The organism is Streptomyces sp. DI166, assembly GCF_900091315.1.
GTDB classification, from domain to species: Bacteria; Actinomycetota; Actinomycetes; order Streptomycetales; family Streptomycetaceae; genus Streptomyces; species Streptomyces fuscus.
The window spans coordinates 1-53,022 of record NZ_FLSP01000061.1 but is presented as its reverse complement, the minus strand read 5'-3'; the positions used below and the strand labels follow the sequence as shown (position 1 = coordinate 53,022).

The 53,022-nt window shown below is 72.0% G+C and carries 50 protein-coding genes; 33 read left to right on the top strand and 17 right to left on the bottom strand.

Annotated features, from left to right (window positions below; all coding sequences use genetic code 11):
• Positions 1–72: 72 nt before the first annotated feature.
• From GA0115233_RS26345 to GA0115233_RS26335, 3 genes are all read right to left on the bottom strand, one after another.
• The gene (locus GA0115233_RS26345) at positions 73–1,020 is read right to left on the bottom strand and encodes an RluA family pseudouridine synthase (protein WP_093722785.1); all 948 of its coding nucleotides are present in this window, start codon (positions 1,018–1,020) and stop codon (positions 73–75) included.
• On the bottom strand, positions 1,017–1,859 hold the full coding sequence (locus tag GA0115233_RS26340) for a siderophore-interacting protein (RefSeq protein ID WP_093722784.1): 843 nt from the start codon (positions 1,857–1,859) through the stop codon (positions 1,017–1,019). The genes GA0115233_RS26345 and GA0115233_RS26340 overlap by 4 nt, the downstream gene beginning before the upstream one ends.
• Positions 1,860–2,044: 185 nt before the next feature.
• Positions 2,045–2,974: a 5'-3' exonuclease gene (locus tag GA0115233_RS26335; protein ID WP_255310357.1), complete on the bottom strand. Its 930-nt coding sequence runs from the start codon at positions 2,972–2,974 to the stop codon at positions 2,045–2,047.
• Positions 2,975–3,190: 216 nt separating this feature from the next.
• Between GA0115233_RS26335 and GA0115233_RS26330 the strand changes: the two genes are divergently transcribed.
• The 4 genes from GA0115233_RS26330 to GA0115233_RS26315 all read left to right on the top strand — a co-directional run bounded on the left by GA0115233_RS26330 (position 3,191) and on the right by GA0115233_RS26315 (position 8,516).
• Positions 3,191–4,246 carry a quaternary amine ABC transporter ATP-binding protein gene (locus GA0115233_RS26330; protein WP_093722783.1) on the top strand — a complete coding sequence of 352 codons (1,056 nt, stop codon included), beginning with the start codon at positions 3,191–3,193 and terminating at the stop codon, positions 4,244–4,246.
• Entirely contained in the window at positions 4,239–6,851 is a 2,613-nt protein-coding gene (locus GA0115233_RS26325) for an ABC transporter permease/substrate binding protein (protein WP_093722782.1), read from the top strand. The genes GA0115233_RS26330 and GA0115233_RS26325 overlap by 8 nt, the downstream gene beginning before the upstream one ends.
• Positions 6,852–7,230: 379 nt before the next feature.
• A complete protein-coding gene (locus GA0115233_RS26320; protein ID WP_093722781.1) occupies positions 7,231–7,797 on the top strand; it encodes a helix-turn-helix domain-containing protein in 567 nt (188 codons plus the stop codon).
• A complete protein-coding gene (locus tag GA0115233_RS26315; RefSeq protein ID WP_093722780.1) occupies positions 7,797–8,516 on the top strand; it encodes a helical backbone metal receptor in 720 nt (239 codons plus the stop codon). The genes GA0115233_RS26320 and GA0115233_RS26315 overlap by 1 nt, the downstream gene beginning before the upstream one ends.
• On the opposite strand, the gene GA0115233_RS26310 is transcribed toward GA0115233_RS26315, so the two are convergent.
• Positions 8,428–9,573 carry a TDT family transporter gene (locus tag GA0115233_RS26310; RefSeq protein WP_093722779.1) on the bottom strand — a complete coding sequence of 382 codons (1,146 nt, stop codon included), beginning with the start codon at positions 9,571–9,573 and terminating at the stop codon, positions 8,428–8,430. The two genes, GA0115233_RS26315 and GA0115233_RS26310, sit on opposite strands and share 89 nt — an antisense overlap.
• Positions 9,574–9,643: 70 nt before the next feature.
• Here GA0115233_RS26310 and GA0115233_RS26305 point away from each other — a divergent pair, with 70 nt between their 5' ends.
• A complete protein-coding gene (locus GA0115233_RS26305) occupies positions 9,644–10,552 on the top strand; it encodes a LysR family transcriptional regulator (RefSeq protein ID WP_093722778.1) in 909 nt (302 codons plus the stop codon).
• Positions 10,553–10,560: 8 nt separating this feature from the next.
• Here GA0115233_RS26305 and GA0115233_RS26300 read toward each other — a convergent pair whose 3' ends face one another.
• The 3 genes from GA0115233_RS26300 to GA0115233_RS26290 all read right to left on the bottom strand — a co-directional run bounded on the left by GA0115233_RS26300 (position 10,561) and on the right by GA0115233_RS26290 (position 13,678).
• A complete protein-coding gene (locus GA0115233_RS26300) occupies positions 10,561–11,256 on the bottom strand; it encodes a gamma-glutamyl-gamma-aminobutyrate hydrolase family protein (RefSeq protein ID WP_093722777.1) in 696 nt (231 codons plus the stop codon).
• 21 nt (positions 11,257–11,277) lie between these two features.
• On the bottom strand, positions 11,278–12,723 hold the full coding sequence (gene eat, locus GA0115233_RS26295; protein WP_093722776.1) for an ethanolamine permease: 1,446 nt from the start codon (positions 12,721–12,723) through the stop codon (positions 11,278–11,280).
• 220 nt (positions 12,724–12,943) lie between these two features.
• Positions 12,944–13,678 (bottom strand): FadR/GntR family transcriptional regulator, encoded by a 735-nt coding sequence (locus tag GA0115233_RS26290; protein WP_093722775.1) that lies wholly within the window; start codon positions 13,676–13,678, stop codon positions 12,944–12,946.
• A 109-nt stretch (positions 13,679–13,787) separates the two neighbouring features.
• On the opposite strand from GA0115233_RS26290, the gene GA0115233_RS26285 reads away from it, so the two are divergent.
• From GA0115233_RS26285 to GA0115233_RS26270, 4 genes are read left to right on the top strand one after another with little or no spacing between them, the layout of a single operon-like run.
• The gene (locus tag GA0115233_RS26285) at positions 13,788–15,146 is read left to right on the top strand and encodes a glutamine synthetase family protein (protein WP_093722774.1); all 1,359 of its coding nucleotides are present in this window, start codon (positions 13,788–13,790) and stop codon (positions 15,144–15,146) included.
• 8 nt (positions 15,147–15,154) lie between these two features.
• Entirely contained in the window at positions 15,155–16,528 is a 1,374-nt protein-coding gene (locus GA0115233_RS26280; protein ID WP_255310356.1) for an aldehyde dehydrogenase family protein, read from the top strand.
• Entirely contained in the window at positions 16,525–17,307 is a 783-nt protein-coding gene (locus GA0115233_RS26275) for a 3-oxoacyl-ACP reductase (RefSeq protein WP_093722773.1), read from the top strand. The genes GA0115233_RS26280 and GA0115233_RS26275 overlap by 4 nt, the downstream gene beginning before the upstream one ends.
• Positions 17,308–17,334: 27 nt before the next feature.
• Positions 17,335–18,246: a DUF2510 domain-containing protein gene (locus GA0115233_RS26270; RefSeq protein ID WP_093722772.1), complete on the top strand. Its 912-nt coding sequence runs from the start codon at positions 17,335–17,337 to the stop codon at positions 18,244–18,246.
• Between the two features lie 16 nt (positions 18,247–18,262).
• Here the strand turns inward: GA0115233_RS26270 and GA0115233_RS26265 are convergent, their stop codons facing one another.
• Positions 18,263–19,465 (bottom strand): amino acid deaminase/aldolase, encoded by a 1,203-nt coding sequence (locus tag GA0115233_RS26265; RefSeq protein WP_093722771.1) that lies wholly within the window; start codon positions 19,463–19,465, stop codon positions 18,263–18,265.
• 226 nt (positions 19,466–19,691) lie between these two features.
• Between GA0115233_RS26265 and GA0115233_RS40695 the strand changes: the two genes are divergently transcribed.
• From GA0115233_RS40695 to mycP, 3 genes are all read left to right on the top strand, one after another.
• Positions 19,692–20,216 (top strand): hypothetical protein, encoded by a 525-nt coding sequence (locus GA0115233_RS40695; RefSeq protein ID WP_141689569.1) that lies wholly within the window; start codon positions 19,692–19,694, stop codon positions 20,214–20,216.
• Between the two features lie 667 nt (positions 20,217–20,883).
• On the top strand, positions 20,884–21,666 hold the full coding sequence (locus GA0115233_RS26260; RefSeq protein WP_093722770.1) for a hypothetical protein: 783 nt from the start codon (positions 20,884–20,886) through the stop codon (positions 21,664–21,666).
• Positions 21,663–22,823, top strand: a complete 1,161-nt coding sequence (mycP, locus tag GA0115233_RS26255; RefSeq protein WP_093722769.1) for a type VII secretion-associated serine protease mycosin — start codon at positions 21,663–21,665, stop codon at positions 22,821–22,823. Before GA0115233_RS26260 ends, mycP begins: the two co-directional genes overlap by 4 nt.
• An 8-nt stretch (positions 22,824–22,831) precedes the next feature.
• On the opposite strand, the gene GA0115233_RS26250 is transcribed toward mycP, so the two are convergent.
• Complete coding sequence (locus tag GA0115233_RS26250; RefSeq protein WP_093722768.1) at positions 22,832–23,767, bottom strand: serine hydrolase; 936 nt, start codon at positions 23,765–23,767, stop codon at positions 22,832–22,834.
• 150 nt (positions 23,768–23,917) lie between these two features.
• On the opposite strand from GA0115233_RS26250, the gene GA0115233_RS26245 reads away from it, so the two are divergent.
• A complete protein-coding gene (locus tag GA0115233_RS26245) occupies positions 23,918–24,649 on the top strand; it encodes an SseB family protein (protein ID WP_093722790.1) in 732 nt (243 codons plus the stop codon).
• Positions 24,650–24,677: 28 nt separating this feature from the next.
• Here GA0115233_RS26245 and GA0115233_RS26240 read toward each other — a convergent pair whose 3' ends face one another.
• Positions 24,678–25,049, bottom strand: a complete 372-nt coding sequence (locus GA0115233_RS26240) for a DUF1844 domain-containing protein (protein WP_093722789.1) — start codon at positions 25,047–25,049, stop codon at positions 24,678–24,680.
• A 350-nt stretch (positions 25,050–25,399) separates the two neighbouring features.
• Here GA0115233_RS26240 and infC point away from each other — a divergent pair, with 350 nt between their 5' ends.
• The 10 genes from infC (at position 25,400) to GA0115233_RS26190 (ending at position 36,134) form a co-directional block, all read left to right on the top strand.
• On the top strand, positions 25,400–26,062 hold the full coding sequence (infC, locus tag GA0115233_RS26235; RefSeq protein WP_176711943.1) for a translation initiation factor IF-3: 663 nt from the start codon (positions 25,400–25,402) through the stop codon (positions 26,060–26,062).
• A 110-nt stretch (positions 26,063–26,172) separates the two neighbouring features.
• Positions 26,173–26,367, top strand: coding sequence for a 50S ribosomal protein L35 (gene rpmI, locus GA0115233_RS26230; RefSeq protein WP_015661694.1), 195 nt, complete (start codon positions 26,173–26,175; stop codon positions 26,365–26,367).
• Positions 26,368–26,462: 95 nt separating this feature from the next.
• Positions 26,463–26,846, top strand: coding sequence for a 50S ribosomal protein L20 (gene rplT / locus GA0115233_RS26225; RefSeq protein ID WP_004933571.1), 384 nt, complete (start codon positions 26,463–26,465; stop codon positions 26,844–26,846).
• A 162-nt stretch (positions 26,847–27,008) separates the two neighbouring features.
• Positions 27,009–27,857 carry a TrmH family RNA methyltransferase gene (locus GA0115233_RS26220; protein WP_093722767.1) on the top strand — a complete coding sequence of 283 codons (849 nt, stop codon included), beginning with the start codon at positions 27,009–27,011 and terminating at the stop codon, positions 27,855–27,857.
• 51 nt (positions 27,858–27,908) lie between these two features.
• Positions 27,909–29,066, top strand: a complete 1,158-nt coding sequence (locus GA0115233_RS26215) for a sensor histidine kinase (protein ID WP_093722766.1) — start codon at positions 27,909–27,911, stop codon at positions 29,064–29,066.
• 182 nt (positions 29,067–29,248) lie between these two features.
• Positions 29,249–30,370, top strand: a complete 1,122-nt coding sequence (pheS, locus tag GA0115233_RS26210; RefSeq protein ID WP_093722765.1) for a phenylalanine--tRNA ligase subunit alpha — start codon at positions 29,249–29,251, stop codon at positions 30,368–30,370.
• On the top strand, positions 30,370–32,913 hold the full coding sequence (pheT, locus tag GA0115233_RS26205) for a phenylalanine--tRNA ligase subunit beta (RefSeq protein ID WP_093722764.1): 2,544 nt from the start codon (positions 30,370–30,372) through the stop codon (positions 32,911–32,913). The genes pheS and pheT overlap by 1 nt, the downstream gene beginning before the upstream one ends.
• 177 nt (positions 32,914–33,090) lie before the next feature.
• On the top strand, positions 33,091–33,897 hold the full coding sequence (locus GA0115233_RS26200) for a PP2C family protein-serine/threonine phosphatase (protein ID WP_255310355.1): 807 nt from the start codon (positions 33,091–33,093) through the stop codon (positions 33,895–33,897).
• Positions 33,898–34,175: 278 nt separating this feature from the next.
• A complete protein-coding gene (locus tag GA0115233_RS26195) occupies positions 34,176–35,516 on the top strand; it encodes a transcriptional regulator (protein ID WP_093722762.1) in 1,341 nt (446 codons plus the stop codon).
• 75 nt (positions 35,517–35,591) lie between these two features.
• Entirely contained in the window at positions 35,592–36,134 is a 543-nt protein-coding gene (locus GA0115233_RS26190) for an NUDIX hydrolase (RefSeq protein WP_093722761.1), read from the top strand.
• An 8-nt stretch (positions 36,135–36,142) separates the two neighbouring features.
• On the opposite strand, the gene GA0115233_RS26185 is transcribed toward GA0115233_RS26190, so the two are convergent.
• Together GA0115233_RS26185 and GA0115233_RS26180 are read right to left on the bottom strand one after the other, a co-directional pair.
• Positions 36,143–36,400, bottom strand: coding sequence for a hypothetical protein (locus tag GA0115233_RS26185; RefSeq protein ID WP_093722760.1), 258 nt, complete (start codon positions 36,398–36,400; stop codon positions 36,143–36,145).
• Positions 36,401–36,582: 182 nt separating this feature from the next.
• Positions 36,583–37,458, bottom strand: a complete 876-nt coding sequence (locus GA0115233_RS26180; RefSeq protein ID WP_093722759.1) for a 3-hydroxybutyryl-CoA dehydrogenase — start codon at positions 37,456–37,458, stop codon at positions 36,583–36,585.
• A gap of 173 nt (positions 37,459–37,631) precedes the next feature.
• Here GA0115233_RS26180 and GA0115233_RS26175 point away from each other — a divergent pair, with 173 nt between their 5' ends.
• Positions 37,632–38,858, top strand: coding sequence for a glycoside hydrolase family 10 protein (locus GA0115233_RS26175; protein WP_093722758.1), 1,227 nt, complete (start codon positions 37,632–37,634; stop codon positions 38,856–38,858).
• Between the two features lies 1 nt (position 38,859).
• On the opposite strand, the gene GA0115233_RS26170 is transcribed toward GA0115233_RS26175, so the two are convergent.
• Both GA0115233_RS26170 and GA0115233_RS26165 read right to left on the bottom strand, forming a co-directional pair.
• On the bottom strand, positions 38,860–39,057 hold the full coding sequence (locus GA0115233_RS26170; RefSeq protein WP_093722757.1) for a DUF1918 domain-containing protein: 198 nt from the start codon (positions 39,055–39,057) through the stop codon (positions 38,860–38,862).
• 98 nt (positions 39,058–39,155) lie between these two features.
• On the bottom strand, positions 39,156–40,094 hold the full coding sequence (locus tag GA0115233_RS26165; RefSeq protein WP_093722756.1) for a DMT family transporter: 939 nt from the start codon (positions 40,092–40,094) through the stop codon (positions 39,156–39,158).
• On the opposite strand from GA0115233_RS26165, the gene GA0115233_RS26160 reads away from it, so the two are divergent.
• Positions 40,093–41,532, top strand: coding sequence for an aminotransferase-like domain-containing protein (locus GA0115233_RS26160; RefSeq protein ID WP_093722755.1), 1,440 nt, complete (start codon positions 40,093–40,095; stop codon positions 41,530–41,532). The genes GA0115233_RS26165 and GA0115233_RS26160 overlap by 2 nt on opposite strands.
• A 146-nt stretch (positions 41,533–41,678) precedes the next feature.
• A complete protein-coding gene (locus tag GA0115233_RS26155) occupies positions 41,679–42,272 on the top strand; it encodes a histidine phosphatase family protein (RefSeq protein ID WP_093722754.1) in 594 nt (197 codons plus the stop codon).
• Here the strand turns inward: GA0115233_RS26155 and GA0115233_RS26150 are convergent.
• The gene (locus GA0115233_RS26150; protein WP_093722753.1) at positions 42,261–42,722 is read right to left on the bottom strand and encodes a DUF6314 family protein; all 462 of its coding nucleotides are present in this window, start codon (positions 42,720–42,722) and stop codon (positions 42,261–42,263) included. The two genes, GA0115233_RS26155 and GA0115233_RS26150, sit on opposite strands and share 12 nt — an antisense overlap.
• Before the next feature lie 137 nt (positions 42,723–42,859).
• On the opposite strand from GA0115233_RS26150, the gene GA0115233_RS26145 reads away from it, so the two are divergent.
• The 7 genes from GA0115233_RS26145 to GA0115233_RS26115 all read left to right on the top strand — a co-directional run bounded on the left by GA0115233_RS26145 (position 42,860) and on the right by GA0115233_RS26115 (position 51,739).
• Positions 42,860–45,334 carry an alpha-L-arabinofuranosidase C-terminal domain-containing protein gene (locus tag GA0115233_RS26145; RefSeq protein WP_093722752.1) on the top strand — a complete coding sequence of 825 codons (2,475 nt, stop codon included), beginning with the start codon at positions 42,860–42,862 and terminating at the stop codon, positions 45,332–45,334.
• Between the two features lie 121 nt (positions 45,335–45,455).
• Positions 45,456–46,850, top strand: coding sequence for an FG-GAP repeat domain-containing protein (locus tag GA0115233_RS26140; protein ID WP_093722751.1), 1,395 nt, complete (start codon positions 45,456–45,458; stop codon positions 46,848–46,850).
• A 55-nt stretch (positions 46,851–46,905) separates the two neighbouring features.
• Positions 46,906–47,934 (top strand): N-acetyl-gamma-glutamyl-phosphate reductase, encoded by a 1,029-nt coding sequence (gene argC / locus GA0115233_RS26135; RefSeq protein WP_093722750.1) that lies wholly within the window; start codon positions 46,906–46,908, stop codon positions 47,932–47,934.
• On the top strand, positions 47,931–49,082 hold the full coding sequence (gene argJ / locus GA0115233_RS26130; protein ID WP_093722749.1) for a bifunctional glutamate N-acetyltransferase/amino-acid acetyltransferase ArgJ: 1,152 nt from the start codon (positions 47,931–47,933) through the stop codon (positions 49,080–49,082). Before argC ends, argJ begins: the two co-directional genes overlap by 4 nt.
• Positions 49,079–49,990, top strand: a complete 912-nt coding sequence (gene argB, locus GA0115233_RS26125; RefSeq protein ID WP_093722748.1) for an acetylglutamate kinase — start codon at positions 49,079–49,081, stop codon at positions 49,988–49,990. The genes argJ and argB overlap by 4 nt, the downstream gene beginning before the upstream one ends.
• Positions 49,987–51,183: an acetylornithine transaminase gene (locus GA0115233_RS26120; protein ID WP_093722747.1), complete on the top strand. Its 1,197-nt coding sequence runs from the start codon at positions 49,987–49,989 to the stop codon at positions 51,181–51,183. Before argB ends, GA0115233_RS26120 begins: the two co-directional genes overlap by 4 nt.
• A gap of 7 nt (positions 51,184–51,190) precedes the next feature.
• Positions 51,191–51,739, top strand: a complete 549-nt coding sequence (locus GA0115233_RS26115; protein WP_093722746.1) for an arginine repressor — start codon at positions 51,191–51,193, stop codon at positions 51,737–51,739.
• A gap of 318 nt (positions 51,740–52,057) precedes the next feature.
• Here the strand turns inward: GA0115233_RS26115 and GA0115233_RS26110 are convergent, their stop codons facing one another.
• Complete coding sequence (locus GA0115233_RS26110; RefSeq protein WP_255310354.1) at positions 52,058–52,858, bottom strand: FAD:protein FMN transferase; 801 nt, start codon at positions 52,856–52,858, stop codon at positions 52,058–52,060.
• A partial coding sequence (locus GA0115233_RS26105) for an FMN-binding protein (RefSeq protein ID WP_107406459.1) occupies positions 52,851–53,022 on the bottom strand: 172 nt, incomplete at its 5' end. The genes GA0115233_RS26110 and GA0115233_RS26105, both read right to left, overlap by 8 nt.

Below are 53,022 nucleotides of genomic sequence, written 5' to 3'. Positions count from 1 at the left end.
GCAGGCCACGCGGCCTTCGCAGCCGGAACGCAGGCCCAGCGCCCTGCGCCGCCTCGTGCGCTGGTGGCGGGGTTACTGACCGGCCCAGTCGGCGTACGAGTCCCAGGCGCCGAGCGTCCGTCCGCTGCGGAAGCGGTGCTCGACCCCCGTGACCGGATCGGTGAACTCCAGTGCCCGCGCCAGCAGTTGCAGCGGGCGCCGGAAGTCACCGGCCGGCACGGGGTCGGCGACCCTCGGGTAGAGCGGGTCGCCGAGGATCGGCACGCCCAAGGCGTTCATGTGGACCCGCAGTTGATGGGTCTGTCCGGTCGACGGCAGCAGCCGGTACCACCCGAGTCCGTTGTTCCGGTGCTCGACGAGCTCGATGCGGCTGACGGCGTTCGGTTCGCCCGGCACCTCGCGGGCGGCCATCTCCCCGCGCTCCTTGACGATCCGGCTGCGTACGGTCGTGGGCAGCGTCAGCGCGGGATCGTACGGCGCGACGGCCTCGTACTCCTTGCGCACGCGCTTGTCGCGGAACAGCGTCTGGTAGGCGCCGCGTTCCTCGGGGCGCACGACGAACAGCACCAGTCCGGCGGTCAGGCGGTCCAGACGGTGCGCGGCGCCGAGCGCGGGCAGGTCCAGTTCGCGGCGCAGCCGGGCCAGCGCGGTCTGGGTGATGTGGCTGCCGCGCGGGGTGGTGGCGAGGAAGTGCGGTTTGTCGGCGACGACGATGTGCTCGTCGCGGTGGACGATCCCCAGCTCGAACGGCACGGGCACCTCGTCGGCCCGTTCGCGGTGGAACCACACGAACATGCCCGGCTCGTACGCCGTGTCGCGGCCGAGGGGCTGCCCGTCGGCCCCGAAGAACAGCCCCTCCTCGAACATCCGCTCAACGAGCCCGTCTCCCGCGGAGAGCCGCTCGACCAGATGCTCCCGTACGGTCGCCCACCGTCCCTCGCCGGGCAGCCGGACCCGTACCGGGTCGACGCCGTCGCGCTGGGGGAGCGGGGAGGGCGGGGGAGGGGTCCTGCGTCTCACGCGGCGGGCGCGCCTTCCTGTTCCGCCTCGATGCGGGCGTTCCACTCCGGCTTGGACGCCTGCCAGCCGTCCTCGTTGTGGCCGAGGCGCCAGTAGCCGGAGACCGACAGGTCCTCGCGCGGGATCTGGCGCTCCACCCGCAGCAGCCGGCGCAGATCCTTCACGAAGGCGGCCTCGCCGTGCACGAAGGCGTGCAGCCGGCCCTCCGGGAAGGCGAAGGAGCGCACCGCTTCGACGACGGCCTCGCCGACCGGGCGGTCGTCGCGGTGCAGCCAGGTCACCTCCACGTCGGAGTCGATCTTCTGCTCCTCCTCCGGGCCCGCGATCTCCACGAAGGCGTGGGCGCGCGCACCGGCGGGCAGTGCCTCCAGGGAGCGGGCGATCGCGGGCAGCGCGCTCTCGTCACCGGCCAGCAGATGCCAGTCGGCGGTGGGGTCGGGTGTGTAGGCGCCGCCGGGGCCCATGAAGCGCACCGTCTCGCCCGGCTGCGCCCGCAGCGCCCAGGGGCCCGCGAGGCCCTCGTCGCCGTGGATGACGAAGTCCAGGGTCAGCTCCCGGTGCCGGGTGTCCCAGGAGCGCACGGTGTAGGTCCGGGTCACCGGCCACTGGTCGCGCGGGAACTCGTCCCTGATCCGGTCCAGGTCGAACGGTTCGGGATAGGTGACGCCCGGGGGGCCGAAGAGGAGCTTCACATAGTGGTCGGTGCAGGTGTCCGCGGCGAAGGCGGCGAGGCCTTCACCGCCGAGCACCACGCGCTGCATGTGCGGGGTCAGCCGTTCGGTGCGGACGACCTGCGCGGAGTGGAGCCTGCGCGGCTTGCGGGCAGGGCGTTCTGCCATGACGGCCTCCCTCGAATTAGCTTAGGGTTACCTAAGTTAGCACCTTCGCGGGGAAATGACCTCTACGACAAGGCTAATGACCCCAGCGGCAAAGGGCGCGAAGGAGAATGTAAGGGACGAATTCCCGGTCCGCCGCACCTCATTCACTCGATGGGGAACGTTCCTGCACGAGCATGCACACCGTTTCACACCGCCAGCGTCGTCAGCAGCCGTTGCAGGGAGCCCCCGAGACCCCAGCGCTCCGCCAGCTCCTTCAGCGCGCCCGGATCGCGCGGGGCGTGCGGCAGCGCGGTGTCCACCTCCGGCAGCGGTACGTCGTCCGCGACCCGCACCACCTTCGGTGCCACCGCGACGTACGGCCGCGACTCCTCAAGTCGCTTGCGCTGCGACGGCGTGAACTTCGCCCGCGGGTCGTCCAGCGCCGCCATGATCCCGGCCAGGTCGCCGAACTCCGCCAGCAGCTTCGCCGCCGTCTTCTCGCCGATGCCCGGCACGCCCGGCAGCCCGTCGCTCGGGTCGCCGCGCAGCAGCGCCAGATCCGCGTACCCCCGGCCGTCCACGCCGTACTTCTCGCGCAGCCACGCCTCGTCGGTCAGCTGGAGGGTGCCCACGCCCTTGAGCGGGTACAGCACCCGCACCCCGCGCGCGTCGTCCACCAGCTGGTACAGGTCCCGGTCGCCGGTGACGATGTCCACCGGGCCCTCGGCCCGCGCGGTGAACGTACCGATCACGTCGTCCGCCTCGTACCCCTCGACGCCCACGCGCGCGAGGCCCAGGGCGTCCAGTACCGCCTCGATGATCGGCACCTGGGGCGAGAGGGTGTCCGGCACCTCCTCCTCGTCCGGCCCGGCCTCGCGCTCCTCGGCGACCCGGTGCGCCTTGTAGGAGGGGATCAGGTCCACCCGCCACTGCGGGCGCCAGTCGGCGTCCATGCACGCGACCAGCGAGTCCGGGTGGTGGTCCTTGACCAGGCGGTCGATGAATTCCAGCAGCCCGCGCACGGCGTTCACCGGGGTGCCGTCCGGGGCCCTCACGGAGTCCGGCACGCCGAAGTAGGCGCGGAAGTACAGCGAGGCGGTGTCGAGGAGCATCAGTCGTCCGGTCACGCCTCGCATCATGCCGTACGTCACTGACAGCGGCCGCCCGGCGCAACGGGCTGTGTCCTGCCCCCGACGCAACGGGTTGTGTCATACGCAAAGTTTTGTGGCCTGGACCACTTGTCCGTTTGCCCTCGGGGATCAAGGGCAGGCGCGCCCTCGGAGCGATGTCGTTTCGGTGTCAACCGTCGCCGGCACGCTCCGCTGTCTTTGTCGTCGAAGCAAGAGGTATCCGTGTCAGCGAGACTAGAGGCCGAACACCTGTACAAGGTGTTCGGCAGGCGGGAACAGCAGGCGGTGGAACGGCTCCGGGCCGGAGCCGACCGGGAGGAACTGCGCGCGGACGGCACCACCGCGGCCGTCATCGACGCCTCCTTCACCGTGGAACCCGGCCAGATCTTCGTCGTCATGGGCCTGTCCGGCTCGGGCAAGTCCACGCTGCTGCGCATGCTCAACGGCCTGCTGGAGCCCACCGCCGGACACGTCCGCTTCGACGGCCAGGACCTCACCGCGCTCGGCGCGCGCGAACTGCGCGAGGTCCGCGCCCGCAAGATCAGCATGGTCTTCCAGCACTTCGCGCTCTTCCCGCACCGCAGTGTCCTGGAGAACGCCGGCTACGGCCTTGAGGTCCAGGGCGTCGCCAAGGCCGAGCGGCTCGCGCGGGCCACCGAGGCGCTGGAACTGTGCGGACTGAAGGGCTGGGAGAAGTCCTGGCCCGACGAGCTGTCCGGCGGTATGCAGCAGCGCGTGGGCCTGGCCCGCGCGCTGGCCACCGACGCCGACCTGCTGCTCATGGACGAGTCCTTCAGCGCGCTGGACCCGCTGATCCGCCGCGACATGCAGGACCAGCTCCTGGAACTGCAGACGAAGCTGAAGAAGACCATCGTCTTCATCACCCACGACCTCAACGAGGCCATGCGCCTCGGCGACCGGGTCGCCGTCATGCGCGACGGCCGGATCGTCCAGATCGGCACCGCCGAGGACATCCTGGTCCGCCCCGCCGACGACTACGTCGCCTCCTTCACCCAGGACGTCGACCGCTCCCGGGTGCTCACCGCCGCCGCCGTCATGGACCGCGACGTGCGCGGCGACGAGGCCGACTGCGGCTGCGAGAGCGGCTGCGAGACCGCGACCCCGGACACGCCGTTCACCGAGCTGTGCGCGATCAGCGCCCGGCTGACGCACCCGGTCGCGGTGCTGGACGAGAGCCGCACGGTCGTCGGAGTCGTCCCGGGCAGCCGTCTGATCGGCTTCCTCGGCGAGAGCACCCCGGAGGTGGCCCGTGCCTAGGATCGAGTTCGGCTCGTGGGTCAACGACTCCGTCGAGTGGCTCACCACCCACATGGGCTGGCTGTTCGACTTCTTCGAGCAGGTCTTCCGCGGCGCCTACGACGGCGTCGACGCCGTCCTCCAGGCCCCCGAGCCCCTGCTGCTCGTGGGCATCTTCGCGGTGATCGCGTGCTGGCTGCGCGGCGCCCTGGCCGGTGTCCTCACCTTCGTCGGCTTCGGCTTCGTCATCTCCCTCGACCTGTGGGAGAACGCGATGATCACCCTGTCGCTGGTGCTCGTCGCCACCGTCATCGCGCTGGTGATCTCGGTGCCCCTCGGCATCTGGGCGGCGCGCTCCAACCGGGTCAGCGCGATCGTGCGGCCCGGCCTGGACCTGATGCAGACGCTGCCCGCGATGGTCTACCTGATCCCGGCGATCCTCTTCTTCGGCAGCGGCGCCGCCGCCGGCATCGTCGCCACCCTGGTCTTCGCGCTCGCCCCCGGCGTCCGCATGACCGAGCTGGGCATCCGCCAGGTCGACAAGGAACTCGTCGAGGCCGCCGAGGCGTTCGGCACCACCCCGCGCAACACCCTGCTGCGCGTCCAGCTGCCGCTCGCCCTGCCCACCGTGATGGCCGGCGTCAACCAGGTCATCATGCTCGGCCTGTCCATGGCGGCCATCGCCGGCATGGTCGGCACCGGCGGCCTCGGCGGCGACGTCAACGAGGCCATCGGCCAGCTCAACATCGGCCTCGGCGCCGAGGCGGGCATCGCCATCGTGATCCTCGCGATCTACCTGGACCGGATGACCAGCGCGCTGGGCACCCAGGTCTCCCCGCTCGGCCGCCGCGCCGCCGCCCGGGCGCGTGCCGCACAGGGCCTGAAGATCTGGTCGTACCGGCCCCGCGCCTCCGTCGCCGTGGTCGGCGTCGTCGTGCTCGCGCTCGTCGCGGGCGGCATGGGCGTCTTCGGCGGCGGCGACAGGGCCGAGCCGGTCGCGGGCGGCAAGGACGTCGGCCAGGGCAAGAAGATCAGCATCGGCTACATCCCGTGGGACGAGGGCGTCGCCTCCACCTTCCTGTGGAAGGAGATCCTGGAGCAGCGCGGATACGACGTCGAGACCAAGCAGTTCGACGCCGGGCCCCTCTACACCTCGCTCGCCCAGGGCGACATCGACTTCCAGACCGACTCCTGGCTGCCCGTCACGCACGAGCAGTACTGGAAGAAGTACGGCGACCGCCTGGACGACCTCGGCTCCTGGTACGGCCCGACCTCCCTGGAACTGAGCGTGCCCGCCTACATGAAGGACGTCGACTCCCTCGACGACCTCAAGGGCAAGGCCGGGCAGTTCGACGGGAGGATCACCGGTATCGAGTCCAGCGCCGGAATGATGAGCCTGCTCAAGAGCAAGGTCCTCAAGGAGTACGGCCTGGACAAGGAGTTCAAGGTCGTCGACAGCTCCACGCCCGCCATGCTCGCCGAGCTCAAGCGCGCGTACGAGAAGAAGGAACCGATCGTCGTCACGCTGTGGTCGCCGCACTGGGCGTACAGCGACTACGACCTGAAGAAGCTCAAGGACCCCAAGAAAGCCTGGGGCGAGGGCGACGAGGTGCACACGCTGGCCCGCAAGGGCTTCGCGAAGGAGAACCCGGCCGTCGGCGAGTGGCTGAAGAACTTCACGCTCACCGAGGAGCAGCTCACCGGCCTTGAGTCCGAGATCAACAAGGCGGGCAAGGGCAGGCAGCAGGACGCCGTGCGCGCCTGGCTGAAGGGCAACCCCGGTCTCGTCGACGAGCTCGCCCCCGTCCAGGACACCGGCACCCCGGCCGAGGCGAAGCGCGCGCTGGACGTGGCCTGGTTCCCCTGGGACGAGGACGTCGCGGTCACCTACCTGTGGAAGAACGTCCTGGAGCGGCGCGGCTACAAGCTGAACCTCAAGCAGATGGACGTCGGCCCGGTCTACACCGGCCTCGCCTCCGGCGACCTGGACCTCAACTTCGACGCCTGGCTGCCGCACGCCCAGAAGAACTACTGGGACCGGCACAAGGACAAGCTGCACGACCTGGGGACCTGGTACGAGCCGACCTCACTGGAGATCGCGGTGCCCTCGTACGTGAAGGGCGTCGACTCCCTGGCCGATCTCAAGGGCAAGTCCGGGCAGTTCGACGGGAAGATCATCGGCATCGAGCCCGGCACCGGCGAGATGGACCTGCTCAAGAACAAGGTGCTGCCCGGCTACGGCCTGGACAAGGAGTACAAGGTCGTCGACGGCTCCACTCCGGCCATGCTCGCCGAGCTGAAGCGGGCCTACGCCAAGAAGGAGCCCGTCGCCGTCACGCTCTGGTCCCCGCACTGGGCGTACAGCGAGTACGAGCTGACCAAGCTCAAGGACCCCGAGAAGCACTTCGGCGAGGGGAACACCATCCGGACGATCTCCAACAAGGAGTTCCCCGAGCGCTACCCGCAGCTCACCGAGTGGATCAAGAACTTCCGGATGAGCGAGGAGGAGCTGGGCACCCTGGAGCGGGAGATCAAGGACCGCGGCCAGGGCCATGAGGAGGAGGCCGTCGCCGCCTGGATCGAGGAGCACCCCGGCATCGTCGAACGGATGACTCCGGCCGCCTAGCGAGCGACCGCAGCCCCGATTCCGGCGGGCGCCCGGCACATCTGACGGTGCCGGGCGCCCGCCCTTTTCCGTGCCGCTTCCGTGCCGCTTTCCTACCGTTTCCATGCCGCCGAAATCCGGCCAACTAGGGCCGATGGGCCTCTCCTGCCGGTCCCACCAGGTACTTCCGCCGTCGCCGCGGCACCTGGTACAGCTTGAATCGCACACAGTCCGCGGGTGTCCGCGCTCCCGCGGTGGCGCGAAGTATGAGGTCGCGGGCACGGGCGTATGACGGCGATGTGACGGCCGCATGAAACGGTTTGCCGAACATGCGTAGGGTGCAAGGAACTCTTCAGAGGACTCGGCGCGGGACACACGGGTGAAGGAGGGAGCCGGAGCCATGGGCGACCACAAGGAACAGCCCCTGCGCGTGGGCGCGGCCGTGCGCCGGCGCCGTCGTGCCCTGGAACTCACCCTCGCCGTCGTGGCCGAGCGCAGCGGACTGTCGGTGCCCTTCCTCAGCCAGGTCGAGAACGACAGGGCCCGCCCCTCCCGCAGCTCCCTGGAGAAGCTCGCCGACGCCCTGCGCACCACCGCCGTCGAACTCCTCGCCGCCGCCGACCCGGCGTGCAGCGTCGACGTCGTACGCGCCGAGGCCACCGAGTCCACGCCCGAGCCCCGCACCCGCTCCCTGGTGCGCGGCCACCACCAGATGCATGCCTCGGAGTTCACCGGCGACCACGAGGCCGGCCGGGAGATCCAGTACCGCAACGACCAGTTGCTCTACGTCGCCGACGGCGCCGTCGAGATCGAGGCCGAGGGGCGTGCCTACCGGCTCGGCCGCGGGGACACCCTGTACCTGACCGGCGGGGTCCGCCACCGCTGGCGGGCCACGGTGCCGGAGACCCGTGTGGTGGTCGTGGCGGTGGCCGAGCACATCGAGGCGGTCCAGGACCGGCCGCGCTGATGCGCGTCGTCTCCCTGGTGCCGTCCCTGACGGAGGCCGTCGCGGTCTCGGCGCCCGGCGTGCTGGTCGGCGCCACCGACTGGTGCACGCACCCGGCCGACCTGGACGTGGCCAGGATCGGCGGCACCAAGAACCCCAAGACCGAGCGGATCCTCGACCTCGCCCCCGACCTGGTGATCGCCAACGAGGAGGAGAACCGCGCCCCCGACCTCGACGCCCTGCGCACGGCGGGCGTGGAGGTGCTGGTGACCGAGGTCCGCGAGGTGCCGCAGGCCTTCGCCGAGCTGGAGCGGGTGCTGACCGCCTGCGGGACCGCGAGCCGCCCGCGCTGGCTGGACGAGGCCGAGCGGGCCTGGACGGAGCTGCCCGTCCCGGAGCGCCGGACGACCGCCGTCGTGCCGATCTGGCGGCGCCCCTGGATGGTCCTGGGCCGCGACACCTTCGCCGGTGACGTGCTCTCCCGCCTCGGCGTGGACCACCTGTACGCGGCCCACGAGGACCGCTACCCGCGCATCCCATGGGAGGAGCTGCGGGACGCGGCGCCGGACGTGGTCGTCCTCCCGGACGAGCCCTACCGCTTCACCGCCGACGACGGCCCGGAGGCCTTCCCGGGGCTGCCCTGCGCGCTGGTCAGCGGACGGCACCTGACCTGGTACGGCCCGTCACTGGCCGAGGCGCCGCGGGTGCTGGGCGCGGCCCTGCGAGCAGCGCACCGCTGACCAGCCCGCGCGCGGTGTGCGCGGCGGCGGTCAGCCAGGCGCCGACGAGCAGGGCGTACAGGGCGACGGCGAGGGCGTCGTAGACGGCGAGCCCCGTGTGCCGGGCCAGGGACTCGGCACCGGTGACACAGGTGCCGACCGGGAAGGTGAACGCCCACCACGTCATCGCGAACCCCATGCCTCTGCGCCGGGCGCGCACCACGTGCGCGGTGGCCAGCACCAGCCACAGCAGCGCGAACCCCATCACCGGGACCCCGTACAGCACGGCCAGGATGTCGAAGCCCTCGGCGTACGGGGCGGGGACGGCGCCCGGCGCGTACTGCGCGAACTGGCCGACCGCGGTGGTCGACTGCCCGAGCGGGCCCAGCACCAGGAACAGGGTCGGGGTGAGCGCGAGCGGCAGCGGCCCCGCGGTGATCAGGCGGGCGAAGACCAGCGGCAGCATCAGCAGGGTCGCCAGCAGGCTCAGCCCGAACATCGCGACGCAGGCGAGCAGCAGCGTCTCCCGCGCCTGTCCGGCGGGCAGATGCGGCACGAGCTGCGGGCCGAGGGCGGCCGAGACCATGGGTGCGACGAGCGGCAGCAGCCACACCGGCGTGGCCTCGCCCGGGTCCACCCGGTGCCGTACGGCCATCAGGTACGGCACGGCGACCGCGGCCGCGAGTCCCACGGCCGTACCGGCGCCGAACAGCACGATGTCGAGGGCGACCGCCGCCCGGGTGCCGATCCAGTCCCGGCCGACGGTCAGGGCGCCGCCGCCGACCGCGAGCAGGGCCATGGACAGACAGCCGTAGAAGGGCGCCGTGGCGGGGTCGAAGAGGTGGGCGCGGGCCTGGTCGCGGTGGTGGGCCCAGTGCAGGGCGCGGGCCGCCAGGAGGGCGAGCAGCAGGGCCAGGGACAGGGCCCACACCGCGGTGAGCGCGGTGCGCGGGAGGGGCAGCGGGAGCGCGGCGCCGGCGGTGGCGACGATCGCGGTTCCCATGACGCAGGCGTACCAGTTCGGTCCGAGGTGACGGACGGCCCGGGCACGAAGGAGGGGCTGGGCGGCGGTGACCATGGGATCACGGTCGCGCCGAACAGGGGCCACCACCAGGGAGTACGTCCCTATGAGGGCATAAGCTGGGCTTATGAGCAGTGCGGTGACTTCCTCCCTGGCCCATCGCGTGCCGGACCTCGGCGCGCTGGAGCTGCTGCTGGCGGTGGCCAGGCTCGGCAGCCTCGGCGGGGCGGCCCGGGAGCTGGGCATCACCCAGCCCGCGGCCAGCAGCCGGATCCGGTCGATGGAACGGCAGCTCGGGGTGGCGCTGGTGGACCGGTCCCCGCGCGGCTCACGGCTCACCGACGCCGGGGCGCTGGTGACCGACTGGGCGCGGCGGATCGTGGAGGCGGCGGAGGCCTTCGACGTGGGCGCGCAGGCGCTGCGGGACCAGCGGGACTCCCGGCTGCGGGTGGCGGCGAGCATGACGATCGCCGAGTACCTGCTGCCCGGCTGGCTGCTGGCGCTGCGCGCGGGCCGCCCGGACACGGCGGTGTCGCTGCTCGCCGGGAACTCCGCCGCGGTCGCCGAACGGCTGCTCGCCGACGAGGCGGACCTGGGGTTCGTGGAGGGCCTGACGGTGCCCACGGGCCTGGACTCGGTGGTCATCGCCCACGACCGGCTCATCGTGGTCACGGCCCCCGGCCACCCCTGGTCCCGCCGCCGTCGCCCGCTGACCTCCGAGGAACTGGCCGCCACCCCGCTCATCCTGCGCGAGAAGGGCTCCGGCACCCGCCAGGTCCTCGACACCGCCCTCGGCGGTCTGGCCCGCCCGCTGATCGAGCTGTCCTCCACCACGGCGGTGAAGGCGGCGGCGGTGGGCGGCGCGGGTCCCGCGGTACTGAGCGAACTCGCCGTCCGCGAGGAGCTGGCCATGCGCCGCCTGGTGAGCATCCCCATGGCCGATGTGTCCCTGGCCCGTGACCTCAGGGCGGTCTGGCCGACCGGACACCGCCCGGTGGGGCCCGCCCGCGACCTGCTGCACCTCACGCGGGCGTAGGAGCGTTCCTACCGGCGTCGGCACTCCTCCACCAGCGCCCGCATCACGCGTACGTCCTCGCCCATCTCCGGGTGCCACTGCACCCCGAGCACCCAGGCGTCGTCGGGCAGCTCGACCGCCTCCACCGTGCCGTCCTCCGCGTGCGCCGAGGGCACCAGACCGGCGCCGAGGCGGTCCACGCACTGGTGGTGGAACGTCGGCACGGAGGCCTCCTCCGGGACGATCGCGGCGTAACGCGTGCCCGGGACCGGTTTGACCGGGTGCCGCCCGAAGACGCCGACCACTTCGGCGTGCCCCTCCAGATGCTGGACCAGCGTGCCGCCGAGCGCGACGTTCAGCAGCTGCATGCCCCGGCAGATCCCGAGCAGGGGTTTGCGTGCCGCCAGCGCGGCCTCGATCAGGGCCAGTTCCCAGGCGTCCCGCTCCCGCGCCGGGGGACCGGTGCGCGGGTCGCGCTCGGCGCCGTAGCGCACCGGCTCCACATCGGGCCCGCCCGCGACGACCAGTGCGTCCAGCCGGGCGACCGTCGCCGCCGCGTGCTCGGGCGCGTCCGGCGGGAGCATCGCGGCCAGGCCGCCCGCGCGCTGGACGAGCCGGGGGTAGCCGGAGGGCAGCAGCGCCGCCTCCAGTTCCCACCCCCTCCAGCGCGTCCCGGCCTCCAGATAGGTGCTGACGCCGATCAGCGGCCTGGCCTTCGTACTCAAGACTCCTCCAGTTCTCTCGGCTCAGTCCCGTGACAACTCTGCCTCGGCCGCGGCCAGCGCCGCGAACTCCTCCTCCGGCGCCTTGGCCACCAGGTGCTTCCTGCTGTACAGGCCGAAGTAGGCGAGGGCCACCAGGTACACCGCCAGCGCGATGAACGCGGCCGTCACGTCCACCAGGAACGTCGCGACCAGTGCCGCGCAGGCCAGCACCAGCGCCACGGCGGAGGTGGCGATGCCGCCCGGCGTCCGGTACGGCCTTGGCAGCTCCGGCTCGCGGCGGCGCAGCACGATGTGGGACAGCGACATCAGGGCGTAGGAGATGGTCGCGCCGAACACCGCGATGTTGAGCATCCGCGCGCCGTTGCCGGTGCCCGCGGCCAGCGCGAAGCCGATCGCGCCCGGCACCAGCAGGCCCAGCCAGGGCGCCTTGCGGCGGCTGGTCAGGGACAGGAACTTCGGCAGGTATCCGGCGCGGGACAGCGCGAACAGCTGCCGCGAACCGGCGTAGATCAGCGAGAAGAAGGACGCGACCAGGCCCGCGAGCCCGGCGTAGTTGACGATGCGGCTGAGCGTGGTCGGCTCGCCGTCCGGCTGGAGCGCCTCCACCAGCGGGTTGCCCGCGTCCATGACCGCCGAGGAGCCGCGCGCCCCGGCCGCCGTGAAGAAGGTGATCAGGGCAAGGGCCACCAGGATGCCCATGGACCAGCGGATCGCGCGGGGCAGCGTGCGGGCCGGCTCCTTGGTCTCCTCGGCGGCCAGCGGCACACCCTCCACGCCCAGGAAGAACCACATGCCGAACGGGAAGGCGGCCCAGATGCCCAGCAGGCCCATCGGCAGCCAGGAGCTCGCGCCGAACGCCTCGGAGTCGACGGGGATGTCGTCCAGGGCGGAGGCGTCGAAGTCGGGCAGCGCGGCCAGCGCGAAGACCAGCAGCGCGGCCACCGCGATGCCGGTGACGACGAAGCTGAAGCGCAGCGCCTCGCCGACACCCCACAGGTGGATGCCGATGAAGACGACGAAGCACGCCAGGTAGACCGGCCAGCCGGACTCCAGGCCGAACAGGCCCAGCGACTCCACGTAGTCGCCGATGAAGATGGCGATCGCGGCGGGCGCGAGCACGTACTCGATGAGGATGGCCGTGCCGGTGAGGAACCCGCCCCAGGGGCCGAGCGCCCGGCGGGCGAAGCCGTAGCCGCCGCCGGCGGTGGGCAGGATCGACGACAGCTCGGCCAGGGCGAGGACCATGCAGGCGTACATGGTGCCCATGAGGACCATGGCGATCGCCAGGCCGCCGAAGCCGCCCTCGGCGAGGCCGAAGTTCCAGCCGGAGTAGTCGCCGGAGACGACGTAGGCGACGCCGAGGCCGGTCAGCAGCAGCCAGCCGGCGCTGCCGCGGCGCAGCTTCCGGCGTTCGAGGTAGTCGTCCGGTTCGGTGGAGGTCCCGGAGGTGGTGGACGGAAGGGTCATGGGGCGTCTCCCCAGGGGGCGGTGGATGGGGACTGCAATGGCATGGATCCAGACCTTTGTGGGGCCATACCTTCGCGGTGCGGGCCGCCCGAGCGCAAGACCCGTGTGTATCGCCTCCGTAAACTCTCACCGTCCGGGACGCGGATTGCGGGAGCGCGATCCCGTCCGGTGCGCCGCCCGTGAGTACGCTCCTCCGCCCAGGCCCGGAGGGGCCGTCGGCTCAGGTCAGGAACCCCCGCAGCAGGGCCGCCGTCCCCGCGCAGTGCTCGCGCATGACCTCGCGGGCGCCGTCGGTGTCGCCCTCCAGGACCGCCTCGACCAGGGCGGTGTGCTGCTGCTGGGAGTGTTCGAGGTTGCGCACCAGCAGCGGGATGCAGTCCAGCAGGTCGTTGACGCCGGCCCGGACCGCCGCGTACTGCGCGGTCAGCGTCGGGGAGCCGGACAGCTCGGCCAGGGTGAGGTGGAACAGGGTGTCCTGCCGCCGGTACTCGGCGAGCGGGGCGTCGCGCGTGCCGGCGAGGGCCTCGCGCAGCCGGTCGGCCTGCTCGTCGGTCAGGCCGTGCGCCGCGCACAGCTCGGCCGCGCCCACCTCCAGCACCTCCCGGAAGCGCAGCACGTCCTCGATGTCCACCTCGGCGATGCGCCGCCGCAGTTCGTCGCCGCCGGTCTCGGTGGGGCGGGGCAGCACGAAGGTGCCGCCGTAGCGGCCGCGCCGGGACTCCACCAGACCCTGGTCCTGGAGCACCTTCAGCACCTCGCGCAGGGTGACGCGGCTGATCCCGAGCCGGTCGGCCAGCTCGCGTTCGGCCGGGAGCCGCTCGCCGGCCGGCACCAGGCCGAGCCGCACCACCTGGAGGATCTGCTCCAGCGCCTCCTCGAACCCGCTGCCCGCCCGCACCGGCCGCAGCACCGGCGCCAGCCGGTCCCCGATTCCCTCGGCGACTTCTCCGGTCATCTGGCCGCGCCCCCTTCCCAAGCAATGGTTCTCAGCAATACCTTATGGCTCGCGACCGGTCCTCGGACGACCGGGACCCCCGCTCACCGCAGCCCGAGGAGGCCCTCCCGTGGCAGACCGCACACCACCGCTAGGCGTCGAGGAACTGCGCGGCCTCGTCGCGAGCGGTGAGATCGACACTGTCGTCCTGGCCTTTCCCGATATGCAAGGGCGGCTCCAGGGCAAGCGCTTCGCCGCCCGCTTCTTCCTCGACGAGGTCCTCGACCACGGCACCGAGGGCTGCAACTACCTGCTCGCCGTCGACGCCGAGATGAACACCGTCGACGGCTATGCGATGTCGTCCTGGGAGAACGGCTACGGCGACTTCGCCATGCACCCCGACCTCGCCACCCTGCGCCGCGTCCCCTGGAACGAGGGCACCGCGCTCGTCATCGCCGACCTCGCCTGGGAGGACGGCACCCCGGTGGTGGCCGCGCCCCGCCAGATCCTGCGCCGCCAGCTGGAGCGGCTCGCCGAGCACGGGCTGACCGCGCAGGTCGGCACCGAGCTGGAGTTCATCGTCTTCAAGGACACCTACGAACAGGCCTGGGACGCGAACTACCGCGGACTGACCCCGGCCAACCAGTACAACATCGACTACTCCGTCCTCGGCACCGGCCGCATCGAGCCCCTGCTGCGCCGCATCCGCAACGAGATGGCGGGCGCCGGGCTCACCGTCGAGTCCGCCAAGGGCGAGTGCAACCCCGGCCAGCACGAGATCGCCTTCCGCTACGACGAGGCCCTGGTCACCTGCGACCAGCACGCCGTGTACAAGACCGGCGCCAAGGAGATCGCCGCCCAGGAGGGCATGTCGCTGACCTTCATGGCCAAGTACAACGAGCGCGAGGGCAACTCCTGCCACATCCACCTCTCGCTCACCGACGCGGACGGCGCCAACGCCATGGCCGGGCCGGGCGGGATGACCGACCTCATGCGGCACTTCCTGGCCGGACAGCTCGCCGCGCTGCGGGACTTCGCCCTGCTGTACGCGCCGCACATCAACTCCTACAAGCGGTTCCAGCCGGGCTCCTTCGCCCCGACCGCGGTCGCCTGGGGCCACGACAACCGCACCTGCGCCCTGCGCGTGGTCGGCCACGGCCGTTCCCTGCGCTTCGAGAACCGCCTCCCCGGCGGCGACGTCAACCCGCACCTCGCGGTCGCCGGCATGGTCGCCGCGGGCCTGTACGGCATCGAGCAGCGCCTGCCGCTGCCCGAGGCGTGCCCCGGCAACGCCTACACCGCCGACTACGAACACGTCCCCACCACCCTGCGCGAGGCCGCCGAGCTGTGGGAGAACAGCCCGCTCGCCAAGGCCGCCTTCGGCGACGAAGTCGTCGCGCACTACCGGAACATGGCGCGCGTCGAGATCGACGCCTACGACGCCGCGGTCACCGACTGGGAGCTGCGCCGCTCCTTCGAACGCATGTGAGGCCCCACGTGTCCGACCAGCTCCACGTACTGAACCCGGCCACCGAGGAGGCCGTCGCCACCGTCCCGGCCACCGGCGCCGCGGAGGTGGACGCGGCGGTCGTACGGGCCGCCCGCGCCCAGACCCGGTGGGCGGCGCTGGCCCCCGGCGACCGGGCCCGGCTGCTGCGCAGGTTCGCCGTCGTCGTCGACGAACACCTCGAAGAACTGGCGAGGTTGGAGGTCCGCGAGGCCGGGCACACGCTCGGCAACGCGCGCTGGGAGGCCGGCAACGTCCGTGACCTCCTGGACTACGCGGCGGGCGGGGTGGAACGGCTCACCGGGCGCCAGATCCCGGTCGCCGGCGGCCTCGACATCACCGTCCTGGAACCCCTCGGCGTGGTCGGCGTGATCGCCCCCTGGAACTTCCCCATGCCCATCGCGGCCTGGGGCACCGCCCCCGCGCTCGCCGCAGGCAACGCCGTCCTGCTCAAGCCCGCCGAGACGACCCCGCTGACGGCCCTGCGGCTGGCCGAACTGGCGCTGGAGGCCGGACTGCCCGAGGGCCTGTTCCAGGTCCTGCCGGGACACGGACCGGTCGCGGGCAACGCCCTCGTCGAGCACCCGGGCGTGGCGAAGATCGTCTTCACCGGGTCAACAACCGTGGGCAAACAGGTGTTGGCGAAGGGCTCGGCGCTGCTGAAGCGGGTCACCCTCGAACTCGGCGGCAAGAGCCCCAACATCGTCTTCGCCGACGCCGACCTCGAAGCCGCCGCGCAGGCCGCCCCCATGTCCTTCCTCGACAACGCCGGACAGGACTGCTGCGCCCGCACCCGCATCCTCGTCCAGCGGTCGGTGTACGACCGGTTCCTGGACCTGCTCGCCCCGGCCGTCGAGGCCGTACGCGTCGGCGACCCCTCCGACGAGAGCACCGACATGGGCCCGCTGATCTCCCGCACCCAGCTCGACCGCGTCCGCTCCTACGTCGACCCCGACGCGCCCGGCATCCGCGGCAAGGCACCCGAGGGCCCCGGCTACTGGTTCCCGCCCACCGTCCTCACCGGCGTCGACCCGCACGCGCGCGTGGCCGTCGAGGAGGTCTTCGGACCCGTCGCCGTCGTCCTGCCCTTCACGGACGAGGAGGAGGCCGTCCGGCTCGCCAACGCCACCGACTACGGCCTGTCCGGCTCCATCTGGACCCGGGACGTCGGCCGCGCCCTGCGCGTCTCGCAGCGCGTCCGCGCGGGCAACCTGTCCGTCAACTCCCACTCCAGCGTCCGCTACTGGACCCCCTTCGGCGGCTTCAAGCAGTCCGGCCTCGGCCGCGAGCTGGGCCCGGACGCGCTGACCGCCTTCACCGAGACCAAGAACGTCTTCATCAGCACGGAGGGCCCCGCACAGTGACCGAAGAGATTGTGTGCCGCCGCCTGGTCGGCCGTACCGCCGTCATCACCGGAGCCGGCAGCGGCATCGGCCTCGCCGCCGCCCGCCGGCTCGCCTCCGAGGGCGCCCACGTGGTCTGCGGCGACGTCGACGAACAGCGCGGCAAGGCCGCCGCCGAGGAGGTGGGCGGCACCTTCGTCAAGGTCGACGTCACCGATGGCGAACAGGTCGAGGCGCTGTTCCGGACCGCGTACGAGACCTACGGCAGCGTCGACATCGCCTTCAACAACGCGGGGATCTCACCGCCCGACGACGACTCCATCCTGGAGACCGGTCTGGAGGCCTGGAAGCGCGTCCAGGAGGTCAACCTCACCTCCGTCTACCTGTGCTGCAAGGCCGCGATCCCCTACATGCGGCGCCAGGGCAAGGGCTCGATCATCAACACCGCGTCCTTCGTGGCCCGGATGGGCGCGGCCACCAGCCAGATCTCCTACACCGCCTCCAAGGGCGGCGTCCTCGCCATGTCCCGTGAGCTGGGCGTGCAGTTCGCACGGGAGGGCATCCGCGTCAACGCCCTCTGCCCCGGCCCCGTCAACACCCCGCTGCTGCAGGAGCTGTTCGCCAAGGACCCCGAGCGGGCCGCGCGGCGCCTGGTGCACATTCCGGTCGGGCGGTTCGCCGAGGCCGAGGAGATCGCCGCCGCGGTGGCCTTCCTGGCCAGCGACGACTCCTCGTTCGTCAACGCCACCGACTTCCTTGTGGACGGCGGGATTTCGGGGGCCTACGTCACCCCGCTGTAACGCTCCGCCTACAGTGCCCGCATGAGCATGTCGCCCCCACCCGGCTGGTATCCCGACCCGCACGCACCGCACTTGGAGCGCTGGTGGGACGGCACGGCCTGGACCGAGCACCGGCGCACGCCGGAGGCGACCGCGCCCGTTCCGACGGCCGCGGGCAACTCGGGGCGGGCCAAGGCCGTCGCCGTCACCACGGCGGCGGCCGTGCTCGTCGCGGCGATCGTCACCGGCGCGGTGGTGCTGGGACAGGACGACGACCCGGAGATCGCGACCGCCACCACCCAGGCCCCCACCACCAGCGAGCCGCCCTCGCCCGCACCCACCCCGACCACTGGCGCGCCCTCCGCCGACGACCCGTCCGTCGTCACCGACGAACTCAACGGCATCACCCTGCCGTTGCTCGACGGCTGGGTCCGGCCCAAGTACGTCGCCGACAGCGACGTCGTCATGACCACGGACGGCACCTACGACTGTCCCGGCGACGACGGCGTCTGCCGCCACGGCCTGGTCATCTCCCGCACGATCACGTCGAACGACGAACGGTCCCCGGAGGTGCTCGCCAAGGAGGACGTCAAGAAGGCCGCCGAGGACGCCTACGACCGCGACACCATCGGCAGGCGGCCCTACGGCGGCATGGAGTCCCACAAGGTCGTCGAGTCCGGCCCCGTCGCGGTGGCCGGGCGGGCCGGGTACTTCGTGCGCTGGAAGGTCACCACGGCCAAGGGCCCCGGCGGCTACGTCCAGTCCACGGTCTTCCCGTCCCGCGTCGGCATCGAGTCCCCGGTGTGCGTCCGCTACGTCTTCGACGCGGGCGAGGACGGCCCGCCCCTGGCCGACATGGACCGGATCACCAAGGGCATCCGGTCCGTCGACGACCCCGAGGGCGGCGGGGGAGTGGGCAGCAGCGTGGGTCCCGGCCCCGGGGAGGGGCTGGGCGGCTAGAGGAAGGTATGGGCGGCTAGAGGAACGTGTGCCCCTCACCGCGGTACGTCGGCACGGTCGCCGTGACGCGGTCGCCCTCGATCAGGTGCACCTGCTCGAAGCGCTCGCACAGCTCACCGGCCTTCGCGTGCCGGAACCACACCTTGTCGCCGAGCAGCAGATCGTCCGCGGGCGAGCCCAGCAGGGGCGTCTGCACCTCGCCGGGGCCCTCCTGGGGGTCGTAGCGCAGCCCCTCCGGGAGGTACGGCACCGGCAGGCGGTCCGGTCCGGCGGCGCCGGAGGCCGGGTAGCCGCCGCCCAGCACCGTCACCACGCCCACACCGGGGCGGCGCACCACGGGCTGGGCGAACAGGGCCGCCGGACGCCCGCTGAAGGACGTGTAGTTGTCGAACAGCCGCGGCACGTACAGGCCCGACCCGGCGCCGATCTCGGTCACACAGTCCTCGGCGGCCGTGAACTGCACACTGCCCGTGCCCCCGCCGTTGACGAACCTGAGCCCCGGCGCGACCGCGCGCAGCGCCGCCACCACCTCGGCCCGCCGCCCGGCCAGTTCCCGGCGCGCGGTGGCCTGCATCAGCCGCACCGCCCGCGAGCGCAGCGGCCGTCCGGCGATCGAGTCACCGACTCCGGCGATGTGTCCCTCGTACGCCATCAGCCCGACGACCTCGAACCCGTCCCGCCGGGCCACGATCCGGGCCAGGTCGGCGACCTGGTCGGGGGAGTGCAGCGGGGAGCGCCGGGCGCCGACCCGGACCCGGCCGCCCAGCAGTCTCAGCGAGGTGTCCAGCTCCAGGCAGACCCGTACGGTCTCCCGGCCGCCCTCGCGGGCCTCGTCGATGAGCCGGAGCTGGGCCGGGTCGTCGACCATCACGGTGATCGCCGAGGCGAGCTTCGGGTCGCCGGTCAGCTCGGCGAAACCGGCGCGGTCGGCGGAGGGGTAGGCGAGCAGGATGTCGTCGAACCCGGAGCGGGCCAGCCAGATCGACTCGGCGAGCGTGAACGACATGATCCCGGCGAAGCCGTCGCGTGCCAGGACGCGTTCCAGCAGCGCACGGCAGCGCACGGACTTGCTGGCGACGCGGATGGGTTTGCCGCCCGCGCGCCGGACGAGATCGTCCGCGTTGGCGTCGAAGGCGTCCAGATCCACGATCGCGAGAGGGGCGTCGAGATGGGCGGTGGCCCGGTCGTAACGGGCCCGGTCGGCGGCGCGCGCAGTCATGAACGCAGCCTGCCAGACCGGATTACCGCAGGGTAGGGGGACGTTCCGGGCTAAAGCCCCGGGCTCGTGGACTGGTTCCCGTCGGGCGGGGGTCAACCCGTAGAGTGACGCGCACGCACGGGAGGGCGCGGATGCGGTCCCCCTCGGGCGGGTAGAAGTCGCCCGGAACACCGGGCGCGGGCGAACGACCGGTGCCCGAGCACCACCAAGAGGAAACGGGGGGCGCATGAACCAAGAAGCGCAGCGCGCCCCCTTCCCCCGCCGTCCGGACGAGGGCTCCGCCCCGGACACGTCCGCCGTCCCGCCCCGCTTTTCCCGCCGTCCGGACGAGGGCTCCGCCCCGGACACGTCCGCCGTCCCGCCCCGCTTTTCCCGCCGTCCGGACGAGGGCTCCGCCCCGGACACGTCCGCCGTCCCGCCCCGCTTTCCCCCGTCTGCGGGGCCCGTCGGACACCCCGCCCCCGCCCAAGGCTTCCTCCCGCTTCCCGGACGCACCCCCACCACCGAAGCAGCCACCGACGACGGACGAAGTCCCCCCGAGGCCTGCCACACCCCCACGCCCGACATCGACGCCGCCCCGCTTCGACGGCCCGCCGGAGACGCCACCACGCCCGCACGGCTCACCGACGGCCCCGCCCCGCCGGGATGGGCCCGCAGGGGCTCCGCCCCGCCCGACCACGGCCGCCTCCGGCCCGGTGTCCTCTGCTTTCACCCCGCCCCGCCCGAAGGCCGCGCCACCGGCACCAGGTGACCCCTCGCCTCGGACCACCGGCCCGTCCGGCACCGCCGTGCCGCCGCGGCCGAGCGGTTCGGCGCCGAAGCCGACCCGTTCAGGCGGGTCGTCGGACGTGCCGCCGCGTCCGCTTGGGGCGCCGTCGGGGGCTGGTCGCCCGGGCGGGGCCGCTGGAACTTCCGAGCGTCCTGCCGGTTCGAGTTCCGTGCCTCCGCGTCCGAACACGTCGCCGTCGGGGCACGGCGGCTCGTCGGGGGCGCCTTCGCGCCCGGCTGCCGCCGGAGTGGTTCCGCCGCGTCCGCACGGCTCGGCGTCGGGGCGGTCGGGCGGTGCCGCCGAGGGGCCGACCCGCCCGTCCGGCAGTCCGACCGGCACCGTCGTACCCCCGCGGCCGGAGGCTCCGGCGTCCGTACCCCCGCGTCCGGCCCCCGCCCCTTCGCGTCCCGTCTCCTCCGTGGATGCCCTCGCTCGCCCCGCGACCCTGCCGCCGCACCCGGAGCGGGAGTCCGGACAGGGGTTCGGGGGGCCGGTCGAGGGGCCGTCGGAGACCACTCGGCGGCTTCGGCCGGTCAGGGAAGAGGCCGCGCCGGACAACAAGGCGCCGCGGGTTCCTGATCCGGCTCTTTCCTGGAGTGCCCCTGTCAGCCCCGTCAGCCCCGTCAGCCCCGTCGTCGAACGGCCCGTCGTGAGCTTCGCGGAGCCCGAGAGGGCCGCCCGGAGGTTCGGAGGGCGCGGCGGGGCCCGGGTCGCCGCCGTGGCCGCCTGTCTCGTGCTCGGGTTCGGGCTCGTCGGGGGCGCCGTGACCGGGAGCTGGCTCGTGGGGGACTCCCAGGCCGCCGGATCCCGGGACAGCTTCGTCGCCGCCCGGAGCATCTGGCACAGCGTGCCCGTCGACCAGCTCTTCCCCACGACCGTGGCGGGGCAGGGCGCCGGACCCGGCGGCGCCGACCGCACCTGGACGCGGATCGCCGTCGCGCCGGACAGCGGCTGCAAGGGCGCCTTCGACCCCCTCCTGCGCAAGGCCCTCGCCCCCGTCGGCTGCCAGCGGCTGCTGCGCGCCACCTACACGGACGCCACCCAGACCTACGTCACCACGGTCGGCCTGCTCTTCACCAAGGCGGACGCCTCCGCCATGGCCTCCCTCGCCAAGAGGTTCACCGAGGAGAAGCTGGACAGCCGTACCGACCTGATGCCCCGCCCGTACGGCCCCGGCTTCGAGAACGACATGCGCGCCTCCTGGACCGTCTCCGTACTCACGGACGCCCCCGTGGTCGTCTACGCCGTCTCCGGCTGGCGGGACGGCCGCGGCGTCGACCAGCCGCAGCCCGCCGAGGAGGCCATGGAGACCGGCGCCACCACGGCCCCCGCCCAGGCCGGCCTCGGCCACGAGGCACAGGGCCTCGCCGACCGCATCGAACGCGCCCTGCGCAAGCAGGTCGGCCCCTACGCCAAGGAGCAGGCGGCATGAGGGCCCGGCGTACGGGCCTGCTCAGCGCCCTGCTGGCCGGTGTCATCGCCCTGGTCCCCACCACCGCGCACGCCGACGGCATCCGCGCCCAGCAATGGGCCCTCGAAGCCCTGCACACCGAGCAGGCCTGGCAGACCGCCAAGGGCAAGGGCATCACCGTCGCCGTCCTCGACACCGGCGTCGACGACCAGCACCCCGACCTCGCCGGGAACGTCCTCGCGGGCAAGGACATGGTCGGCTTCGGCGCCGAACGCGGCGACCGCGCCTGGGCCCGCCACGGCACCGCGATGGCCGGCATCATCGCGGGCCACGGACATGGCTACGGCAACGCCGACGGCGTCATGGGCATCGCGCCCGAGGCGAAGATCCTGCCCGTCCGCGTGATCCTGGAGGACGGCGACACGGCCCGCGCCAAGGCCCGCACCACCCGCGGCAACGCCCTCGCCGACGGCATCCGCTGGGCCGCCGACCAGGGCGCCGACGTCATCAACCTCTCCCTCGGCGACGACTCCAAGTCCGCCCACCCCGAACCGGCCGAGGACGAGGCCGTCCAGTACGCCCTGAAGAAGGGCGCCGTCGTCGTCGCCTCCGCGGGCAACGGCGGCGAGAAGGGCGACCACATCTCCTACCCGGCCGCCTACCCGGGCGTCATCGCCGCGACCGCCGTGGACAAGTTCGGCACCCGCGCCTCCTTCTCCACCCGCCGCTGGTACGCCACCGTCAGCGCGCCGGGCGTGGACGTGGTGATCGCCGACCCGGACCGCAAGTACTACCAGGGCTGGGGCACCAGCGCCGCCGCGGCCTTCGTCTCCGGCTCCGTGGCCCTGGTCAAGTCCGCCCATCCCGGACTGACCCCGGCCCAGATCAAGAAGCTGCTGGAGGACACCGCCCGCAACGCGCCCGACGGGGGCCGCGACGACTCCCGCGGCTACGGCTTCATCGACCCCGCCGCTGCCATCGAGAAGGCGGCCGAACTCGAACCGGCGGGCCTGAAGCCGAAGGCGTACGGCGAGCAGTACTTCGGTTCCGGCCCCGACACCGGCGGGTCGGACGACGGCGCCACCGACTGGGCCGCCCCGCTGGCGGGCGGCGTCGGGGGAGTGCTGCTGGTGACCGCCGTGGTGCTCTGGCGCGGACGCAGGGAGAGCGAGCTGTAGCCCGGCGGCTACTCCCGCGCGAACACCGACACCGCCGCCTTCGCCGCCGCCTCCACCAGCGCGACCCCGTCCTCCTTCGTCGCGTTCCCGTCCGACAGCGCGGCCACCAGGAACTCCCGCCCGTCCACGGTCACCCGCCCGACGCTGTTGATCACCCACAGCCCGGTCGTGCTCCGCGGCAGCCAGCCGTTCTTCAGCGCGCACGCCGAGCCGTCCGCGACCGTGGACACGCCCCACCGCTGATCCTCGACGACCTTCCCCATCAGCCCTTGGAGATAGGCCCGCGAGGCCGCGCTCAGCTCCGACTCCGCCCCGAAGACCTGCCCGAGCAGCCGGAGTTGGTCCGCCGCCGTGGTCCGGGTCAGGCCCCACAGCATCCCGTCACCGCCCTCGGTGTCCGTCAGGCCCAGGCGCTCGTTGGCCGCCGCCAGCCCCTCCGCCCGGCCGACCGTCTCCCACAGGGCCGAGGCGGAGTCGTTGTCGCTCCGCTCGATCATCGCGGTCGCATACGCCTTCTCCGCCGAGGTCAGCGCCCGCCCCTCGTCCTGCGCCCGCAACAGCAGCGCCGCCAGGACGTCGACCTTCACGATGCTCGCCGTGACGAAGGACGCCTCCCCGTACGCGGCGCTCGCACCGGAGCCGACGTCCAGCACCGCCACGGACACCCGCGCCCCCTCCGCGACACGCACCGACTCCATCGCCTCGGCCAGCCGTTCCTCGGGGTCCACCGTCGGCAGGGTCACCGGCTCCACACTCGCCTCCTCGCTCGCCGCCACCACCACGGGCGACGACGATGACGATACGGAGGCGAGCGGGGCGTCCCGCTCCTGCACGTACACCGTCCCCGCGGCCGTACCGCCCACCACCGTCACGGCGGCCAGGGCGAGGTACAGCGAGGGAACACGGCGTCTGCGCGCCCGGGAGGACGCTCGGGAGGGCTCCATGCCCGCGATGCTCGGGCCGGTGACTGTGCCCCCGATGAGCCGGACGTTAGATCTGTGTCAGGGAAGTCTGAGATTCCGGTGAAGCCGGTCACGGCCGTGTTTCCGGCCCCGCACAAACGCTGCAGGATCCCCCCGATAAGGTCGGTGACCGTGGCGAAGAAGAACATTCCCGACCCCCCGTTCTCCGACGACGACGGCTCCCCCGACCCGGCGCTGAGCGCGGCCCTCGCGGCCTGGTCCGAGGACCGCACCGCCGTGGCCCCGGTGCTGAAGGCACTCAAGGACGCCCGGCTGCTCGTCCCGGTCGTGGCCGTCCTCGGTGAGGTCGAGGAGGACGAGAACGGTCTGCGCCGCGAGAAGACCAGCGACATGGCCGTACCGACCCTGCGCGCCGGTGACCGCAAGGCGCTGCCCGCCTTCACCTCCGTCGACTCCCTCGCCCGCTGGGACCCGGCCGCCCGCCCCGTCGCGGTCGCCCTGCACCAGGCCCTGGAGGCCGCGGCGCACGAGAAGGCCGACACCGTGGTGCTGGACATGTCGGGACCGGTGACGTTCGAACTGACCGGCCCGGCGCTGCTCGCCCTCGCCGAGGGCCGTACGACGACCGACCCGCTGGACGATCCGGCGGTCGTGGAGGCGGTGCGCGCGGTGGTCTCCGACGAGCCCGCGGTGCTCAGCGCCCACCTGGGCCCCGGCGCCAACGACGGCACCCTCGCCCTGGTCCTCGATCCCGGTGTCGCCCCCGACCAGGGTGTCCACGCGGTCGCCCGCCGTCTCGCCGCCGACGAGACACTGAGGGCCCGCCTGGTGCGCGGCCTCGACCTGGCAGTACTGCCGGCCGGTGCCACGCCTCCGGGCGAGCCCTTGTTCGTACGGGGATGAGCTCCGTGCGAGGACGAGGCGGCGCTGACTAGCCGTAGACCGGGCCCGTGTACTTCTCGCCCGGACCCTGGCCCGGCTCGTCCGGGACCAGGGACGCCTCGCGGAAGGCGAGCTGGAGCGACTTCAGACCGTCCTTGAGCGGGGCGGCGTGGAAGGAGCTGATCTCGGTGGTGCTCGCGTCGAGCAGTCCGGCGAGCGCGCCGATCAGCTTGCGGGCCTCGTCCAGGTCCTTGTACTTGTCACCCTCCTCGGTCAGACCGAGCTTCACGGCGGCGGCGCTCATCAGGTTCACGGCGACCGTCACGATCACCTCGACGGCCGGGACCTCGGCGATGTCGCGGGTCATCTCGTCGAAGTCGGGCGTCGTCTCGGGGCTGTCCGAGGGGGAGGTGTCACTCATGACGACCACGATAGGCGCAGGGGCGGGCCGGGACCGACCCCGCCTCGGTTAGCCCTGACCCCGGGGAGCTGCTAACCTTGGGTGACGACCGGCCGCACACCTATGTGTACGGCCCACAAGTGGAGGCTCCGAACTCCCACCTGACCGTCCTCCGGGACGGCGGGTCACCGGTCAGGCGGCCACCACCGTTCCGTACGGACGGTGGAGTCGCCCGAAATCGCGCCCCGCGGTTGACGCGGCGGTGTTCCGGCAGTGGAGCCCCGCCTGTGTCCCGTCCGGGGCATTTTTCATGCGCCGCGATGGTTGGTCCCTATGTCAATCAGACATACGCGGCTGTCCGCCAGACCGCCGTGTGGTGCTACCGAGGAGGATCCATCAGCGCCGAGCCCCGCATCAACGACCGGATTCGCGTTCCCGAGGTGCGACTTGTCGGTCCCAGTGGCGAGCAGGTGGGCATTGTCCCGCTGGCCAAGGCACTGGAGCTTGCGCAGGAGTACGACCTGGACCTGGTCGAGGTCGCGGCGAACGCCCGTCCGCCCGTGTGCAAGCTCATGGACTACGGGAAGTTCAAGTACGAGTCGGCCATGAAGGCCCGTGAGGCGCGCAAGAACCAGGCGCACACGGTCATCAAGGAGATGAAGCTCCGGCCGAAGATCGACCCGCACGACTATGACACCAAGAAGGGTCACGTCGTCCGGTTCCTCAAGCAGGGCGACAAGGTCAAGATCACGATCATGTTCCGTGGTCGCGAGCAGTCCCGGCCGGAGCTCGGCTACCGACTGCTGCAGCGTCTCGCGGAGGACGTCCAGGACCTCGGTTTCGTGGAGTCGAACCCGAAGCAGGACGGCCGGAACATGATCATGGTTCTCGGTCCGCACAAGAAGAAGACCGAGGCGATGGCCGAGGCTCGCCAGGCTCAGGAGGCCCGCAAGGCCGAAGCGAAGGCCAACCCCGGCCGCTCGCAGAACGCCGCGGACTCCCAGGCCCCTGCTGAGGCTTCCGCCGAGGCGTGATCCCGGGGGACACCAGTCCCCAGGACACAATCGAAACAAGAGCGACGCTCCCCTGTGCCCGGTTTAGCGACCGGGCACCGGAGCGCCACCGACGAGGAGAGAACGGCGCTATGCCGAAGAACAAGTCGCACAGCGGTGCCAGCAAGCGCTTCAAGGTCACCGGCTCCGGCAAGGTGCTCCGGGAGCGCGCCGGCAAGCGCCACCTGCTTGAGCACAAGTCGTCCCGCGTGACGCGTCGCCTCACCGGCAACGCCGAGATGGCCCCGGGCGACGCCAAGAAGATCAAGAAGCTTCTCGGCAAGTGACGCCTCGGCGCACGAGCGCCGTACGTCAGGACCGGGACCCAATCGAATCCGGGCCGTGTGAGGACAACCACGGCCCCGCTACAAGGAGTTAACAAGTGGCACGCGTCAAGCGGGCAGTCAACGCCCACAAGAAGCGCCGGGCGATCCTGGAGCAGGCCTCCGGCTACCGCGGTCAGCGTTCGCGCCTGTACCGCAAGGCCAAGGAGCAGGTCACCCACTCGCTGGTCTACAACTACAACGACCGCAAGAAGCGCAAGGGTGACTTCCGCCAGCTGTGGATCCAGCGCATCAACGCCGCTGCCCGCGCCAACGGCATCACGTACAACCGCTTCATCCAGGGCCTGAAGGCCGCCAACGTCGAGGTCGACCGCAAGATCCTCGCCGAGCTGGCCGTCAACGACGCCACCGCGTTCGCCGCGCTGGTCGAGGTCGCGCAGAAGGCTCTGCCGGCGGACGTCAACGCGCCGAAGGCTGCGTGACGCTGGCGCTTGGCCTAGGCCGACGTGCTGTGTACGGACCCGTGGGCTTCTGCCTGCGGGTCCGTTGTGTGTCTTGGTGCGGTGGGTTCGGCACCGCCGTCGACCGCCGTCGTGGTTGATCGCCGTTGCGGCGGAAAGTTGGTGTGTACGAAGGTGAGTGGAATGCCTCCTGTTGCCCCCGAGCTGATCTCCCCCCGTTCCCCCCGTGTCAGCGCCGCGCGGCGGCTGGCCAAGCGGAACTTCCGGGGCAAGGAGCGGCTGTTCCTCGCCGAGGGACCGCAGGCCGTGCGGGAGGCGGCCGGGGCCGCGGACACCCTGGTCGAGCTGTTCACCACTGTCGAGGCCGCCGAGCGGTACGCCGACATCATCGGTGAGGCCCGCGCCGCGGGCGCCCGGGTGCACCTGGCCTCCGAGCAGGTCATCGCCGACATCTCCACCACCGTCACCCCGCAGGGCCTGGTCGGGGTCTGCCGGTTCCTGGACACCCCCTTCGAGGAGATCCTCGCCGCCCGGCCCAAGCTCGTCGCCGTACTCGCCCATGTGCGCGACCCCGGCAACGCCGGGACCGTACTGCGCTGCGCCGACGCCGCCGGCGCCGAGGCCGTCGTGCTGACCGACGCCTCCGTGGACATGTACAACCCCAAGGCGGTGCGCGCCTCGGTCGGTTCGCTCTTCCACCTGCCGTTCGCCGTCGGTGTGCCCGTCGAGGAGGCCGTCGCCGGGCTCAAGGCGGCCGGGGTGCGCATCCTCGCCGCCGACGGCGCCGGGGAGGACGACCTCGACGACGAGCTGGACAAGGGCACCATGGGCGGGCCGACCGCCTGGGTGTTCGGCAACGAGGCCTGGGGGCTCCCGGAGGAGACCCGCGCGCTCGCCGACGCCGTCGTGCGGGTGCCGATCCACGGAAAGGCCGAGAGTCTGAACCTCGCCACCGCCGCGGCCGTATGTCTCTACGCATCGGCCCGTGCACAGCGCGCCTCCGGAGGGTGCCGCAGCGTCACCGCGAGCTAGTAGGGTGACCAGTTCGGGGCCCCTCAGCCGTCTGAGAGGTGGGGTACGGGGATGAGTGTCGGCACGAGCAACGCACCGGGAGCACGGGACGTGCGTCGCCCGCCCGCGCCCCGGTCCGGTGACCTCGCCGAACTCGGCATCGACCCCGACGACCTGCCCGACGGACTCGTCGTCGCCGACGAGCACGGCCACGTCATCTGCTTCAACACCGCCGCTGAGCGCATCACCGCCGTGACCGCCGAGGAGGCGCTCGGGCAACGGCTGGAGAAGGCCCTGCCGTTAGAGGATCTGGAGGGCCGCCGCTGGTGGCAGCTGACCGATCCGTACGGCGGGCTCGCCATCCGGGTGCGCCAGCCCGAGCGGAACCTGCTGCTGCCCGGCGGCCGTGAGGTCCTGGTCACCGTGCGGTACGTGCGCGCCGAGCCCACCGGCCCGGTGCGCCGGGTCGTCGTCACGCTCCGGGACACCGAGGCCCGCCGCCGCACCGAGCGCAGCCACGCCGAGCTGATCGCCACCGTCGCCCACGAGCTGCGCTCGCCGCTGACCTCCGTCAAGGGGTTCACCGCGACCCTGCTCGCCAAGTGGGAGAGGTTCACCGACGACCAGAAGCGGCTGATGCTGGAGACCGTCGACGCCGACGCCGACCGGGTCACCCGGCTCATCGCCGAGCTGCTGGACATCTCCCGCATCGACTCCGGGCGGCTGGAGGTCAGGCGGCAGCCGGTCGACATCGGCGCCGCCGTCTCCCGGCACATCCAGGCGTACGTCGCCGCGGGGCAGCCCGCCGACCGGTTCCTGCTGCGCATCCAGCAGCCGCTGCCCGCGCTGTGGGCCGACCCGGACAAGATCGACCAGGTGCTCAGCAATCTGCTGGAAAATGCCGTGCGGCACGGCGAGGGAACCGTCACGATTGACGTCACGCCCACGGCGTCCCCCCGCGAGGGCGAGGACGCCGGTACGTCGGTCACGGTGAGCGACGAGGGGTCCGGCATCCCGGAGGAGTCCATGAACCGCGTCTTCACCCGCTTCTGGCGGGGCAGCAAGCGCGGCGGCACCGGCCTCGGGCTCTACATCGTCAAGGGCATCGTCGAGGCCCACGGGGGCACCATCACGGTTGGCCGCGCCACCGGCGGTGGCGCCGAGTTCCGATTTACGTTGCCCGTGGCCGCTCCGGCGTTTGAATTCGAACTGCCCCGTAGGGTCGTATAGGGCGGTGGTGGGAGACGGGAGGGCCTGACGGCCGCGGGCGCATTCGTCACCGCTCACCCCGTTAGACTCGGCCTTTGGCACCTTTGTGTCCTGCACACGGCCCACCGCGCCGGTCACGGGGACCATCAGCCTGGGGGCACCTCCCAGCGTTAGCTGGGGGACAATCGGAAGCACGGGAAGAGATGTCGGCACCCAATAAGTCGTACGACCCTGTCGAGGTCGAGGCGTTGAAACCGGAAGAGATCGAGCGCATGCGGGACGAGGCGCTCGCCGCCTTCGCCGCCGCGGACTCCCTCGACGCGCTCCAGGAGGCCAAGGTCGCCCACACCGGCGGTACCTCTCCGCTGGCCCTCGCCAACCGCGAGATCGGCGCCCTGCCCCCGCACGCCAAGGCGGACGCGGGCAAACGCGTCGGCCAGGCCCGCGGCGCCGTGAACAAGGCCCTCGCCGCCCGCCAGGCCGAGCTGGAGGCCGAGCGCGACGCCCGCGTGCTGGTCGAGGAGGCCGTGGACGTCACGCTGCCCTTCGACCGGGTCCCGGCCGGCGCCCGCCACCCGCTGACCACGCTCTCGGAGCGCATCGAGGACATCTTCGTGGCCATGGGCTACGAGGTCGCCGAGGGCCCCCAGGTCGAGGCCGAGTGGTTCAACTTCGACGCGCTCAACATCGGCCCGGACCACCCGGCCCGCGGCGAGGCCGACACCTTCTTCGTCGAGGGCCCCAAGGGCGGCACCGAGTCCGGTGTCGTGCTGCGCACCCACACCTCGCCGGTGCAGATCCGCTCGCTGCTCGACCGTGAGCTGCCGGTCTACGTGATCTGCCCGGGGCGGGTCTACCGCACCGACGAGCTGGACGCCACGCACACCCCGGTCTTCCACCAGGTCGAGCTGCTCGCCGTGGACGAGGGCCTGACCATGGCGGACCTCAAGGGCACCCTGGACCACATGGTCCAGTCCCTGTTCGGCGAGGACATGAAGACCCGGCTCAGGCCGAACTTCTTCCCGTTCACCGAGCCGTCCGCCGAGATGGACATGGTGTGCTACGTCTGCCGCGGCGAGTCCGTCGGCAACCCCGACCGTCCCTGCCGCACCTGCTCCAGCGAGGGCTGGATCGAGCTGGGCGGCTGCGGCATGGTCAACCCGCGGGTGCTCACCGCCTGCGGCGTCGACCCGGAGAAGTACAGCGGATTCGCCTTCGGGTTCGGCATCGAGCGGATGCTGATGTTCCGCCACAACGTCGAGGACATGCGAGACATGGTCGAGGGTGACGTCCGGTTCACCCGGCCGTTCGGGATGGAGATCTGATGCGGGTCCCGCTTTCTTGGCTGCGGGAGTACGTCGACCTGCCGGCCACCGAGACCGGCCGCGACGTGCAGGCCAAGCTGATTTCGGCCGGGCTTGAGGTCGAGACCGTCGAGCAGCTCGGCGCCGACCTCAAGGGCCCGCTGGTCGTCGGCCAGGTGCTGACCATCGAGGAGCTGGAGGGCTTCAAGAAGCCGATCCGCTTCTGCACCGTCGACGTCGGCCAGGCTGGGGGCACCTCCCAGGCTTTCGGCTCTGGGGGAGGCACCGGTGAGCCCCAGGAGATCGTCTGCGGCGCCCGGAACTTCGCCGTTGGCGACAAGGTCGTCGTGGTCCTGCCCGGCGCCACCCTGCCCGGCGGCTTCTCCATCAGCGCCCGCAAGACCTACGGCAAGGTCTCGCACGGCATGATCTGCTCCAGCGACGAGCTGGGCATGGGCGACGACGGCTCCAAGGGCATCATCGTGCTGCCCCCGGAGACCGAGGTCGGCAAGGACGCCATCGAACTGCTCGAACTGGTCGACGAGGTCCTGGACATCGCCGTCACCGCCAACCGCGGCGACTGCCTGTCCATCCGCGGCGTCGCCCGCGAGACCGCCATCGCCTACGGCCTGCCGCTGCGCGACCCGGCCCTGCTCGACGTGCCCGCGCCGAACGAGTTCGGCTACCCGGTGAAGGTCTCCGACCCCCTGGGCTGCGACCGCTTCACCGCCCGCACCGTCACCGGCCTGAGCCCCGAGGCCCGCTCCCCGATCTGGCTCCAGCGCCGGCTCCAGAAGGTCGGCATGCGCCCGATCTCGCTCGCCGTCGACGTCACCAACTACGTGATGATGGAGCTCGGCCAGCCGCTGCACGCCTACGACCGCAACCTGGTCCAGGGCACCATCGGCGTGCGCCGCGCCGAGGAGGGCGAGAAGATCGTCACCCTCGACGGTGTCGAGCGGAAGCTGCACGCCGAGGACCTGGTCATCACCGACGACCGCGGCCCCATCGGCCTCGCGGGCGTCATGGGCGGCGCCAACACGGAGATCGCCGATCACGACGACCTTGAGAACGCCACGACCGACGTCGTGATCGAGGCCGCCCACTTCGACCAGGTCGCCATCGCGCGCACCGCCCGCCGCCACAAGCTGTCCTCAGAGGCGTCCCGTCGCTTCGAGCGCGGTGTCGACCCGGCGGCGGCCGCCGCCGCGGCCCAGCGCACCGTCGACCTGCTGGTCCTGCTCGCGGGCGGCACCGCCGAGGCCGGTGTCACCGAGGTCAGCGCCCCGTCCGCGCCGCACACCATCACGGTGCCCGCGGACCACCCGGACAAGGTCGCCGGTGTGGTCTACGGCCGGGAGACCGTCGTACGCCGCCTCCAGGAGGTCGGCTGCGACGTGTACGGGCAGGACGAGCTGATCGTCACCGTCCCGTCCTGGCGGCCCGACCTGCTGGAGCCGAACGACCTCGCCGAGGAGGTCATCCGGCTGGAGGGCTACGAGAACCTGCCCTCCACGCTGCCCAAGCCGCCGTCCGGCCGCGGTCTGACGCACCGCCAGCGGCTGCACCGCCGGGTCGGCCGCGCGCTGGCCGGTGCCGGGTACGTCGAGGCGCCCAACTACCCGTTCATCTCCGAGCAGGTCTTCGACCAGCTCGGCCTGGACGCCGAGGACCCGGCCCGCCGGGTCGTGAAGCTCACCAACCCGCTCAACGACGAGGAGCCCGCGCTCCGCACGTCGCTGCTGCCGGGCCTGCTCGGCGCCCTGCGCCGCAACGACGGACGGGGCTCGCACGACCTGGCCCTGTTCGAGACGGGCCTGGTGTTCCTCCCGCGCGAGGAGCAGGGCAGCGCTGTCCACCTGCCCGTGGACCGGCGTCCCACCGACGAGGAGCTCGCCGCGCTCAACGCGGTGCTGCCCGACCAGCCGCGTCACGTGGCCGTCGTCCTCGCGGGCGCCCGCGAGCAGAGCGGCTGGTGGGGTGGGGGCCGTCCGGCGGGCTGGGCCGACGCGGTGCAGGCCGCGCGGACCGTCGCCGCCGAGGCGGGCGCCGAACTGATCGTGCGCTCCGGGCAGTACGGGCCGTGGCACCCGGGCCGGTGTGCCGAGCTGCTGGTCGTCGTGGACGGCGCCGAGCGGGTCGTCGGCCACGCCGGTGAGCTGCACCCGCGTGTGCTCAAGGCGCTGGGCCTGCCCGCGCGCACCTGCGCGACGGAGCTGGACCTGGACGTGCTGGAGCAGGTCGGCGACGGTGTGCCGCAGGCGCCGAGCATCTCCACGTTCCCGGTCGCCACGCAGGACGTCGCCCTCGTCGTCGACAAGTTCGTGCCGCACGCCGATGTGGAGGCCGCCCTCCGCGAGGGCGCCGGTCCGCTGCTGGAGGCCATCCGCCTGTTCGACGTGTACGAGAACGCCGAGCAGCTCGGGGACGGCAAGAAGTCGCTGGCGTACGCGCTGCGGTTCCGTGCCGGGGACCGCACGCTGACGGTGGACGAGGCCTCGGCGGCCCGGGACGCGGCGGTCGCCCTGGCGGGCGAGCGCACCGGGGCCGTACTGCGCGGCTGACACCCGTGTGGGGGTCCGCCCTCCACACCCGCCCCGGTCACCTCACTCAATCGAGTGAGCTTTCCGGGCGAACTGGTCCTTCCGGGCCATGCGGTCGACAGAATCGGACCGGCCTTTCGGGGTCGGTCCGTTTCTGCGTCACTGGGCCTGCAATTGGGGGGCCACCGGATGATCCGCATGATCCGCACGAAGACGGCGGCCGGAACCGGCCTGATCCTCCACGAGGGACTGAGCGTCGCCGCCACCCAGCTCTCCGCCGACCGAGGCTGCCGTCCGGGCGGCGACCTGTACGAGGTCATCGCCACGGAGCACGGGGTGCGCGTGGTGATGGGCGACGTCAGAGGCCACGGCATCGCCGCTGTGGACACGGCCGCCGCCCTCCTCGACGGCTTCCGCGAGGCGGTCCAGGACGAACCCGACCTGGACCGCGTACTGCGCCGCCTGGAACGCGCCCTCGACCGACACCTGCGCGAACGCCCCTGCGGGGAACACCCCGTGACGGAGGAGTTCGCGACGGTCCTCCTCCTGGAGATCGGCCCGGAGGGGGACGTACGGGCCCTCAACTGCGGTCATCCCTGGCCGTACTTGATCAGCGGGACGAGAGTCGAGCAACTGAACGGGGCTGATCCACTGCCCCCGTTGGGGATCCTTCCGCTGCCACCGAACCTCCCGACCACGTGGCAGGGCCCCCTGCTCCCCGGCGAGACCCTGGCCCTGTACACGGACGGTGTCGAGGACGCCCGCGATGGGCATGGCCGGTTCTTTTCGCTGAAAGCGGCGTTAGCAAGCGCACTTCACGCGCAGGCACCATCCCCACAACTGATCCTTGAGGAAGTTCTTCAGGCCCTCCTGCACCACGCAGGCGGCGCCCCACCCGACGACGTGGCTCTCCTGTTCCTACGGAACGACCGAACCAACCCCTTGGGGGCGCGGGGAACCGCGCGACCAGCCACAACGCACCCCCGGCCGACAACGCACCTTTAGCGCAACGGCGTTTGGCCGATGCCGTCTGCCCGGCGGACGCCGTCCGCCCCGCCACGGAGTGTCGGGCAGGCAGCTGGGCGGACGGCGCGGAAGCGGGCCGCCGCACTGTACGAGGGGGAGCCGACGGCCCGGCCGGCCTCTTTCGAGGCAATTCAGTCAACCGGTTGGAAACTCTCTGCGACAGTGCGCGCACAGCGCGGATTCGAGCACTCCGTTCACACCCCGTGTGAAGACGGACCCACTACTCTGACGGCACCGAGCGACCCGGGGGGCCCACCATGCAGCCCAACACTCTGCTCGACGCGATCCTGGACGAGGCCGGGATCTCGCACGCGGGGCTGGCAGCGCACGTGAACCAGGCGGGCCGGGCACGCGGCCTCGCGCTCAGGTACGAACACACCGCCGTCGCCCGGTGGTTGAAGGGGCAGCGCCCGCGCGGCCAGGTGCCCGACCTGATCTGCGAGGTGCTGGCGGCGCGGCTGCAACGCCCGGTCACCCTCGACGACATCGGACTCGGCGTCCCCGGCGAACCCTCGTCCCCGCACGGCACCTCGCTCTCCGGCTTCGTCGAGCGGGCCACCGCCCTGTGGCGTTCCGACGAGCAGCAGCGCCCGCACATCCTGGGCGCGCCCGCGGTCACCGGCACGCCCGCCGTGATGCCGGTGTGGGAGTGGGAGAACCCGCCCGAGGACGTGGACGTCTCCCGGGGCGGCCGGCACCGGGTCACCCCGGCCGACATCGAGATGCTCCGGGCCGCCCGGACGCACTACGAGCAGATGTACCGCAAGGCCGGGGGCATAGCCACGCGCAGCCGGATCGTCGGTTTCCTCAACGCCGAGGCGGCCCCGCTGCTGCGCGGCAGCTACACCGACGCCACCGGCCGCCAACTGCACCGCGCCACCGGCGGACTGGTCGCCATCGCCGGGATCTGCGCCTACGACTCCGACGCGCACGGCCTGGCCCAGCGCTACTTCCACCAGGCGCTGCGGCTCGCCAAGGCCAGCGGTGACCGGGGGCTCGGCGCCTATGTGATCGCCCTGCTGGTCAACCAGGCGCTGTTCATGCGGGAGTTCAGACAGGCCGTGGCCTTCGCTGAGGCCGCGCTGCGCGCCGCGGGCAAGCACATCACGCCCGCCCTCGCCTCCGATCTGTACGCGATGCAGGCCAAGGCGTACGCCCACCTCGGCGACGGTACGAGCGCGCTGTCCTGCATCCGGCGTGCCGAGCAGGCCGCCGAGCGCATCCGGCGCGGATACGAGCCCGACGAGACGGGCTATGTCCAGCCCGGACTGGTCAATGTGCAGGTGGCGGAGGCGCTGCTGAGTCTCGGCGAGCTGGCGGCGGCGGGGGAGCACGCGGCGGCGGCCGTGGACAACCCGGCGCACGACCGGGGCCGGGTGCACCGGCTGGCCATGCTCAGCACGATCGAACTGCGTCAGGGCAATGCCGATAAAGCCGTGGCCACGGCCGTGCAGATGGCCGAGCAGGCCCGGGGGATGGAGTCGCAGCGGCTGCGCGACAGACTCCGGGCGGTACGCGAACACCTGGTGCGCAGCGGCTGTGCGGGCACCACCGAGGCCGCGGAACTCATCGACGGCGCACTGCGCGTACCGCTGTGAGCCGGTGCTCGCCCACCGACAGCTCCTAGTCCCTGCTGCGATATTGCCACTTACTCGACGGAAGGTGGCAGAACCGTGCAGTGGACGAAACAGAACGAACAAACTGTGTATGAAAACCGCTGGTTCACCGTCAACTTGGCAGACGTGGAGCTGCCCGACGGCCGGCACCTGGACCACTTCCTGATCCGGCTCCGCCCGGTCGCCGTCGCCACAGTGGTCAACGAGGCCAACGAGGTCCTCCTGCTGTGGCGGCACCGCTTCATCACCGACAGCTGGGGGTGGGAACTCGCCGCCGGAGTGGTCGAGGACGGGGAGGAGATCGCCGTGGCCGCCGCCAGGGAACTGGAGGAGGAGACCGGCTGGCGGCCGGGACCCCTGCACCACCTCATGAGCGTGGAGCCGTCCAACGGACTCACCGACGCCCGGCACCACATCTACTGGGCCGACCGCGGTGAGTACGTCGGACACCCCGTGGACGCCTTCGAATCGGACCGCCGGGAATGGGTGCCCCTCAAACTCGTCCCCGACATGGTCGCCCGGGGGGAGGTCCCGGCCGCCAACATGGCGGCCGCGTTACTGCTGCTGCACCATCTCAGGCTCGGCCAGGACGGGCCCTGACCTTCCCCTCAGCGCCCCAGCGCCTGCCAGACCGCAAGCGCGAGGGCACCCAGGGCGCAGAGGGCGGCGACCGCGGGCAGCGGCCACCGCGAGTGCTCCAGTGTGCGGACCCGGGTGATCAGCTCGTCGAGCTCCTTCGCGGTCTCCTCGGTGCGGTGGGTGAGCAGTGCCAGCCCGCCCTCCACGCGGGCGTTGCCCACATCGAGGCGACGCCGTAACTCTGCGAGTTCTCCATGAACGACGGGATGCTCGGGATCGGCGGTCACGTGTCCGCTCCCTTCCGTAGTCGTATTTCATCCCTTGCATGCGCAGAAGAGTGAACTCGCCTGGTGAGCGCGTGGGGAGAGTGTGCGAACGGCATATGCGGGCACGGTGCGCACACGGTGTGCGAATGCCGCGGGCCCGGCACTCGGTGAAGTGCCGGGCCCGCGGTGGTCGCTGAGCGTAATCAGCCGTAGGTGTAGAAGCCCGAGCCGGTCTTGCGGCCCAGGCGGCCCGCGTCGACCATGCGCTGGAGCAGCGGGGGAGCGGCGTACAGCGGCTCCTTGTACTCCTCGTACATCGAGTACGCGACCGAGGCGACGGTGTCCAGGCCGATCAGGTCGGCCAGCTTCAGCGGGCCCATCGGGTGGGCGCAGCCCAGCTCCATGCCGTTGTCGATGTCCTCGCGGCTGGCGATACCCGACTCGAACATCCGGATCGCGGAGAGCAGGTAGGGGATCAGCAGCGCGTTCACCACGAACCCGGAGCGGTCCTGGGCGCGGATGGCGTGCTTGCCCAGCAGCTTCTCGGCGAAGGACTGGGCGCGGGCGATGGTGCCCTCGGAGGTGGTGAGCGCCGGGATCAGCTCGACCAGCTTCTGCACCGGGGCCGGGTTGAAGAAGTGGACGCCGATGACCTGGTCCGGCCGGGAGGTGGCGACCGCCAGCTTCACCAGCGGGATGGAGGAGGTGTTGGAGGCCAGGATGGCGTCGGGCCGGGTCACGACCTGATCGAGCACCTGGAAGATCTCGGTCTTGACCTGCTCGTTCTCCACGACGGCCTCGATCACCAGATCACGGTCGGCGAACTCGCCGAGATCGGTGGTGAAGCTCAAGCGCTCCTGCGTCGCCGCCAGCTCCTCCTCGCTGATCTTGCCGCGTTCGGCAGCCTTGGCCAGGGAGTTGAACAGCCGGGTACGGCCGATCTCCAGGGCCTCGCCGGTGGTCTCGGCGACCTTCACATCCAGACCGGAGCGGGCGCACACCTCGGCGATGCCCGCTCCCATCTGGCCGCAGCCCACCACTCCGACGCGCGCGATGTCTCCCGCAGGGGTGTACGTCACATCGTCCCTTTCGCTGTCTTACGGCTGTGGCAGGTCGTCCGGGTCCCGGTGCCTGCTCCGTTCGTGCACGTTACTCCCAAGTATCGATGATCGATCAGCGGGGTGGGGCATCCTGAGGCGCGAGGACGGTCCGTGACGGTGCGGATCCGCAGTGCAGTTGGGGGTGCTGAGCAATGGGCCGAGTCACACGCCGGGCCTTCGCCCTGGCCGCGTTGGCGACGCTGGCGACAGGGCCGAGAGCGTCCGCGGCGCCGCAGGCGCACCGGCGGATGCACGGCGGCGAGATGCGGGGCATGTGGGTGGCGACCGTCGCCAACCGGGACTGGCCGTCCCGGGCGGGTCTGAGCGCGGCGGCCCAGCGCGCCGAGCTGACCGCCCACCTCGACACGGCGGTACGGCGCCGGCTGAACACGGTGATTCTCCAGGTGCGGCCCACCGCCGACGCGCTGTGGCCCTCCCCGTACGAGCCCTGGTCGGCCGTGCTCACCGGCACCCAGGGCGCGGCGCCCGGCTGGGACCCGCTCGGCACGGCGGTGCGGGAGGCGCACGCGCGTGGTCTGGAACTGCACGCCTGGTTCAACCCGTACCGGATCGCCAACCACACCGACCCCACCCGCCTGGCGGCCGGCCACCCCGCCCGGCGCCACCCGGACTGGGTGGTCACCTACGGCGGCAAGCTCTACTACAACCCGGGGCTGCCCGAGGTCCGCGCCTTCGTGCAGGACGCGATGCTGGACGCGGTCCGCCGCTACCCCGTGGACGCCGTCCACTTCGACGACTACTTCTACCCGTATCCGGTCGCGGGCCAGACCTTCGACGACCAGGCCGCCTACGACCGCTACGGCGGCGGCTTCCCCACCCGGGCCGCCTGGCGGCGCGACAACGTCGATCTGCTGGTCTCCGAGATGTCCGCCCGGATCAAGCAGGTCCGGCCGGGGACCCGGTTCGGGATCAGTCCCTTCGGGGTGTGGCGCAACGCGGGCACCGACCCGCTCGGCTCCGACACCCGGGCGCTCCAGGCGTACGACGACCTCTACGCGGACACCCGCAAGTGGGTCCGCGAGAACTGGCTGGACTACATCTGCCCGCAGCTGTACTGGCACATCGGCAACGCCCCCGCCGACTACGGCGTCCTGCTGCCCTGGTGGGCGCGGACGGTCCGGGGCACCCGGACGAAGCTGTACCTCGGCGAGGCGCTGTACCGGGCGGGCGACCCGGCGCAGGCCGCGGCCTGGCAGCAACCCGACGAGCTGTCACGGCATCTCACGCTCGCCAGGAATCACCCGGAGGCACGCGGCCACGTCTTCTTCGCCGCCCGGGAGGTGGCGCAGGACCGGATCGGGGCCATGGCGCGGGTGGTCGCCGACCACTACCAGCAGCCGGCGCGGGCCCCGCGCTGACCTACATCGGGCGGATCTCCTTGTGCCGGATCTCGGTGTCCGGGCCGGGTGAGCACAGACCCTCGTGCCCGTCCTCGAAGCGGACGCGGTACGGGGGATTGCCCTCCTGGCCGAGGACTTCGACGATCTCGCCGACCTTGTCGTGCTGTCCGACCACCCTGCCGTGCTGGACAAGCTGGTCGCCCACGGTTGCACGCATCTGGGGCCTCCTCAGCGAAGAGCGGAAGCAGCGGTCCGTGGCCTTGAGTTTACGGCCCGGCGCGGCGGTGGGAAGTGGGTCGTACGGGCCGGGCCCGGTCAGCCGCGGGCCCGTTGGGTGACGGCGATGCAGACGAGTACCGCCGCTGCCGTCAGCGGTGCCGCCACGGTCAGCGTCTCGCCCAGCAGCAGCACCGACCACACCAGTGTGAGCAGGGGCTGGGCCAACTGCAACTGGCTGGCCTTCGGCACCCCGATGGCCGCCATGCCCCGGTACCAGACCACCAGTCCGAGGAACTGCGAACCGGCCGCCACCCACAGCAGCCCGGTGACGCTGTGCGCGGTGAGCGAGACGGGCTCGTACGTCAGGGCCAGCACCGCGCCGGGCAGGGTGAGCGGCAGACACAGCACCAGCGCCCAACCGGCCACCTGCCAGCCCGGCATGACCCGGGCCAGCCTGCCGCCCTCGGTGTAACCGGCGGCGCAGATCAGCAGCGCGCCGAAGAGATACAGATCGGCCGCGGTGAGGGCGCCGCCGCTCTGCTGCACGGTGAAGGCGACCACCGCGGCGGCACCGGCCAGGGCCGCCGCCCAGAAGGTGCGCGAGGGGCGGGTGCCGGTGCGCAGGGCGGCGAAGGCGGCGGTGGTCAGCGGGAGCAGGCCGACCACCACGGCCGCGTGCGCGGTGGTGGAGGTCTGCAGGGCGAGCGTGGTCAGCAGCGGGAAGCCGATCACCACCCCGGTCGCCACGACCGCCAGCCCCGTCCAGTGGCGGCGGTCCGGCAGCGGCACCCGCAGCACCAGCAGACAGCCGCCGGCGATCAGGGTGGCCAGCACGCTGCGCACGGCCACCAGCGACCAGGGCCCGAAGCCCTCCAGGCCCCAGGCGGTGGCGGGGAAGGTGAGGGAGAACGCGGTCACGCCGAGCGTGGCGAGGAGGGTCCCGGCGGCGGGGGCCCTGGCGGCGCTGGGGGTGCCGTCCGTGACGGTGTCGACCGCTATCGTGCTCGGTGCGGTAGCGCTACTCTGTGCTCTCATGCAAGAGCGTAGCAGCGTCGCTGAACTGGCGGACAGGCTGCGGCGGGAACTCGACCGCTACTCCTATGGTGGAAAGCTCCCGTCGAGCCGGGCCCTGGTCGAGCGGTACCGGGTGAGCCCGGTGACCGTCTCCCGGGCCCTGGCCCAACTCGCCGCCGAGGGACTGGTGGTGACCCGGCCCGGCGCCGGGGCCTTCCGCGCCCGCCCGCGCGCCGAGGCGGAACCCGCCGGGGACACCTCCTGGCAGGAGGTCGCACTCAGCGCGGCCGGTGCCGCCGAGTCGGTGCCGCGCTCGGTGGACGCCTCCGGAGTGCTGGTCTCGCTGGCCGCCCCGCCGCCCGGCGTGATCGAGTTCAACGGCGGCTATCTGCACCCCTCCCTCCAGCCCGAGCGGGCCATGGCGGCGGCGCTCTCCCGCGCCGGACGACGCCCCGGCGCCTGGGGCAGACCGCCCATGGAAGGGCTGCCGGAGCTGCGCGAGTGGTTCGCGCGCGGCATCGGCGGCGCCGTGGGCGCGGCCGAGGTGCTGATCACCTCCGGTGGCCAGGCCGCGCTGACCACCGCCCTGCGCGCGCTGGCGCCGCCCGGCGCCCCCGTCCTGGTGGAGTCGCCGACCTACCCCGGCATGCTGGCCATCGCCCGTGCGGCTGGCCTGCGCCCGGTGCCCGTCCCGGTGGACCGGGACGGGGTGCGCCCGGCCCTGCTCGCCGACGCCTTCCGCGCCACCGGCGCCCGGGTTCTCGTCTGCCAGCCGCTCTTCCAGAACCCCACCGGCGCGGTCCTCGCCCCCGACCGCCGCGCGCAGGTGCTGCGCATCGCCCGCGAGGCCGGCGCCTTCGTGATCGAGGACGACTTCGTGCGGCGGCTGGTGCACGAGGACTCGGGGCCCCTGCCGCGTCCGCTGGCCGCCGACGACCCGGACGGAGTCGTGGTGCATGTCGCCTCCCTGACCAAGGCGACCTCACCCAGCTTCCGGGTCGGCGCGCTGGCCGCCCGCGGGCCGGTGCTGGAGCGGCTGCGGGCCATCCAGGTGGTCGACACCTTCTTCGTGCCCCGCCCGCTCCAGGAGGCCGCGCTGGAACTGGTCGGCTCGCCCGCCTGGCCCCGCCATCTGCGGGCGGTCTCCGCGGAGCTGCGGCTGCGCCGGGAGGCGATGACGGGCGCGCTGCTGACCGAACTGCCCGGAGTGGCCCTGCCGCACATCCCCTCCGGCGGCTACCACCTCTGGCTGCGCCTGCCGGACGGCACCGACGAGGCCGCGCTGACGGCGGCCGCCCTGCGCGCGGGCGTGGCGCTCACCCCGGGCCGCCCGTACTTCAGCGCCGAGCCACCGGCGGCCCATGTGCGGCTCAGCTTCGCGGCGGTGGCGGGCACGGGGGAGATCGCCGAGGGGGTGCGGCGGCTGAGGGCGGCCTGGGCGGAGGCGGGAGCCGGTTGACGCCCTCGCGAGCAGACGCCGTTTGCGAGACGATTTTTGACGGTTCGTCCGGCTGGTCCTGACCTGGAAGTAAGCATTCCGGTACCCTGGGTAACTCCCTGGTAACGCCTATTGACCAGCGGACTTCGCGGGCTGACCATCGCCGCATGGCACTTCGGGTCACCTTCGTCGCCGCCGCGCGCAGCAGCTCGCTGCTGGCCGAGCGCTTCCAGGACGACCGGCCGCTGGACCAGGCCGGCTGGGACGAGGTGCAGCGCTCCGCCTGGGACCTGATGTCTCTGGCCGCCGCTGACCTGCGTTACTGCTCACCCACCCCGCGCAGCCGCGCTACCGGCGACGCCCTCGGCTTCGCCCCGCTGGTGCAGCCGGCGCTGCGCGACTGCGACATGGGCCGCTGGCGCGGGCTGACCCTCGGCGAGGCGATGGCCTGCGAACCGGCGGCCGTGGACGCCTGGCTCGCGGACCCGCGCGCCACCCCGCACGGCGGCGAGTCCCTGCTGTCGTTCATCTCCCGGGTCGGCAACTGGCTGGAGACCCGCCCGCTGGAGGACGGCTGCCGCGTGGTTGCCGTGGCCGAGCCGTCGGTTATCCGCGCCGCCCTGGTGTACGCCCTGAAGGCGCCGCCCGCGACGTACTGGAGCATCGACGTCCGCCCGCTGTCCACGACGACGGTCACCGGTCTGGGCGGCCGCTGGAACCTCCGTTTCGACGCGGCCTCGGCCCTGACCTCACGGGCGTAGCGCGGCGGCGGGCTCCCGGGTGTAGTCGGTGGTGAGGACCAGGTCCTTCGCGGGTCCGCGCACCCGCCACACCGACCGCCAGCGGTCCTCGCCGAGGACGGTGAACTCCCCGCGGTACAGGTCCGCCGCGCACGGATGATCGGCCGTGTGGCGGCCCGAGGTCAGGTCGAGGCCGTGGAAGGGGCGGCCGTCGGCGAAGCGGACGTCGGCCGTGCCCGGCGTGCTCCCCGCCCGGTACCGGAGCGTCCGCTCGGCGGGCCGGGGCACCCCCTGCCAGGTGAACGTGCCGGATTCCCGGGACAGCAGCCCGCCCTCGTCGAGAGGGCCGAAAACCGTCGTACCGGAGAAGTGCCCCGACTCCTCGCTGGCGAGATCCCGCACGGAGCGCTCGGTATGCCAGCTCCCGGCCAGATAGGCCAGGACATCCGCGACTGGCCAGAACTCGCCCATCCCTGCCTTCCCTCCACCGACTTCCGACACTTTCGGTGCGGCGCGACCCGTTGACGCTCTTGATCCTCCTCCCTATCTTGCCGTTCGAAGTGCTGATCAGTGTCTGATATTTCGAACAATCGAGCCGCGGAGTATCCATGTCACGCACCCGCTGGAGATACGGCCTGACAGTCACCGCCCTCGTGCTGGCGGCCGGTCTCGTCCCCGCTCCCGCCCACGCCGAGAACGTCATCGACTACGAGATCACCGTCGACCCCAACGGGCGGGGCGCGGCCATCGACGACACGATGTACGGCGTCTTCTTCGAGGACATCAACCGGGCCGCCGACGGCGGGCTCTACGCCGAGCTGGTGCAGAACCGGTCCTTCGAGTACTCCACCGCCGACAACGGCTCCTACACCCCGCTCACCTCCTGGACCGTCTCCGGCTCCGCCGAGGTCCGCGACGACTCCGGGCGCCTGAACGAGCGCAACCGCAACTACCTTGCCCTGAGCGCCGGTTCGGCCGTCACCAACGCCGGGTACAACACCGGTCTGCGGGTGGAGAAGGGCAAACGGTACGACTTCTCGGTGTGGGCCCGCGCCGAGGAGGGCAGCACCCTGACCGTCGGGCTGAAGGACGCGGCGGGCACCCTCGCCACCGCCCGGCAGGTCGGCGTCCTCGGCGGCTGGAGGAGGTACACCGCCACCTTCACCGCCAACCGCACCAGCTCCCACGGCCGGCTCACCGTCGCCACCACCCGGGCCGCCGCGCTGGACATGGTCTCGCTGTTCCCGCGCGACACCTACAAACGGCAGAGCAACGGTCTGCGCAAGGACCTCGCCGAGAAGATCGAGGCTCTGAACCCCGCCTTCGTCCGCTTCCCCGGCGGCTGCCTGGTCAACACCGGCTCCATGGAGGACTACAGCGAGTCCTCGAACTGGCAGCGCAAGCGCTCCTACCAGTGGAAGGACACCATCGGCCCGGTGGAGGAGCGCGCCACCAACGCCAACTTCTGGGGCTACAACCAGAGTTACGGACTCGGCTACTACGAGTACTTCCGCTTCGCCGAGGACATCGGCGCCATGCCGCTGCCCGTCGTGCCCGCCCTGGTCACCGGCTGCGGCCAGAACCGCGCCACCGACGACGAGGCCCTGCTCAAGCGGCACATCCAGGACACCCTCGACCTCATCGAGTTCGCCAACGGCCCCGTCACCAGCACCTGGGGCAAGAAGCGCGCCGAGATGGGCCACCCGAGTCCCTTCGGGCTCACCCACCTCGCGGTCGGCAACGAGGAGAACCTCCCGCGCGAGTTCTTCGCCCGCTTCCAGAAGTTCCGCGCAGCCATCGAGGCCGAGTACCCGGACATCACCGTCGTCTCCAACTCCGGCCCGGACGACTCCGGTTCGACCTTCGACACCGCCTGGCAGCTCAACCGCGAGGCCGACGTCGACATGGTCGACGAGCACTACTACAACAGCCCGCAGTGGTTCCTGCAGAACAACGACCGCTACAACAGCTACGACCGGGGCGGCCCCAAGGTCTTCCTCGGCGAGTACGCCTCCCAGGGCAACGCCCTCAAGAACGCCCTCGCCGAAGCCGCGTTCATGACCGGTCTGGAGCGCAACGCGGACGTCGTCAAGCTCGCCTCGTACGCCCCGCTGCTCGCCAACGAGGACTATGTGCAGTGGCGGCCGGACCTGATCTGGTTCAACAACCACGCCTCCTGGAACTCCGCCAACTACGAGGTCCAGAAGCTGTTCATGAACAACGTCGGCGACCGGGTCGTCCCCTCCACAGCCACCGGCACGCCCGACGTCAGCGGCCCCATCACCGGCGCCGTCGGCCTGTCGACCTGGGCGACCAGCGCGGCCTACGACGACGTGCGGGTGACCGCGGCGGACGGGACGGAACTGCTCAGCGACGACTTCTCCGGTGACGCCTCCCGGTGGACGCACACCGGCGGGGGGAGCTGGAGCGTCCAGGACGGCGCCTACCTGCAGAGCGACGAGGCCGCCGAGAACACCATGGTCAGCGCGGGAGACGCCGGCTGGCACGACTACGACCTGCATGTGAAGGCCACCAAGAAGGCCGGCAAGGAGGGCTTCCTGGTCGCCTTCGGGGTCAAGGACACCGGCAACTACTACTGGTGGAACCTGGGCGGCTGGAACAACACCCAGTCCGCGGTCGAGCAGGCCGTCGACGGCGGCAAGTCGACGCTGATCTCCAAGGCCGGTTCGATCGAGACGGGCCGCGCCTACGACATCGACATCAAGGTGCGCGGCCGCCAGGTCACCCTCTACCTCGACGGCCAGGAGTGGGGCAGCTTCACCGACGACAAGCCCGCCGAGCCGTTCCGCCAGGTCGTCACCGAGGACAGGGGCACCGGGGACCTGATCGTCAAGGTCGTCAACGCCCAGTCCGCCGACGCCCGTACGGCGATCGACCTGGGCGGCGCCAAGGTCTCCTCCCGGGCCCGGGTCACCACGATCGCGGGCGAGCCGGACTCGGTGAACAGTGAGACGAACACCCCGGTCACCCCGGTGACCTCCACGCTGTCGGGGGTCTCGGCGAAGTTCACGTACACGTTCCCGGCGAACTCCGTGACGTTCCTGAGGATCAAGCAGAGATAGCCCCTCTCCGCCCTTGCCCGGGGCAACCATCCCCACCCCTCGCTGGTCACATCGGGAACGGCGGGCGTCTGTCGCGGACGCCCGCCGTTCCCGTGATCACTCGTGCGCAGGAGGCTGGACGATGAGCCCCAAGAGATGGGCGGCGGTGGCGGCGGCCACGGTGGCCGTGGCGGTCGGAGGGCTTTTGGGGCTGCCCCCGCTCCTGGAGGAGGAAGGCGCCGCCGCGGTCACCGTCGCGGGCCTGGCACCCGACTTCGACGGCGACGGGCGCGGCGACCTGGTGATGCCCGACCAGGACGGCAAGGTCGACGGGCTCAACCAGGCCGGATACGTCGCCGTGGCCTACGGGCCCGGACCCGGCCGCACCCCGAGGACGCGGATCGTCACCCAGAACTCGGCCGGGGTCCCCGGCCGTGCCGAGGCCCACGACTTCTTCGGGGGCGCCCCCGCGTGGGGGGACCTCGACGGCGACGGCCATACGGACCTGGTCGTGGACGCGACCGGTGACGACCGGGGCGCCGGCCGGCTGACCGTGCTGTGGGGCGGGCCCCGGGGGCTGTCGGGCGGGACCGTCCTCGCCGACGGGACGGGGGAGGGCTCGGTCGCGCTGCCGGTCCTCGGCGACTTCGACGGCGACGGCCACCTGGACGTCGCCGCGACCGGACTGGTGGCCTACGGCCCGGTCACCCGCCCGGGAGGTCCGGCCCGTACCGACCGGATCACCCTGGACACGGACGAGCACGCGGCGGACCGGACCGAGGAGGAGGTCTGGCGGACCCGCGACCTCGCGGCCGGGGACGTCGACGGCGACGGACGCACCGACCTGCTCGCGGTGGCCTCCGTGGACGAGGACGGCGAACCGGGAGACGCCCTGCTGCTGTTCCTCAAGGGCGGCGCGAAGGGGCTGGAGGCGCCGGTGAGCGTGATGGAGGGGGAGAGCGAGGACCGCCCCGGCATCGGGCAGGCAATCGAGGCGGGAGACCTGGACGGGGACGGCTACGACGACATCGTCTCCGCGGACTGGACGGGGAGCGGCTCGGTCAAGGTGGTGCCCGGCGGCGAGAACGGGCCCGAACCGGACCGCATCGAGACCGTCCGGCAGCAGGACCCCGTGGTGCCCGACCCGAAGACGTCCGTCGGCTTCGCCGACTCCGTCGCGGTCGGGGACGTCGACGGCGACGGGAACCTCGACGTGGCGGTGGGCGACGTCTACGCGAAGGTGGGGGAGCAGGACCGCGCCGGCCGGGTCGTCGTGCTGTGGGGCGACGGCTCCGGGAAGCTGACCGCCCGGGACGGCCAGGCCGTCCATCACGCCCTCACCGGTGTGCCCCTCGACGGCACGACCTTCAACGCCCGGTACCTGGCGCTCCTGGACATGGACCACGACGGCCGCGCCGAGCTGATCGTCGGCACCAACCCGTGGAACGCCCGCCCGGACGGCTACTGCGTCCTCCCCGGCACCGCCGACGGAATCACCGGCACCGGTGCGTACTGCGTCCCGGCCCCCAAACCCTGATTGCATAAACGTGCATCGATACGTATAGTCATGCCATCAAGGAGGAGGCTTTTCCATGACGGTACGTGCGGCGGTGGCCGGAGCGAGCGGATACGCGGGTGGTGAGCTGCTGCGGCTGCTGCTGGCGCACCCGCAGGTCGAGATCGGCACCCTGACCGGCAACTCCAACGCGGGTCAGCGCCTCGGCGCGCTCCAGCCGCACCTGCTGCCACTGGCCGACCGGGTACTGGAGCCGACCACCCCGCAGGCGCTCGCCGGGCACGACGTCGTCTTCCTCGCGCTGCCGCACGGCCAGTCCGCCGCCGTCGCCGAACAGCTCGGACCGGACGTCCTCGTCATCGACATGGGCGCCGACTTCCGGCTGAAGGACCCGGCCGACTGGGAGAAGTTCTACGGCTCCCCGCACGCCGGAACCTGGCCGTACGGCCTGCCCGAACTTCCGGGTGCCCGCGCCGCGCTGGAGGGGTCCAAGCGCGTCGCGGTGCCCGGTTGCTACCCGACCGCCGTCTCCCTCGCCCTCTTCCCGGCCTACGCCGCCGGGCTCGCCGAGACCGAGGCGGTGATCGTCGCCGCGTCCGGCACCTCCGGCGCGGGCAAGGCGCCCAAGCCGCACCTGCTGGGCAGCGAGGTCATGGGCTCCATGACCCCGTACGGCGTCGGCGGCGGCCACCGGCATACCCCGGAGATGAGCCAGAACCTCAGCGCGGTCGCCGGGGAGACGGTCAGCGTCTCCTTCACCCCGACCCTCGCCCCGATGCCCCGCGGCATCCTCGCCACCTGCTCCGCCAAGGCCAGGCCCGGGGTCACCGCCGACGCCGTACGCGCCGCCTACGAGAAGGCGTACGCCGACGAGCCCTTCGTCCACCTGCTCCCCGAGGGGCAGTGGCCGGCCACCGCCTCCGTGTACGGCTCCAACGCCGTGCAGGTACAGGTCGCGTACGACGAGGCCGCCGGGCGGGTCGTCGCGATCAGCGCCATCGACAACCTGACCAAGGGCACCGCCGGCGGTGCCGTCCAGAGCATGAACCTCGCCCTGGGGCTCGACGAGAGCGCCGGGCTGACCACGATCGGAGTTGCGCCGTGAGCGTGACGGCAGCCAAGGGATTCACGGCGGCGGGCATCGCCGCCGGGATCAAGGAGAACGGCAACCCTGACCTGGCCCTCGTGGTCAACAACGGGCCGCGCCGCGCCGCCGCGGGCGTCTTCACCTCCAACCGCGTCAAGGCCGCGCCGGTGCTGTGGTCGGAGCAGGTCCTCAAGAGCGGCCAGGTCTCCGCGGTCGTCCTCAACTCCGGCGGCGCCAACGCCTGTACGGGGCCGAAGGGCTTCCAGGACACCCACGCCACCGCCGAGAAGGCCGCCGAGGTGCTCGGGCGCGGCGCCATCGAGGTCGCCGTCTGCTCCACCGGACTGATCGGCGTGCTGCTCCCCATGGACAAGCTGCTGCCCGGCGTCGGGACCGCCGCCGCCCAGCTCTCCGAGCACGGCGGCGAGAAGGCCGCCATCGCCATCAAGACCACCGACACCGTGCACAAGACGGCCGTCGTCACCAAGGACGGCTGGACCGTCGGCGGCATGGCCAAGGGCGCGGGCATGCTCGCCCCCGGCCTCGCCACCATGCTGGTCGTCCTCACCACCGACGCCGCCGTCGACAACGAGACCCTGGACAGGGCGCTGCGCGCGGCCACCAAGGTCACCTTCGACCGCGTCGACTCCGACGGTTGCATGTCCACCAACGACACCGTGCTGCTGCTGGCCTCCGGCGCCGCCGAAGTCACCCCGGAATACGACGAGTTCGCCGAAGCCGTACGCGCCGTCTGCGACGACCTCGGCCAGCAGCTCATCCGGGACGCCGAGGGCGCCAGCAAGGACATCAAGGTCGAGGTCGTCAACGCCGCCACCGAGGACGACGCCGTCGAGGTGGGCCGCTCCATCGCCCGCAACAACCTCCTCAAGTGCGCCATCCACGGCGAGGACCCCAACTGGGGCCGCGTGCTCTCCGCGATCGGCACCACCAAGGCCGCCTTCGAGCCCGACCGGCTCAACGTCGCCATCAACGGCGTCTGGGTGTGCAAGAACGGCGGCGTCGGCGAGGACCGCGAGAAGGTCGACATGCGCTACCGCGAGGTGCACATCGTCGCCGACCTCGCCGCCGGCTCCGAGACCGCCACGATCTGGACCAACGACCTCACCGCCGACTACGTCCACGAGAACAGCGCCTACAGCTCATGAGCAATCCGACGCGGAAGCACACCGCCCTTCCCAAGGCCCAGATCCTCATCGAGGCGCTGCCCTGGCTGGTCCGCCACAACGGCAGGACCGTCGTCATCAAGTTCGGCGGCAACGCCATGGTCGACGAGGAGCTGAAGGCCGCCTTCGCCCAGGACGTCGTCTTCCTGCACCACGCCGGGCTCAAGCCGGTCGTCGTGCACGGCGGCGGCCCGCAGATCAGCCGGGCGCTCGAAACCCACGGCATCGTCAGCGAGTTCAAGGCGGGCCTCAGGGTCACCACCGAGGACGCCATGGACGTCGTACGGATGGTGCTGGCCGGACAGGTCCAGCGCGAGCTGGTCAACCTGCTCAACGAGCACGGACCGCTCGCCGTCGGACTCACCGGCGAGGACGCGCACACCATCACCGCAACCAAGCACCGGCCCGAGATCGACGGGGAGTTGGTCGACATCGGGCGGGTGGGCGAGATCACCGCGATCGACACGGGCGCGATCGAGGCCCTGCTCGCCGACGGCCGCATCCCGGTCGTCTCCTCCATCGCCCGCAGCCAGGACGACGGACATGTCTACAACGTCAATGCTGATACGGCGGCTGCGGCACTCGCTGCTGCGCTGGACGCCGAGACCCTCATGGTCCTCACCGACGTGGAGGGCCTCTACGAGGACTGGCCGAACAGCGACGAGGTGATCAGCCGCCTGACCGCCTCCCAACTGGAGAAGCTGCTCCCGGAGTTGTCCTCCGGGATGGTGCCCAAGATGGAGGGCTGCCTGCACGCCGTCCGCAACGGCGTGCACACCGCGCGCGTCATCGACGGGCGGGTCCAGCACTCGATCCTGCTGGAGATCTTCACCGACGAGGGCATCGGCACGATGGTCGTGCCCGACGAGAACGAGGGGGCGTCGTCATGAGCAACCAGGACCTGACCGCGCGGTGGCAGGGCGCGCTCATGAACAACTACGGCACCCCCCTGCTGCCCCTCGTACGCGGTGAGGGCAGCCGGGTCTGGGACACCGAGGGCAACGCCTACCTCGACTTCGTCGGCGGCATCGCCACCAACGCCCTCGGGCACGCCCACCCCGCGATCGTGGAGGCCGTGAGCCGGCAGATCGGCTCCCTCGGCCACATCTCCAACTTCTTCATGGCCGAGCCGACCGTCGCCCTCGCCGAACGGCTGCTGCGGCTGTTCGGCCGGGAAGGCAAGGTCTTCTTCTGCAACTCCGGCGCCGAGGCCAACGAGGCCGCGTTCAAGATCGGCCGGCTGACCGGGCGGACCCACATCGTCGCCACCGAGGGCGCCTTCCACGGCCGCACCATGGGCGCGCTCGCGCTCACCGGACAGCCCGGCAAGCGGGACCCCTTCCTGCCGCTGCCCGGTGATGTCACACACGTTCCGTTCGGTGACGCGCAGGCGCTCGCCGCCGCGGTCACCGAGGAGACCGCCCTGGTCATCGTCGAGCCGATCCAGGGCGAACTCGGCGTGGTCGTGCCGCCCGCCGGGTACCTCAAGGCCGCCCGCGCCATCACCGCCGCCACCGGCGCGCTGCTCGTCCTCGACGAGGTGCAGACCGGCGTCGGACGGACCGGCAACTGGTTCGAGTACCAGGCCCACGAGGGAGTCCTGCCCGACGTCGTCACCCTCGCCAAGCAGCTCGGCGGCGGACTTCCGCTCGGCGCGACCGTCGCCTTCGGCCGGGCCGCGGAACTGCTCCAGCCCGGCCAGCACGGCACGACGTTCGGCGGCAACCCGGTCGCCTGCGCGGCCGGTCTCGCGGTACTGGACGCCATCGAGAACGAGGGACTGCTGGAGAACGTCAAGCGGCAGGGCGAGAAGCTGCGCGACGGAATCGAGGGTCTCGGGCACCCGTTGATCGATTATGTCCGGGGCTCGGGACTCCTCCTGGGTATCGTGCTCACCGAGCCCCTCGCGCCCCAGGTGCGCCAGGCGGCTCAGGAGGCCGGTCTCCTGGTGAACGTGCCCGCCCCCGACGTCGTCCGGCTCATGCCGCCGCTGAACCTCCGTGACGACGAGGTGGACGCCTTCCTCCAGGCGCTGCCTGGCCTCCTCGACGCAGTGCACGGGGACGGACGATCCGGAGAATGAGACGACGATGAGCCAGGCGCAGGAACACGAGCAGCCGGGGGCGCACGGGCCCGCCGTGCCGCAGACCCGCACCGCACGCCACCGCCGGATCGTGGACATCCTCAACCGGCAACCGGTGCGGTCGCAGAGCCAGTTGGCGAAGCTGCTGGCGGACGACGGGCTGTCGGTGACGCAGGCGACGCTGTCCCGGGACCTCGACGAGCTGAACGCCGTGAAGATCCGCAACACCGACGGCGACCTGATCTACGCGGTGCCCAGCGAGGGGGGTTTCCGGACCCCCCGGGCGCCGCTGGGCGAGTCCGCCAAGGAGGAGCGGATGCGGCGGCTCTCCCAGGAGCTGCTGATCTCCGCGGAGGCGTCGGCGAACCTCGTGGTCCTGCGTACGCCGCCGGGCGCCGCCCAGTTCCTGGCCTCGGCCATCGACCAGGCCGAACTCCACGACATCCTGGGCACGATCGCGGGCGACGACACGCTGCTGCTGATCAGCCGCGAGCCGACGGGCGGCCAGGCCCTGGCGGAACACCTGCTCCGGCTGGCCTCCCAGAACGGCCACTGACCCCTGCGGGCGCGGGGGCTGATTGCGCAGTTCCCCGCGCCCCTGATCGGCTGCGTCTGCCGGGCGAGGCGCATCGCGGGCTGCGGGCGAGTGGTGGTTCGCCCGCGCAGTTCCCCGCGCCCCTGAGGTGGGACCAGCCCCCGGCGCTCATCCGCCTGGCTGCGGGCAGTCGTGCCGCTACCCGCCTGGCTGCGGGCAGTCGAGTCGCTATCCACCTGGCTGCGGGCAGTCGTGCCGCTTGGGCGGCACGGGTGGGCTGGGGGTGCCCCCTCTGGGGGAGGCACCCCGTTGGCGCCGGGCTGCGCGACCCACCCCGCCTCACCCCAAGCGCGCCGCCAGCCCCCCAGTGCAGCGCACCTCGTCCCCCGCAGTGATCAGCAGGGCCTCCACCCCGGGCAGCGCCTCCAGCCACCGCAACCCGTCCCGCGAGCCCATCGCAAACGCCGCCGTCGCCCAGCAGTCCGCCCACGTAATCGTCGGCGCCACCACCGTCACGGCCACCAGATCGGTCACCGCGGACCGCCCCGTACGGGGATCCACGATGTGCGCCCCCCGCTCAGCGGTCCCGGAGGTGGCCACCGCCAGCTCCGACACCCCCGCCGCCGAGATCACCGCCGCCAGCCCACCCGGCCGCAACGGATCCGACACCCCCACCCGCCACGGCCGCTGCGGCCCGGGCACGCCCAGCAACTGCACATCGCCGCCGCCGTTGACGCTCACCCCCGTCGCCCCGGCCGCGGCCAGCCGCCGCGCGGCCCGCTCCACGGCCCAGCCCTTCACGATGCCGGTCGGGTCCAGCCGCCCCTCGTAGGACGTGCTGAACCACCCGTCGCTGACCCGCGAGGCCTCCTCGCCGAGCGCCAGCACCGCCGCCACATCCGGGTCGCACTCCTGGACGGTCAGCTGCCCGCGGCCCAGCCGCGAGATCTCGCTGTCGTCCCGATAGGTGCTGAACACCTCGTCGGCCCGGTGCAGCCCCGCCACCGCCTCGGACAGCGCGGCCCGCACCTCCTCCGGATCCCCGCCGCGGACGTCGAAGGAGAAGACGGTCCCCATGACCTCCTCCACATGACGTACCGCGGCGGGAGCCTGCGCCGGTTCGGCCACGGCCTCAGCCACCGGCCCGGTCCAGAGCGGACTGCAGCGACTGCTTGTAGCCGTTGCTGGTGTACGTGGCCCCCGACACCGCGTCGATGTCGGCGTTGCCCGCGGCCACGGCCGCCGCGTTGAGCTTCGGCACCGCGTTCGCGCTGATCTGCGAGGACTGCCCACCGCTCGGCGAC

Bases quoted from the DNA above. Each gene is read 5' to 3' on its own strand.
- GA0115233_RS26340 (WP_093722784.1), bottom strand. From the start codon at position 1,859: ATGGCAGAACGCCCTGCCCGCAAGCCGCGCAGGCTCCACTCCGCGCAG.
- GA0115233_RS26335 (WP_255310357.1), bottom strand. From the start codon at position 2,974: ATGCGAGGCGTGACCGGACGACTGATGCTCCTCGACACCGCCTCGCTG.
- GA0115233_RS26320 (WP_093722781.1), top strand. From the start codon at position 7,231: ATGGGCGACCACAAGGAACAGCCCCTGCGCGTGGGCGCGGCCGTGCGC.
- GA0115233_RS26315 (WP_093722780.1), top strand. From the start codon at position 7,797: ATGCGCGTCGTCTCCCTGGTGCCGTCCCTGACGGAGGCCGTCGCGGTC.
- GA0115233_RS26310 (WP_093722779.1), bottom strand. From the start codon at position 9,573: ATGGTCACCGCCGCCCAGCCCCTCCTTCGTGCCCGGGCCGTCCGTCAC.
- GA0115233_RS26305 (WP_093722778.1), top strand. From the start codon at position 9,644: ATGAGCAGTGCGGTGACTTCCTCCCTGGCCCATCGCGTGCCGGACCTC.
- eat (WP_093722776.1), bottom strand. From the start codon at position 12,723: ATGACCCTTCCGTCCACCACCTCCGGGACCTCCACCGAACCGGACGAC.
- GA0115233_RS26290 (WP_093722775.1), bottom strand. From the start codon at position 13,678: ATGACCGGAGAAGTCGCCGAGGGAATCGGGGACCGGCTGGCGCCGGTG.
- GA0115233_RS26270 (WP_093722772.1), top strand. From the start codon at position 17,335: ATGTCGCCCCCACCCGGCTGGTATCCCGACCCGCACGCACCGCACTTG.
- GA0115233_RS26265 (WP_093722771.1), bottom strand. From the start codon at position 19,465: ATGACTGCGCGCGCCGCCGACCGGGCCCGTTACGACCGGGCCACCGCC.
- GA0115233_RS40695 (WP_141689569.1), top strand. From the start codon at position 19,692: ATGAACCAAGAAGCGCAGCGCGCCCCCTTCCCCCGCCGTCCGGACGAG.
- mycP (WP_093722769.1), top strand. From the start codon at position 21,663: ATGAGGGCCCGGCGTACGGGCCTGCTCAGCGCCCTGCTGGCCGGTGTC.
- GA0115233_RS26250 (WP_093722768.1), bottom strand. From the start codon at position 23,767: ATGGAGCCCTCCCGAGCGTCCTCCCGGGCGCGCAGACGCCGTGTTCCC.
- GA0115233_RS26240 (WP_093722789.1), bottom strand. From the start codon at position 25,049: ATGAGTGACACCTCCCCCTCGGACAGCCCCGAGACGACGCCCGACTTC.
- rpmI (WP_015661694.1), top strand. From the start codon at position 26,173: ATGCCGAAGAACAAGTCGCACAGCGGTGCCAGCAAGCGCTTCAAGGTC.
- GA0115233_RS26220 (WP_093722767.1), top strand. From the start codon at position 27,009: ATGCCTCCTGTTGCCCCCGAGCTGATCTCCCCCCGTTCCCCCCGTGTC.
- GA0115233_RS26215 (WP_093722766.1), top strand. From the start codon at position 27,909: ATGAGTGTCGGCACGAGCAACGCACCGGGAGCACGGGACGTGCGTCGC.
- pheS (WP_093722765.1), top strand. From the start codon at position 29,249: ATGTCGGCACCCAATAAGTCGTACGACCCTGTCGAGGTCGAGGCGTTG.
- pheT (WP_093722764.1), top strand. From the start codon at position 30,370: ATGCGGGTCCCGCTTTCTTGGCTGCGGGAGTACGTCGACCTGCCGGCC.
- GA0115233_RS26200 (WP_255310355.1), top strand. From the start codon at position 33,091: ATGATCCGCACGAAGACGGCGGCCGGAACCGGCCTGATCCTCCACGAG.
- GA0115233_RS26195 (WP_093722762.1), top strand. From the start codon at position 34,176: ATGCAGCCCAACACTCTGCTCGACGCGATCCTGGACGAGGCCGGGATC.
- GA0115233_RS26175 (WP_093722758.1), top strand. From the start codon at position 37,632: ATGGGCCGAGTCACACGCCGGGCCTTCGCCCTGGCCGCGTTGGCGACG.
- GA0115233_RS26170 (WP_093722757.1), bottom strand. From the start codon at position 39,057: ATGCGTGCAACCGTGGGCGACCAGCTTGTCCAGCACGGCAGGGTGGTC.
- GA0115233_RS26160 (WP_093722755.1), top strand. From the start codon at position 40,093: ATGCAAGAGCGTAGCAGCGTCGCTGAACTGGCGGACAGGCTGCGGCGG.
- GA0115233_RS26165 (WP_093722756.1), bottom strand. From the start codon at position 40,094: ATGAGAGCACAGAGTAGCGCTACCGCACCGAGCACGATAGCGGTCGAC.
- GA0115233_RS26155 (WP_093722754.1), top strand. From the start codon at position 41,679: ATGGCACTTCGGGTCACCTTCGTCGCCGCCGCGCGCAGCAGCTCGCTG.
- GA0115233_RS26150 (WP_093722753.1), bottom strand. From the start codon at position 42,722: ATGGGCGAGTTCTGGCCAGTCGCGGATGTCCTGGCCTATCTGGCCGGG.
- GA0115233_RS26145 (WP_093722752.1), top strand. From the start codon at position 42,860: ATGTCACGCACCCGCTGGAGATACGGCCTGACAGTCACCGCCCTCGTG.
- GA0115233_RS26140 (WP_093722751.1), top strand. From the start codon at position 45,456: ATGAGCCCCAAGAGATGGGCGGCGGTGGCGGCGGCCACGGTGGCCGTG.
- argC (WP_093722750.1), top strand. From the start codon at position 46,906: ATGACGGTACGTGCGGCGGTGGCCGGAGCGAGCGGATACGCGGGTGGT.
- argB (WP_093722748.1), top strand. From the start codon at position 49,079: ATGAGCAATCCGACGCGGAAGCACACCGCCCTTCCCAAGGCCCAGATC.
- GA0115233_RS26120 (WP_093722747.1), top strand. From the start codon at position 49,987: ATGAGCAACCAGGACCTGACCGCGCGGTGGCAGGGCGCGCTCATGAAC.
- GA0115233_RS26115 (WP_093722746.1), top strand. From the start codon at position 51,191: ATGAGCCAGGCGCAGGAACACGAGCAGCCGGGGGCGCACGGGCCCGCC.